Genomic DNA, 57,671 nt, shown 5'->3' with positions numbered 1-57,671 from the left:
AGTTTTGTGAACCTACACCAAGAACAGATGTATCAACGGCATCAACCACAGAAGCCAGGTGAATGAATGGTGTACAGATGACCACATCGCAATTAACCTTTTTACCTTTCAAAACTTCATTCAGTGCTTTTGCTGTTTCGACTCCTTCAGCAAGAGACTTGTTCATTTTCCAGTTTCCTGCAACTACTTTTTTTCTCATGATTATTTTATAATTAATATTTCCTATCCAGATTTATATACACCAAAATAATGATTAAAAAAATGAGCCCCAAAGTTAACACATTATATCTATTATCCACCATTCTTTGATGGCTTAGGGTGTATTCCATAACATTAAAAAACTCCGGATTAATATTCGTTCTTTTCAGGTTAAACTTACCTACAATAGTTCCTTCCTTCAGCACAAATATGCCGGGATTTGCCCTAATCATGGACTTTAGCAAGATATCATCTGCCTGGTAAATAGGAATGTCTGATTCTAAAAGATACCTGAGCTGCTGATTTTCATTCATGGTAGCTGAACTGATTATAAAAACAGAATAAGATTTCTCCTTTCCAAACCGGTACATCTGCCTCATTTTTTCAAGATCTTTATCGCTCACAGATTTATAATCCCTGCAAATGATCATAAACTGATAATCGTTATTCAGTATGATATCTGCTCCTATATCTTCTCCCTCGCTGTTAAGCACATTAAAACTTTTTATTGGGGGCTCATAACCTTTGCTCACTAATTCATTTTCAGCATCAACAAATTGCCATGTGCTGTCCTGCCACGGATAATTGTCTTCCGAAAATCCAACGACCTTACCATCCTTGCGATAATATAACGTTGTTTTATAAACATCTTCAGGCGCACCCTCAGGTTTAATCATACTGTTATATATATTAACTCCAAGCTTATAAGGACGAAAATCTATTAACGGCATATAAATAATGCTGTAGGCAGAAATAGAAAGAGAAAAGACGATAAAAAACCCCCATAAAACACGTTGTGTACGCAATTTGAAAAACCGGTTTGGAAATTTTTCATTGTTAAGTACTAAAAAAACTGACAATACAAGCAGAATAAGATTCTTATAGAAAGTAGTCCAGTTATCCAGCTTTATTGCATCCCCAAAACAACCACAATCTGTCACAGGATTTGTAATGGCTGAAATCAAAGTCAAACCGGTAAAGTAAACAATAAAACCACCTAATACCCAGGTTGTAAACTTTTTTAAAATATTTAAAAGCAATGCAACTCCTATTGCAAATTCAAGAGCAGGAATAATAAACGCCAGTGCATTTGCCAGGGGATTTAAAAATTCAACATTAAATGCCTCAAAGTAATCTACAAATTTATAGGCTGATCCAAGAGGGTCCACCGCTTTTACAAAACCTGAAAAAACAAATACCAGGCCAACTATTATCCGAAATACTAATTCTAACGTCCTTTTAAATACCATATTTTCAGTTTTCTCCAAATTCCAACTTCACCAGAGCAAATACAGAGTAATTGAGCATATCCAGGTAATTCGCATCAATTCCTTCTGAAATAAGCGTTGCACCGGCGTTATCTTCAATTTGTTTGGTCCGGTAGAGTTTCTGCAATATCAGATCAGTATACGAACTAATGCGCATTGTACGCCAGGCTTCGTCATAATCATGATTTTTTTTCATCATCAGATCTTTTGCAACGGCTGCTTTTTCATCATAATACTTCAGGGCAGCGGCTTCATCTAAATCCGCATTTTCAGCATAACCATTTTCAAGTTGAACCAGTCCCATAATGGCGTAATTCACAATCGCAATAAACTCTTCCTTAATACCCTCTCCTACCTTACTGTAACCTTTGGTCTCCAGCGTTCTGATGCGATTGGCTTTAATAAAAATCTGATCTGTAATGGAAACAGGCCTTAAAATGCGCCAGGCCGTACCATAGTCGCGTGTTTTCTTTTGAAAAATATCTCTGCATAAAGCTATTACATGATCAAACTGTTCTTCGGTCCTGTTCATTACTGAATTTTTATGAAGCTGTAAAAATACAAAAAAACAGCTCATTTTAAAATGTTAATAATAGTTAATTTATAGTACTATGTTTTGCAAGGTACTATTTTTATTCAATATCTTTGTAATGCAATTTAAAGCGTTATGAAAGGAGAAAATGCAAAAGCACAAATGAGGAAAGGCGTTCTTGAGTATTGCATTATGCTCATCCTTGCTAATAAACCTTCCTACACATCAGACATTATTGATGCCTTAAAGGAATCGAAGCTGATAGTGGTTGAAGGAACGTTATACCCTCTTCTCTCACGATTAAAAAACACAGGATTCCTGACATATTCGTGGAAAGAGTCGACCCAGGGTCCGCCCCGTAAATATTATGAGATCACGTCCAAAGGAGGTAAGTTACTGGCTGAATTGGAAACAGGATGGAATGAGCTCTCAGATGCTGTTGAAAACCTTAAGAAAAATCATATAAAAAACTAACAATGAAGAAAACATTAACAATCAATATTGGTGGTGTTGTATTTCATATCAACGATGACGCCTACGAGCTTTTGAAAGGCTATCTGGATAAACTGCATGCTTATTTTGACAAGCAAAGCGATGGCAGTGAGATTATGTCTGATGTTGAAACCAGAATAGCGGAACTACTGAACGAAAAAATAGTAGAGAACAACCAGGTTATAACAACAGCTATGGTTCACTCTGTAATTGATGTTCTGGGTCAACCGGAAGAATTTACAGATATGGACGATGATCCCATTGATGATGATTCCAAGGGACATAATAATACACATTCAAATACAGGGTTACCATATAGAAAACCCCACAGAAAGTTTTACAGAGATCCTTCAAATAAAGTTTTTGGTGGAGTCTGTTCAGGACTATCTGTCTATTTCAATATTGATGTTGTAGCCATGAGAATTATTTTTGTAGTATTGCTCATAGCCACATCATTTAGCTTTGGTTTCATCTATCTTGTACTTTGGCTGGCCGTACCGGAAGCCCTTACAGTAACACAACGTCTTGAAATGCAGGGCGAACCGGTTAACGTAAATAATATTGGCAAAGAATTTAACGACATTAAAAATAATGCCAAAAATCAGTTTAATAAGTTCCAGGAAAACATGAGTAAATCTTCCAATAAACCTCCTAAACCACCAAGGCCACCAAGACCACCTCGTCCTCCAAGAAACTACAGATACGGTAGCGCATTTGGCGATTTTATTGTAGGTTTACTGAAAGTGTTCGGTATTTTTATTGGTTCTATTTTGCTGGTTGCACTTGCCATAGCCTTATTTGCTTTGATTGGTGTTGCATTCGGAACCGGATTTCCTGAGACCGTGGCTGATATCTGGAACCTGAACCTCAGCACTTTCCCAACTGAACTGGCCAGAACTAGTGCGACTGCTGCAACAGGACTAATTATTTTAGTGGGTGTTCCGATCTTCCTGTTGGCTTATTTTATAAGCAAGCTGGCTTTCAAACACCAGGGAAAAACCGGTTGGGTGCTTGTACTCTCCTTCCTTTTATGGTTTACGGGTTTTATTCTTGTAGGTTCATCTGTTCTTAAATTCATTGATGAAAACGGTCTTCCGGAGGAATGGCGCGAAGAACTCCGGGATTCACACATTGACATTAATACGCATCACGGTAGTCGGGTGGATAATGAAAACTATCCATTGAACATTGATACAGATACATTATATATCGATTTTTCTTATAACGATACCATTATCTCTTTAAAACATGATGATTCCTACGCCAAAAACAGTATTCTGTATAAAAAACCGGATGTTGCCGTATTACCTTCCAAAGATGGACAGATGCTCTTGTCCATTTCGAAATACCAGTATAAAAACAACAGTGAAAATATAAGATTAAACTGGTCTTTAGTGGATGACACATTGCATCTGCCAATTGCATTCACGCAAAAAGCCAAATGGAATGATCAGGCTGAAGTGAAAATTAAAGTGAAAATTCCGGAAAACACAGTAGTTTATCTCATTAAAGGAAACGGATTCAGTAATTTCAGAACTGTATCTTTTGATGGAGGATATTACCAGTTACAGGATATGCACAGCCAATACTGGGAGATGACCGATAAAGGATTAAAAAAATTATAACTATGAATACAATGGAAATTAAATGCCCCTATTGCGAATATGAAGGCGCACCAATCGTAGAAGAAAAACTTAAAGTGGAAGCATGGATTGTTTTTGTCATACTATTCTTTGTCTGCACTCCCCTTTGCTGGATACCTTTTGTATCATCCGGATTTAAAGAGCAGGTGGTCAGATGCCCGAACTGTGGTTTTTTTATGGGTTCCCGCTAGTAAATGAAAAGTTATAAAACGACTAAAATACTCAACAGGAGCATCGGCATCGCCATGATGCTGAGTGCCCTGTTTTATCTTTATTACCCTTTTCTTCCGCAGCATTCAAAAGAAGTATTGTACCTTGATGGTTGTTTATTTAAATCTGTAACGCATCTGCCCTGCCCCGGCTGTGGTTACGATCGGGCCATGAACCAGCTTGCCAAAAACAACTGGAGTGAAGCATTCCATTATAATGCCCTGTTTCCATTTTTGATTTTGCTCTCACTGTTCATTCTTGTTGCAGGCATAAAAATTACAATTAGCGGTAAATTGTTTTCCATAACCAAAACAACACTTTACATTATTATTGGATTGGTCATAGCCTCCTGGATCATGAAATTTATTATGGGGCCCCTTTATTATTAGCGTCATCAAAATGTTAAAGTTACCCAAAATTGAACTCTGCATAATGTATTGCGTTTAATACATATATAAAATATTATATATTTGATCTCAAATTATTCTGAAATGGATTTAAAACGCAAAACTACCATAATAACTGCTGCACTCATAGTATTAGGTGCCATAGCAGGATTTGTGTACTGGAAAACCGTTGGGTGTACGTCCGGAACCTGTCCTATCACATCTAAATGGCACTGGACCACACTTTATGGCGCATTTTTCGGATACGTGGTTGGAGATACAATTAAAGGTTACCTGAAACGCAAAGAGAAAAAAGCCGAAGAGTAGTACCCGTGCCGAGTTACACGTAACAGGTTGAAAAACTTCTCATTTTATCTTGATTCTTGCGTATTATATCTTGTGCCTATAATTAAAACTCTACCATGATTCCCACAGTAGGAAGAATAATTCCACTAGTATTAGGAATCCTGTCAAGTACATACTTTGTTCCGTTATCAACAAGCTTAAAAGATCCATCGGCATTCCGTTCACGAATAATATAATCCTGGCCTTCCGACTTGAAATTGTACACATTCTGAATATCCACATAAAACATCAGGCTCCACTTATCGTAAAAATATTTTTTATCCACCCTGATATCCAATTGATGAAAAGGACTAAACCGCAACTCATTTAAACGGGAATAATCAAAATAAGGCTGCCCGTTGGCATCCCATGCTTCTTTTATGGCACTTTTCTCAAGCTCGTAAGGTGTATAAGGTAAACCTCCTACAAAGCGCCATTTAAAACCTGCAGACCAGTTTTTCTTAAATGTTTTGGTCCCGGTCATGGTTAACAAATGCCGGCTGTCCCACGATGAAGGAATTTCTTCTCCCGCAGCATCTGTAAACAGACTTCTAACGAAGGTATAGGATGCAATCAGATTGAAAGTCTTTTTATTGATCCGGCTTAACACCTCAAATCCTGCAGCACGTCCTTTACCTGTCGATTCAACAGGAACTGCTCCTGCTACTGAACTATAGTCTGCGCCTACATTTGCCAGACTTACCCCAGTAAATTTATCAATGGGATACTGAAAATACCCTTTATAGAATCCTTCGAGTGAGAAAAGGTACTCTAACCCTATTTTCTGCTCGATACCGGCAACATAATGGTCCACACCAATATACTTTACTTCTGTGTTGGTGAGTTCACTATTATTATTCCGATATCCTAAAGTGGTATAGGCAGGTAATTCATAAAAACGACCGGCTGAAACACTGAACCTTGTTTTATCTGTAAGTGCAAACGAAACCGATGCGCGAGGAGAAAACTGATTTAACGGATTCTGCATCGATTTACTGAACGTGTTGCCGTCAGCTCTTAATCCCAAAGAAACGGAGGTCCGGATGGAGGTAATTTGTTTGGTGAACTGGCTATAAAATCCATATTTAAAAAGATCAATATTCGACATGTAATTAATTTCCTGTAACGCACCTTCATTAAAAAACTGCTGCATAGTTCTGTTGTAATAGCGTGCATATTCTCCACTAAGGCCATAACTGATTTTAAAATTATCCAATAAATATTCTACCTCATAGCGACCTTTATTTTCGGCTTCGAACGAATGATAATCAAATGTTTTAGGTCTGGTCTCATCATTCTCAGGAAATTTATAGAACTCATTGTTCAGCATGTTACGGCTCAGAACAAAAGTCCTGTAGCCGTTATTCATAAAATGTTTCAAGACAAAACCCAATGTATAACTCCACTGATTATTAACCGGTATTTGTGTCAGAATATATTCCTGGGACGGATCGGGATCTTTTATTCCTGTATTAAGCGTTAAATTATCCAGTGATCCGATGCTGACTACTGTCAGCTCATTTTTAGTATTCAGTTTGGATTTCAGTTTGAGCTGATAATCATTAAATGTTGGCAAAAAGGGTAAGCCGATCGCACTGAATAAAAACTGTAAGTATGAGCGCCGTGCTGAAAATATATACGTTGTATTTTCACCTATAGGACCATCAATTGTCGCACTTACTTCACTTGCTCCCAGTGTACCTCTGAACTTCATCTTCTCGGGATTGCCGTCAATCTGGGTGAACTCAAAAACACCACTTAACGCATTGTACCGGTCAGCCGGGAATGCACTGGAATAATAATTTACCGTTCCAATAAAGTCTGCATTGATGATTCCTACCGGACCACCTGATGCTCCCTGCGTTGCAAAATGGTTCAAAACAGGAATTTCGACATCATCAAGATAAAACCGGTTCTCACTGGGTCCTCCTCCACGTACAATCACATCATTTCTGAAAGCCGGTGTTGAACCGATACCGGGAAACGACTGGATCACACGGGAAATATCCCTGTTACTTCCCGGATTACTTTCAATTTCCTTTACGCCTATTTTCTGCATTGACAAAGGAACCTCATCTCGTTTCTGAAATGGATCAACTCGTACGACCACCTCATTCAGACTTGTTGACGAAGCATTCAGTCCAATTTCAATGTATGCTGTTTTGGCATTGCTTACTGAAATATCACGGCTTACCTTGGTCTGGTATCCAACAAACGAAACCTGAAGTTTTATAAATCCGGGTTCAACACCGGTAATGGTAAAATTTCCATCCAGATCGGAGGTACTCCCGATTGTCGTCCCCATTATAACCACATTGGCAAAAGGGACCGGTTCATTACTGGCCTCATCAAAAATTCTACCTTTAATTACTCCGCTCTGAGCCAGCAATAAATGAGAAAATATGATAAATAAAAAAAGTATTTCAAGTCTAAGTTTCTTCATCTGTAAGGTTATTTTATTTTAACTTCAATTCTGTCGAAAATTTCAAGTGCAGTTGTCATGGTTGATAGATCTGTGTAAAGCCTCCCATCTTCGCCGGCATACTGACCATGTCCGATAGGATTCATAATATAAAATGGCATCGGATCATTAATATCAACCGTTACAGCATAAATAGCGCTGGGCTGAGCACTGCTTTTATAATCTCTGTTATCAGGATATTTATTGTTCGTCCAGTACCTGTTCCAGTCCCAGGTCTGATTCACCTCAAGTAAAATTCTGTATTTTCCATCCTTCGGCAACTGTGACTCAATAGAAAAATCCCCTTTTGGAGTTGCACCAGTAAATCCGTCCACATAAGGATGTTCTTTTTCGGGTATCAGAAATTTACCGTCTATGAATCCCTTTTTAAAACTCCAATATGGTAATGATGCCGGACGATACGACTGGCCGGATTTGTTACTCCAGGTAGAATCCGTTAATGCTGCATGCCCGTATATACCACTTGCATAAGATTTTGTTATAAATATAGTTTTCAGGAAATTTCCTTCAACATCCTCAAGCCAGATTACAAATGTAGGATGATTATGGCCTTTTCCGCTGGTAACATCTATTTCAAATGGTGTACCATCCACATAGGTATCTATGTTAAATTGTTGTTGCTCAGATGATGACGTTTTTGAAGATGTCCCGCATCCCTGTATGAGAGCCAGCAAAAATATCAGGGTTAACAGATTGTAATACTTCATAACTGTTGTTTTTATTTTTATTTTTATTTTTATTTTTATTCATAACAATATTACAAATATTTTGTTTAACTATTTCAATTATTTATTAAACATTTTTATTTTATGATTATAATATTTGTATTACTGTTGTCCGGGTAGAGCTTCAATGATTCCTCGCTTCACTTGGAATGACAGGCATTGGATGGCTTTTGAGCGTAATAAAATGAAGCGAAGAATCTATATGCATATTGATTTTTTACCCGGACAACAATGTATTTACATTATAAATGAGACCCTATAACCAACATATTATGTTTTTAGTAATCCGTTTAATACACTATTTTTGTTTTTTACGTTAACTACAAAAATGAACCGCGATGAAAAAGTTTGTTCAGTTTATATTATCTGCTACATTTCTTATGTTGATTTCATGTCATTCATACGGGCAATACGACATTGAAATCAAAACCAATGGCTGGAAAGACACGACTATGATCCTGGGCTATTATTATCAGGGAGCGGATATGTTGGTTGCCGACACCTTTAACATCGATAAACACGGAAAAGCAATAATAAAAAGCGATACACTTCTGCCAAATGGTATTTACACAGCATATTTCCCTAACAAAACTTTTTTCGATATTCTGTTAGGTCAGGATCAAACACTTACAATTTCGGTTGATACAGCAGACTTCATCAACAGTCAGGTGATAAAGGGAAGCAGCGAATCTGAAGCATTTGCGGCCTACCATAAATTCATGCAGGGAATGCAGAAAAAAAGAAGTGATCTTATTGCACATTACCGACCGTTGATCCAAAACAAAGATTCATTGGCTTTCGCGAGACAGAAACTACAGGAAATGAATGATAAAGTGAGTGAAAAATGGGATACCGATTATAAAAAATACCAGGGCACATTTTACGGAACTGTCATAAAATCATTTATCCCGGTAAAGTATGAACCGGAACAAACTCCGGAGTACAACGCATTGAGCGACTCCGTAAAAGCGCTTAAACGATATTATTTTGAGGCAAATCACTATTTTGATAACACCGACCTTACAGAGCCTGGTCTTTGGCGTACATCTTTTTATAAGGAAAGAATTACACATTACCTTGATAAAGTTCTTATTCCGCAACCTGACTCCATTACCCCTTACGCTCTGAGGTTGATACAAGAGTCTAAACCAGATAAAACCTGCTTCAGGTTTATGGCAACAACCGTACTAAATTTTGCGGTCAAAAGTGATATTATGGGAATGGAAAGCCTGAGTGTTGCTGTATCAAAAAAGTATTATTTGAACGGCTATGCTTACTGGGCTGATTCAACCTTACTGAGCAAACTGGCAGAACTGGTTGCTAAAGAAGAACATACATTACTGGGAAAAACTGCTCCCGATCTGGTTATGGAAGATTGGCAGGAAGGCTACAAGTCCTTACATCAGGTGGATGCCCCCTACACCATTCTCATTTTCTTTGAACCAAACTGTTCGCACTGCAAAGTTATTGTGCCTGAAGTCTACGAAAAAATATGGAAGAAATACGAAGACAAAGGTTTAGCCGTTTACTGTGTGTATACGCAAACCAATCGTGAGGAATGGGAAAAGTTCATTAACGATAAAGAATTGTATGGATGGACTCATGTATGGGATCCGTATAATCAGACAAACTTCAGGTATTATTACGATGTTTCCGTAACACCAAGAATATTTCTTTTGGACAAAGACAAGAAAATTATCGGTAAAAAGCTTGGCGTTGAAACACTCGACTTAATGCTTGACAGGTTATATAGAAACGGAAAAATATAACACGAAATGAAATTTTATTGGGTGATTGCTTTTTTGATATTTACAATATTTACAGTTAACGCACAGGATAAAAAGAAGGACTACAAAAAGCTAAAACTGGGCCTTATTGCCTCGCCACAGGTTTCGTGGTTAACATCAGATTTTTCGAAAGTGGAAAACGAAGGCTCTGTTTTGGGCATGTCATACGGCTTGATGGCCGATTTCTTTTTTGACCGCAACTATGCCATTTCGGTTTCTGTTATCAGAAGCCATACCGGAGGAAAACTTAAATATTCTACAGGAACTGAACCACAAATGAATATTGATCATAGTTATGTAACCATTCAGGACGGAGAAGTTTTAAGGTATAAACTTACATACATTGAAATACCCATCGGACTGAAGCTTAAAACTAAACTTTTCCGCCGGTTGGGTTACTACGGGCAGTTAGGCCTGACCCCAATGATTAATACAAACGCTAAAACGGGCGATGATCTGGCGCTGATTGACGAGATTCAGATTGGGGACCTCGGATTCCATTTTGGAGGTGGCATAGAATACTCCCTTGGTGGTGACACCTACCTGCATGCAGCCGTTTTTTACACGAATGGACTTATTGATATCACAACAAATGACGATATTAGTGATAAAACTAATTTAAACTCTGTAAATTTACGGCTCGGAATCAACTTTTAAAATCTTGCGTCTTGATTCTTGTGTCTTATGTCTAAGGAAAGAATATGAAAATAGCTTTAGCTCAACTCAATTATATCGTCAGTCACTTTGAATACAACCATAACAAGATGGCCGATGCCATTGAAAAGGCAAAAAACGGAGGTGCTGACCTGATCGTTTTCTCGGAACTCAGTATTTGCGGCTATCCGCCGCATGACCTGCTGGAAAAACGTGAGTTTTTCGATACCTGCATGTTGTGGGTCAACAAACTGGCTGAATTGAGTAAGGATATTGCTATAATTGTAGGATCACCAAGCCTGAATGAAAACCCGCGCGGGAAACGGCTGCATAATTCAGCTTTTTTTCTGAATAATGGTAAAATTGAGAAAGTATTCAATAAAACATTGCTCCCAACCTACGATGTATTTGACGAATACCGTTATTTTGAACCCAACAGCAATTTCGATATTCTTGAATTTAAGGGGAAAAAATTCGCCGTTACCATTTGCGAAGACATCTGGGAAAAACAACCGGTACTGAATCCATTTGCACAGAGCAGACTTTATTCTGTGGTTCCGATGGAACAAATCATCAAACTGGAACCGGATATGCTGATCAACATTGCTGCGTCACCATTTTCATATGTTCAGGACGGTACCCGTAAACGCGTATTAAAACTCAATGCTGAAAAATATAATATTCCGGCTATTTATGTGAACCAGGTAGGCGCCAATACGGAACTGGTTTTCGACGGAAACAGCATGGCCATTGATGGAAAAGGAAACCTGGCACTTCAATGCAAACGTTTTCAAGAGGACATCCGGATTATCGATACTGATCATATGGACGTTGTGCCACTGGTTATTCCTGAAAAAACAGATCATATTCCGGTTATTCATGACGCCTTAATTCTTGGGATCAGGGATTATTTCGATAAAATGGGCTTCAAAAAAGCCACACTGGGCTTGTCAGGAGGAATTGATTCTGCTGTAACATTAGTGCTGGCAGAACAGGCTCTAGGCGCCGAGAACCTCAGAGTATTGTTGATGCCGTCACAATTCTCTACGGATCATTCCATAAAAGATGCTGTTGATTTGGCTGAAAATCTGGGTATTGAGTACGACATTTTATCCATTAAAGATATTTACAAACAGTTTGAAGATACACTGTCCCCTGTTTTCAAGGATCTGCCGTTTAACGTGGCTGAGGAAAACATTCAGGCTCGTGTGCGCGGAACACTTGTGATGGCCATTTCCAATAAATTCGGACATATCCTGCTCAACACGTCCAATAAAAGTGAGGCAGCTGTTGGTTATGGAACACTGTATGGAGATATGAACGGCGGTCTTTCTATTCTGGGCGATGTTTATAAAACCGATGTGTTTAAACTCGCATGGTATATTAATAAAAGTTCAGAGATCATTCCACATAACACGATTGTTAAACCACCTTCGGCAGAGTTACGTCCCGATCAGAAAGATTCTGATTCTCTTCCTGAATACGATATTCTGGACGGCATTTTATTTAACTATATCGAACTGAACCGGTCACCACAGGAAATTGAATCACTGGGCTATGACCGTGCCACCATCGATAAAACTATTCGATTGGTGAACGTAAATGAATATAAACGCTTTCAGACACCACCTATCCTGCGGATCTCATCCAAAGCATTTGGATTTGGCCGCCGCATGCCATTAGTAGCCAAATACTGATTGATGAATAGTGAACAATGAATAATTCTTCATTTATTGTTCATTTTTCATTATTCATGACCTATTTACTCAAAAATTGTAACAAACATTTCATATTAGCTTAAAGTATTTTGACTTAAATTGTGTTGCAAAGCGTATGACATGAGAATAATGGTACTCCTCACTTTGATCTCCCTTGCTATCAGCACCTTTTCGCAGGTTGAATACATTGCACACAGAGGTGCCTCGTACAATGCTCCCGAAAATACGATGGCCTCTGTAGATCTTGCATGGGAGATTGGCGCGGATGCAGTTGAGGTAGATGTTTATATGTCGCTAGACAACCGGATTATGGTCTGCCATGATGATACAACACTTCGAACATCCGGTCTTAAGCTTGTTATTTCCAAATCGAAAGCCAAGCTGCTTCGCAAACTGGATATGGGAAGCTGGAAAGATCATCAATATGCCGGAGAAAAAATGCCGTATCTGACAGAAGTAATCAACTCCGTCCCTCCACATAAGACCCTGGTAATTGAAATAAAATGCGGAAAAGAAATTCTGCCATACCTGAAAGAGATTATGGATACCACACCCAAAGCGAGCCAGATTGTATTTATAAGCTTTGGCTGGGAAACTATTCTGGAGACGAAAAAGACTTTTCCAAACAATAAATGTTATTGGCTAAGTGACGAAAATGAAGGATTATCAGAAAAAATTAAAGAGGCATCGCAAAACAAACTGGACGGGATCAACCTGTATTATGGGATCATCAACCAATCTGTAATGAATCTGGCCAAACGCTATAAACTGGATGTGCTTTGCTGGACCGTGGATGATCCCGCCGAGGCTAAAAAACTTATTAAGCTTGGCGTATCAGGCATAACCACCAACCGGCCGGCATGGCTCAAAAGACAGGTAAATAATTAATTACGAATTAGGAATTCAATCTGCGTTTATAAATGTTTTCTATAGCTGAATGCGATAACAATTATTTTTTCTCGCGGATTATCGCAAAGGCCTCACGCAGATTTTCGCTGAAATCCCAAATGCATTAAATATTATTTTCATTAGCGTAACCGGCATATTCATCTGCGTATTTCTTCGTGGATCATTTTAATAGTCCATTAGTACGTACAAATTGTATTTGTAACTTAGCATCTGGTTACTGAGTAGAAACGCAGTTTCGTATCGAAGTAACGAATTAAAATTCACGAATCAAGCCCCCGAATACCATTCGCTATTTTAAAAATTATTCGACACTTTTAAACCTAAATTCAGATATCTTTGTTCTTTATTTCATGAATCAACAAAAAAGAACATATAATGCTCTACTGGCCATAGCACTGTTTATGGCGCCGTTCTTTATTCAACTGGTTCATGCCGATATTCACCACCATGCACCAACCCACGAAACAGGGTTTATTAATCATGGCTCTGAATGTCTTATCAACACCTACGAATTTCAACCACATTTTTTATTTGATTATGATCCGGTTATTCCGGTCAACAAAATATTTTTGGGAGAAATCAGTTCAGGCTATTCTTCCATTTATGTATCGTATACTTCCCAAAACATCAGATTACGCGCCCCTCCGGTTGTTTCACTTATATAAACGTGAAATAAAAACTTACTAATCTGATAAAAATATTACATGAAATATTTAACAACTACCTGCTTTGTGTGGGTATTATTTATTGTGTCCGTAGTTGGTCAAAATACAGTTAGCGGAACCATTTACAATTCAAATGATCAATCAACGATTCCGGGCGTGAACATCTTTATTCCTGAACTTTCAAAAGGAGTAATCAGTAACGACGATGGCACATTCACCCTTAAAAACCTGCCGGACGGAGTTTTTAAAGTGCAGTTTTCCTTTGTTGGGTTCAAAACCGTCATAAAGGATATGAACACAAATACAAAAAACCTGTACACCATTGAAATGACACCATCCGTTTTACAATCCGAAGAAGTAGTAGTGTCCAGCGGAAGCTATTCCTCTCAACATGAAAATGCCATAAAAATTGAGAACTATCATTTGCATAACGAACTGCAGCCGGCAAGCACTAATGTTTTTGCAGCTCTTGCCGAAGTTCCCGGAATTAGTGTGATCACAAAATCGCCAGGTATAAGTTCACCGGTAATCCGAGGCTTATCCACCAATAATATATTAGTTCTTAACAACGGGGTAAAACTTGAAAACTATCAGTTTTCGCAGGATCATCCTTACCTGATTGGTGACAACGGCTATCGTGACGTGGAGATCATTAAAGGCCCTGCCTCTTTGCTTTATGGTTCTGATGCGCTTGGTGGTGTACTCAATTTTATCAAATCCGATCCGGCACCAGCGGGTCAGACTGAAGGTTCGGTTCAGGCCGGATGGCAGAGCAATACCAATGGTTACCAGGCCGATATGGAAGTAAAAAGCAGCGGGCAATTGTTAAACTGGGGCATTAATGGCGGATATAAAAACCATGCAGATTACCTTGACGGTAATAACAATGCCGTTCTGAACAGCAGGTTTTCGGCTCAGAATATCGGGGCTTTTGCCGGAACCGGATATAAAAACAGCCGCATAAAACTGTTTTACGACTATACATCCCTGAAGGCCGGAATACCATCGGAAGAGGCTCAGACCCTGATCAGTAAACGGGGTCGCAAAAATGAAGTCTGGTATCAGAATCTGGATCACCACATGGCCACACTACGGTACAATTATTACAAAAACAGCTGGAAATTCAATAACGATCTGAGTTATCAACTGAACCAACGTGAACTGTTCGGCTCAACCGGAGACCTGGTTCATATGAATTTATCAACCCTTTCGTTGAACACTAAGCTGCGTAAAAAAACCGGTGATGCAAGTGAAGTCATCACAGGTGTTCAGGGACGTTACCAGGTAAACCGCAATTTTGAAGCACCGGTTCGGGTTCTTCCCGATTACACGCTTGCAGATCTTGCAGCTTTAAGCCTTTATCAATTGAATTTAAACCGGACACTGTTTTTTCAGGTGGGTGCACGCTATGATTTCAGGTATGTGGATGCGCCGGAACAAATCAAAGCAGCACATTCCCATGAAGAAACAACAGTTGATACACTTCATGAAATGATGGAGGCCTTCAAAAAAACGTACAACAATGTTAGTGCATCGGCAGGAATGACATGGCAGGTTATACCGGATGGATTGATACGATTCAACCTGGCATCGGCCTACAGAACTCCACATGTGTCAGAATTGCTTCAGGATGGTGAACACGGTACACGGTATGAGATTGGTGACCGCAGCCTGAAATCGCAGCGAAATTATGAGGCTGATCTTAGTTTTCACTATCACTCCGGAATTGTGGTGACAGAAATTGCGGGCTATTACAACCAAATTCAGAATTATATTTTCCTTTCACCCACGGGTGAATTTACGGACGAAAATTTTCCGGTCTACCGTTACAGCCAGTCCAATGCTCTGCTCACCGGAATGGAAGGGAGTATTGATGTACATCCCACACACTACCTGATGCTGAGCGGCACCTACGCTTATATCTACGCGGTAAAAGAAAATGGTGATTATCTGCCTTTTATACCACAAAACAAACTTACTCCATCCATTACATTCCATAAGGATGAAAGCTGTAAACTTGCGGACAAGCTGTCGCTGAAAATATCACTTCCCCTTGTGTTTGCTCAAAATCATCCGGCTCAATTTGAGACCAAAACGGCAGGATATACACTTTTGAATGTGATTGCAGGGTTGGACTACAACAATCTGAGCATAGATATTAGCGGATCTAATCTGCTAAACACCTTGTATGTGGATCATTTATCCACATTAAAGCCACTCGGATATTACAATCCGGGGCGAAATATTTCAGTAAAAATCACTTACAGGTTTTAATATCCTGATTAAACGACACAAATTCAATTCAGGAAACACACTAACGGCTGGTCAGCATTTTTTACTGACCGGCTTTTTTATGTTCCAAATTTAGTCTGAAGCTTAGGTAATTCCATATTTATTGTAAAAAACCTGAACCAAACTGGTCTGTGGCAGTTACACCTATACAGGTATTAATTCTTCAGCAGATTCCATGTCTGCTCAAACAAAAAAATAATCATGAAAAACCAAACCCGGGAAGCTGCAAGCTGGTATAAAGACGCCGTAATTTATCAATGCCATGTGCGTTCATTCATGGATAGTAATGGCGATGGCATAGGAGACTTTAACGGCTTGATCCAACGACTGGACTACCTTAAAAGCCTTGGCATCAATGCCATATGGTTATTACCATTTTATAAATCCCCACTAAAGGACGGCGGCTATGACATTTCGGATTTTACCAGTATTCATGAGGATTATGGGACAATGGCTGACTTTAAACGGTTTATTCGTGAGGCACATAAGCGTAACATCCGGGTCATAACAGAACTGGTACTGAACCATACGTCAAGTTCTCATAAATGGTTTGAACGGTCACGAAGGGCAAAGCCCGGAAGTATCTACCGCGATTTTTATGTTTGGAACGACACCAACGATAAATATCCAGAAGCACGTATCATTTTCCAGGATTTTGAATTGTCCAACTGGTCATGGGACCCTGTGGCAAAAGCCTATTACTGGCACCGGTTTTATTCTCATCAACCAGATCTTAACTTCGATAATCCCAGTGTTCACAAGGCTATTCTTAAAGTGCTGGATTTCTGGTTTGGGATTGGTGTGGATGGTCTCAGACTTGATGCTGTTCCTTACTTATACGAACGGGAGAACACCAATTGCGAAAATCTGCCTGAGACACATGATTTTCTGAAAAAGCTGCGCAAATACATCGATGATAACTTTGATGATAAAATGTTACTGGCAGAAGCTAATCAATGGCCGGAAGACTCCTCTGCGTATTTCGGTAAAGGTGACGAGTGCCACATGGCCTTTCATTTTCCGCTAATGCCACGATTATATATGTCCATGAAAATGGAAGACCGCTTTCCTCTCATCGATATTCTGGAACAAACGCCTGCTATACCAGACAATTGTCAGTGGGCCATTTTTTTAAGGAACCACGATGAGCTGACCCTGGAAATGGTGACAGACGAAGAACGCGATTACATGTATAAATCCTTTGCTAAAAACCCCAAACAACGCATCAATCTTGGGATCAGGCGCAGGCTGGCACCCTTGCTTGAAAATGATCGTAAAAGCATTGAGCTTATGAATGTGCTGTTGTTCTCAATGCCGGGGACACCAATAATTTATTACGGTGATGAAATTGGAATGGGTGATAATTATTACCTCGGCGATCGTGACGGAGTGCGGACCCCCATGCAATGGTCAGCAGATAAAAACGCAGGATTTTCAACGGCGGAGCCCCAGCAGTTATTTTTGCCTGTTGTATTTAACTACGATTACCATTACGAGTCCATTAACGTTGAAAACTTTGAAAAAAACAATTCTTCCCTGCTATGGTGGATGCGACGTGTCATTAATGTCAGGAAACAATTTAAAGCCTTCAGCCGCGGCGACATAGAATTTGTCGATACCAGTAATCCACGTATTCTGGCTTTTACAAGAACGTACAAGGATGAAATTATCCTTGTAATCATCAACCTTTCTCGTTATTCTCAAAATGCTCAGCTGGATTTGCGAAAATATGCCGGATACATTCCCACTGAAGTTTTCAGCCGCAACGAATTTTCACTGATTGAGGATGAACCATACGTTTTCCCGTTACAGTATAAAAATTACTTCTGGTTTGAACTGAAAAAACAGAAAGCTGAAAACGAAATTAAACCAGTGGAACTGGATTACAAGCTTGAAGTAACCATTAGAAAATGGAACCGGATGTCGGAAGCATTAAAATCAGATTTACAGGGTCTGATACTTGAATACATGCAAAAAAACAGATGGTTCAGGGGACGTTCCAATAAAATCAGAAACATCAGTATTATTGATACCGTGCCATTCCGCGACCATACTATATTCTCCTACCTGCTGATTATTGAAGCTACTTATATTGAAAAAAATGCGGAATATTATGTTATACCTATATCCGTGGCACTGGGTGAAGAAGCTGCTGATATCCGATACTACCATCCGGAAGCCATCATCAGTACAATTGATCTGGATGGTAAGGAAGGTTTAATGTATGATGGTTCCTATAAAAAGGAATTTATGGACGATCTCCTTCGGCTCATGATGCAAAAAGGAAAGCTTAAAACAACGAAAGGAGAACTGCATAGTTTTGCAGCAACCAAAACGATTAAACAAACCACCGATACAGAACCAAGAGTAATTAGTGCCGAGCAGACTAACACCCTGGTTCAGTATGGCAATAAATTGTTCCTGAAATTATACCGCAGTCCGCAGGAAGGTGTAAATCCGGAGGAAGATATTGTTAAAGTGCTGAGCAACAACCGAAATTTCAAAAATTCTCCTGCCTATGCCGGATCCATTGAATACAAACGCCCCTGGCACGATAATATGCTTATCGGTATATTAACAGACTATATTCCGCACGAAGAAACTGCATGGCAATATACCGAATCGGCCATTGGTAAGTTTTTCGATCATATCATCGCTCAAAAAGATCAGTTGTTACCCAACTATTCCGAAGACGATCCTTCAACATTTATACCGGATAATGCCGAAACCATAACAGCCGTTTTTGATCCTCTGTTTATGGAAATGACCGGGCTGTTGGGACAGCGAACAGCAGAAATGCACCTCGCGCTGTCGGCAGTTAAAAATAATAATCGTTTTACCGAAGAGAAATTTTCGTTGCTTTATCAAAAATCATTATACCAGTCTTTCAGAACAAGTGTAAAACGAAGTTTCAGTCAGATAAAATCCTCCCGGAAAGATCTCGATCAATCACAGAAGATCCTGCTTGATGAAATTATGGATAATGAAAATGCCTTACTCTCTGCCGTAAAAACAGCTCTGGAAGCAGGTAAAATGAATGCATCTAAGTTAAAGATCCACGGAAATTATCATTTGGGTCAGGTACTATTTACCGGAAAGGACTTTATGATTACCGACTTTGAAGGAGAAAAGGACAGATCCTTGTCTGCACGAAACCTAAAACACTGTCCACTAAAGGATATGGCGTACATGTTACGCTCGTTCCATTATGCCATTTATATGGCACATAAAGCATATAGTTCGCGTATGCCGGAACACGCTGCCTTACTTGAACCGTGGCTGGACATTTGGCATAATACTGTTAAAGATAAGTTTTTAACACATTATTTAAAGACAGCCGGAGCCGCTTCATTTATACCGGATGACCCGCATCAGACGGATATTTTACTCACACTATTTACGATTGAAAAAGCGGTGGACGAAGCAGTTTATGAGCTGAACAACCGGCCTGAATGGCTTCACATGCCTTTGAATGGTTTACGAAAAGTGATCCGTACAATCATTGAATAAACCTGAAAGATCAGGTATTTAAAAAAAGTATTAGATTTGCTATAGGAAACAATCTGACTTGCATGGATTCCATAACCTATCGCGAAGTTGAACTGTCTGATGCTGTTCAGCTTATAGATTTTATGAAACAGGTCTTAAGCGAGACTCCTTTTTTACGGTTTGAACCGGAAGAACTCACTATGAATATAAAACAGGAAGAAGATTTTGTTTCTAATTTTATCCTGAACCGGTCGCTAAAAATGATCCTTGCCCTGCACGGGAAAGAAATAATCGGTATTGGATCTATTGAGGGTAGTCATCTGAAAAAATTCCGGCACAACGGAGAATATGGCATTGTCGTAAAAAAGGCCTGGTGGAATAAAGGTATCGCCCGCGATATTACCACGCTACTTCTGGAATGGGCCAGTGAAAATCCGGTGCTCAAAAAGATCAACCTTCATGTAAACGCAGAAAATACCATTGCCATAGAATTTTATAAAAAAGTTGGCTTTAAGGAAGAAGGCCGTATTCTGCGGGATTTTTATTACAACAAATCATATCATGATACTTTGTTTATGGGTATGAATGTGGACTAAAAATCTGCATATGATAAAAATTTTTAATCTTTTAAGTATTTCAAGGGCATTACATGCGTTGAAATAAATATTTTTTTATATTTGCACTCGCAAAAATTCACTGTCTCGTGGTGTAATGGTAGCACAACAGTTTCTGGCACTGTTTGTGAGGGTTCGAGTCCTTCCGAGACAACTTTAATATTTCACAAACCCCTGTATTTCAATATAATGCAGGGGTTTATTTTTTTATTCCACACAGTATTTATAAACATTTTGTTTTTTCTAAATAGATCGACCAGAGATACTATTTCATTAATCTGTCTAAACGTGGGGCCTTGATCCGTTTTTAATTTTTCTTATTTAATTCTTTTTTTAAAGATGAGATTAACTCACCCCGTTTGAAGGGTTTTGTTATATATCCATCACATCCGGCATCAAATGCTTTTTTCTTATCCACATCCATCGCAAATGCTGTTTGTGCAATTATTAATGCGTTCTTATTTATACTCTTTATTCTCCTGATTGCTTCCACCCCATCATACTCCCCAGGCATTTTAATATCCATGAGTACCGCCGATATATCAGGATTCTCATGATATAACCTTACCGCTTCCTCTCCGTTTTTAGCGTGAATTATCCTGAAATCATCAGACAATATATTCTTTAGATAGATGAAGTTAACTTCATCATCCTCTGCAACCAGAACTGTTGGTTTTTTATCAAATTCGATATTTTCTATCTTTTTATCGTTTTTTTTATGTGTTTCTTTTTCTTCAGTAAAGGGAATTGAAACAGTGAATATACTTCCTTTTTTAACATCAGATTTCACCTCAATTGTACCATTCAAGGATTCAACATAAGATTTTACAATTGCCAATCCAATCCCTGAACCTTCATAGCCGCTCGTTAATTCTGTATCAGCCTGAACAAAACGGGTAAAAATAACTCTCTGTTTATCTTCAGGGATACCAACTCCTGTATCCGATACAAAAAAGCAGATATTACTACCTTGTATATAATTTCCAAACTCAATTTTACCCTCAGTAGTAAACTTTATGGCATTTTTAAGAAGGTTCATTAATATCCCATCCAGCTTATGCTTATCGGTTTTAATTAACTCAGTGACCTGGTTTTTTAATTCAAAATCCAATCCCTTTTCTTTTATTTCAGGAGAAAAGAAATCGTAGTGATATTGCATTATCTCTGATGGATTTATCGATTCAATATGTAACTCGACATCACCAATTTCAATTTTTGAAATTTCCACAATATCGTTAATCGTATTCATCAAACGCTCACCACTTTTATTAATTATTTGAATGAAGCTTGACTTTTCCTCTTCGCTTAAATCCGGATCTTCCAACAAGCTTGTAAAGCCAAGTATACCGTTCATCGGGGTTCTTATTTCATGTGACACATTCATCAAAAATGCTGTTTTTAAGCGGTCGCTTTCTTCAGCCCTTTCTTTTGCTTTTATCAATTCTATTTCGGCATTCTTTTTTTCAGTGATATCCTGATTAACACCAAAAGTTTTAACGGTTTTACCATTTTCATCTTTAATTACAAAATACCTGACAGCTATATAGCCAATGCCTCCATCTAAATAATTAATTTTATGTTCCAAATAATTCGTAAAATTGGGGTCATTAGTTGTAATCGCTTTTCCGGATTCCACTGCAACAATATCAGCATCTTCCGGATGCACAAATTCTTTTGCATATTTCATAAGCGGAATTTGATATCCCCCCATTTCCTCTGCCGATGTATGGTATATTTTTAAGAGATTATCTGAAAATGTAAACGTTTGACTTTCAACATCCAACTCCCAACTACCAAGTTTTGCAAGATCCTGGGCAACTAAAAGTTTCTTTTCGCTTTCTTCGGCTTTTTCTCTGGCTTTAATCAGTTGGTTTTCATATATTTTTTGACGGGTTGTATCCTGAACGATGCCGTATAAATGGGAGGGTTTACCAGTTTTATCAAATATTATTTCCCCGGAAACCGAAATATATTTTGTTGAGCCCAATGTTGTAATTACGCGGCATTCAAACTCATTAAATATTTTTATATTAAAAATATCATCAAGATTTCTTTGAATTATTATTCTATCATCAGGATGAACCAGGTTTATAAAATCATCAAGAACAGGCACTTTACTGTTGTCATCTATTTCGTAAATTCGATACAACTCTTCACTCCATTTTAATTCCAGACTTTTCAAATCCATTTCCCAACTGCCAACTTTTGCGATGCGCTGAGATTCCAGTAAAAGCTTTTGTTGAATTAATAATTCCTGTTCCTGTTCATTTCGTTCTGTTATATCTCTTAAAGCTGAAACTCTTATTTTTTCACCATTATAGTCGAACATCTTTCCTCTCACTTCACCAATAAATGTCGATTTGTCTTTTCGCAATGCAACTATATCATATGCCGTTTCACTTCCTGCTTTAATGTTTCCTTTAACGGTTTCTTTAGACTCCTCTGCGGTTAATTCAGCTGCTGACATGCCAATTAATTCTTCAAGTGTATAATCAAACATTAGGCATGCTGTTTCATTAGCATCGGTGATAATATCTTTTTTTAAAAAGAATATTCCTTCGGTTGATGAACTTTTAAATGCACTGAGTCTTTTTTCGTTTTCTTCGGCTCTATCCTTTGCCTTAATTAATTCCTGTTCCTGCTTTTTGCGTTCGGTTATATCCTGTATAATACCATAAGTACGAACAACATTTCCCTCTTTATTTAAAACCACATCACCCATAATAAGCACATGCCGCTCTTTACCATCTTTCCTGATAATCCGGTATTCATGGTCAATAAATTTCTTTTTTTCTTCAATCTGTTTACGAATTCTTACAACATGCTTCTGATCATCAGGGTGAACAATATCTCTTAAAAACGCAATGTTATTTATTTCATTAGCATCGTAAGAATAGCCAAATATATTGTAGGTTTCTTCCTCGAAAACCAGTTTATTTTCTTCTAAATTAAATTCCCATGAACCAATCTTGCCGGCACGCTGCGCCCTTTTTAAGAGTTTACGGCTTCTAAGAAGTTCCTGTTCCTGTTTTTTGCGTTCGGTTATATCCTGAGTAATTCCATAAGTACGAACAACATTTCCCTCATTGTCTAAATCTACATCACCCATAACATGTATGTACCGTTCTTCACCATTTTTAAGAATAATCCTGTATTCGTGATCAGTAAATCGCTTCTCCTTTTCTATCTTTTTGCGAATCATGGAAACATATTCCCGGTCATCGGGATGAATAATATCCTGTAAGAAAGCTGAATTATTTAGTTCATGATCTTCGTAATGATATCCAAATATATTATAGGTTTCTTCTTCCCAGACTAAACTTTTATCTTCTACATTAAACTCCCATGAACCTATTTTACCGGCACGCTGCGATCTCTTTAAAAGTTTACGATTTTTGATTAATTCATTCTCCTGCTTTTTGCGTACGGTAATATCCAGAATGAATCCATGCCAAAGAACAGAACCATCATCCATTTTAATTGGGGTAGATTTTCCTTCAGCCCATATCATTTCTCCGGTTGGTAAAATAACCCGGAACGATTCATTCCATACTGTCATATTTTTGGCAGATTCATGGATTGATTCACTGACTCGATCCATATCATCAGGGTGAATAACATCAAATACATTTTGTGCATTTTTGTATGCTTCTTCTGGGCTGACACCAAAAACACCTTCACTTACATAGGGGAAATAGGAAGTATTATCGTTTCGTAAATGATATTGGTAGATAAAACCGGGCAGATGTTGTGCAATTTGTTTAAAACGGTTTAATAACTCCAGTATCTTCTGTTCTGATTTTTTTCGTTTAGTAATATCGTTAAACAGCAGTGAAAACTGTCCTTTTTGAGGTGAGGATACCCGTATATCGAAGTAACGGTTTAACGATTCATTGAACCGTTCGTAGGAAAATGGCTCTCCGGTAAGTGCAACTTCGTAGTATTTCCGGGCAATATCTTCTGGCAAACTAAACGGTCCCCCCATCATCTTTCGGCCAATAAGATCCTTCCTTTTCAACCCGGTTTGATTATCAAATTGTGCATTTGCTTCCAGCATACGATGGTCAACAGGTTGCCCTTTTTCATTATAAACTAATTCAAGTAGGACATAGCCACTCGGCATATTCTCAAAAATATCGCGAAATTTTTTCTCGCTTTCCTGTATCTTCCTTTCGGCATTTAACCTTTCGGTAATGTCTCTTACAACCCCTTCGGTCCCTGCAATATTGCCCTTGTTATCGTAAATAAAATGGACATTCATTGAAGCCCAGAAAGTAGTTCCATCCTTTCTTAATGCTTTTCCGGTGAAATCTTTTACCTTTCCTGTTTCCTGTAATTTATTGAGTAATTCTTCTCTTTCACTAATATTTGTATAGAGAATTGTGGAAGGTTTTCCAAGTAATTCCTTTTCCGAATCGTATCTATACATTTGCAAAGCCATTGGATTAAAATATGAAAAGTTTCCATCCAAATCCACCTGAAAATAAGCATCCTGCATATTTTCAAATATACTTTGCAGCCTTTTTTCACTCTCAATAATCTTGTCGTGGTTCTTTTTCTGTTCGCTTATATCACTTATGGCAACAAGAACGACCTCTTTCGATTTCAAAAAGATCGTTACAATATTTATCAATCCTGTTTTGCTTTCTCCATTTCTATTTTTAACCGTTAGCTCAAAATCTTTAATGTTTTTATCCTTTTTAATCTTTGGGATCAAAACAGAATTTATAAGCTCTTTTGAGATAAAATTTATATCCTGCAAATAGCGATTTTCAAGTTCATCTCTTGAAAATCCTGTTAAACTCAGGAATGCTTCGTTAACATCCAGTAATTTAAAATTATCCGATTTATCAACAAGGCATTTGGCTACCGGACTTTTTTGAAAGGAAATTATAAATTTACCCTCAGAATCTTCCAGCTCGTTTATTAAAAAATTTGTTTCAACTATTCTGCTCAAATTGTTAGCAAAAACCCTTAACAGGTTTCGTTCTTCCTTTAAAAAAGGGCCTTCATCTGCAGTTGGTTTCTCTACCAGATAATAGACTTCAATAACAGCGTTAGCTACTTTTTTATTCTGAATGATTTCTGCTTGCTTCCATTTTGAAATCTTAAAATTTGAAGTTTTATATTCCTGTTCTCCAAAAATAATTCTGGCACATGTTATTTTAGGAAATTGCCAACCTGGCGGGATTAATTCAACAACTTTCTGAAAAAATATATCCAATGAAAGTTCTGGCTCTTGCAATAAAGTGCTAATCTTGTAAACAGCCTGAAGCTCCTTAGTTCTTTCCATTAACTCTGCATTTATCTTTTCATTATCAGTTTGAAGAAGCAACAAATCCTTTATTAGTTCTTCTTTTGATTTCTGACTAAGGCTATTGGCTAAATTCATAATAATGGTTTATATTAAAGATATTAAAATCCCTCGGCATTAACAAATATTAACAATGGCACTTCGTTTGAATCATTTAGTGTCCCTGTTTTACACCATTCATGCTTCCTAATCCTGTCAAAGAGAAAGTTGTTGATATCATAAATTATTAAGCATCACAAGTTCGCATTTTCTGCGTGAGATAATTGCTGCACAACATTTTAGTATAAAATTATTGCACCAACGTCCATCCATATATCTCAATAAATATTTCCAATTAATTCAATCAATTCGAATAAGAAGGTTGTCATACTTACATACTAAAATATCATCTTAACAATATACTATTTTGTATCTGAATTTTACTATAAAGCTGATAATAAAAATTCATTGCATGATAAAATTTACAGAAACTCTAAATAATTCCTTACAAACAATCTGACATTACTTAAATTTGAAATATATAATTATAAACTTTCGGAAATGGCATCCAGTCAAAACTTTGTGGATTTTGTGGTAGAGCAGATTGAAAATGCAGGAGAAATAACAGCCCGGAAAATGTTCGGTGAATACGCTGTTTATGCCGATGGGAAACTATTCGGCCTTATCTGTGATAATAAGTTATTCATTAAACCCACCGTATCAGGCCGTGAATTTATTGGAAATGTAGTGGAAGCGCCACCCTACCCCGGTGCCAAAAACAGTTTTCTGATTGAAGACAAAATTGAGGACCGGGAATGGCTGAGCAAACTAGTCAGGATTTCTCTTAAGGAACTGCCAATGCCTAAACCGAAGAAGAAAAAGAAGTGAGACCTTGTGATTTATGAAAATGGGGCACAGATTTATTCTTTTTTCCAGTTTACTGTATTCAGGTTAATATATCGTTTAATTCGTTCAAACGATTGGTGTGTCCTGATGATATGTTCATAATACCTGGATTGCCAGGCAAATTCAGAGTTAATCTTTCGGGCTCTAATTGTAACTGCCCGTTTATACTGATTAATAATAACACCTAATGTGCCCGGCTTCCATTTTTCCATGGCAGCAGCAATTTGTTCAGGATAGTTAGAACCAGTGGAAAAGCCCGAATCGGACGTTTCCACTGGTTCTTGCTTGTTCAGCTTGTCTTTTTATCAATTATAATTATCCCATGCATATGATCGGGCATTATTATAAATACATCCAGTTTCACAAATGAAAAATGTTCAGGTATTTCAATCCATAATTTGCAGGCTATTTTCCCGTTTCAGACAATATCATTCTCCCATGATCAATATCACCGAAAAAATACTCCCTGTGTTTCGTACAAATAGTTATAAAATATTTGCCATCCCAGCCATAGTCCTACTTTTGCAAACGAAGTGAGGATGTTCTGTATTTGTTAAGAAATTTATCTGACATTGGTTTTGTTTAAGGCACATACATAATTAGGGTAATTCCAGATAAATATCAAAAAAACCTTGCAAATGTCATGAAAGGACTTTTGCAAGGTTTGTAAGTTAGCTTTAATCAAGTGGAAAGGCCCTATTCGGGCGTTTCCACTTGATATAAATTTTTATTCTTTTATCAGCTTCTGCTTTCCTATAATCTTATGATCAGCCAATATATCTACTGAATAACAACCGGATGACAATTCTGATAAGCTTATATTGAAATCTGATCCACCATCAAACTGTTGCTGTTTCACGATCTTTCCGGTCAGGTTCACAACTCTTACAGTCACTAAACCATAGATCTTATCCATTTTCACTGTTAACATATCTTTTGCAGGATTAGGATAGACAGATACAGCGGATGATGTAACATCGTCTATTGCTTCAGGATAATCTACACTGAGTACACCGTTACTGAAATCCCAGGCAAGGCCTTCACCCGGAGTTGCAGGAACAATGGCATCAAAGCTTCCTGAATGGCTGGTACCATTAAACAGCGTAAACTGATCGCCAGCTGATAATTCGCCGGTTATCGTCAGATTAAGTGTGCCGTTATACGTTACAGTACCATAAGAATATACCTTATCACAGGTGTTATTATCTGCATTAATATCAAAACTAGCGGCACTACCCTCGTTCATTACCAAACGGGCAACACGTAAAGTAGCAATGCTGTTATCACCTGGTTCTATGGCAGCTCCATCGTATATGGTTACTGTACCTTTAAGCCATCCCTTACCTGCAAGAACACCACCTCTTACATAAGTTGAAGCTGTTGCTGAATGTGTACCGTTTACTATGAGTTTACCGTCATGAATTGTGGTTGTACCCGTATATACATTGCTTGCATTCAGTCTCCATATTCCGGTTCCTTCCTTTTCAATATACGTCACACCGTAATGACCGTTAGCAGAACAATCGTTATTGATAATCCCGTTAAATGTTTCATCAGTACTGGAACCACCAATTATCCAGGTCATTTTAGTACCATCCGTCTGTTTGCTGGCTGCTCCAAGATAAGTTCCGGTTGATCCGGAAAGTCCTCCCAAACGCATGGTTCCGGTAGTTGCCCAGTTAATAATTTTTGTATTACCCGAAAGATTTACACGCGCATAAGGTAGTCCAACTGTATTATTCAGCATCAACTGGCTTCCTCCACTGTTGGTAGGATTTGCACCATACGCATTCAACACGCCTGTAAATTCTGACCAGTCTCCCTGAATATACTCACGCAAATACGGAATCGTATATTTTAATGTTCCTGAACCTGAAACCTTCGATTTGATGTAACAGTTACGGTAAGGAGCAAAACCGCCACTTGTTCCTTCCGGCACTATTAACTCAAAGTTATACTCTTCGTAGTTGGATGATTGTCCGTTTGTTAATGCCAGTGTTCCGCCATTCAGGTAAATCTTATTGGTTATTCCGAGTACACCGGAAACATCTGTTTTTTGCTTTAAATCAACATTTACGGTTCCCCCTTTAATGTATGTATCACCCTCGTAGTTGTTCCCTATCTCGTTATACAGTTTGAGTGTTCCGTCACCTGATTTCACAAATCCACCGGCACCATTTAATGTTCCGTTCATGGTGACAATAGCACTGGCAGAATTTATACCAAGTTCTGCTGTCTCATCCAGGGTTATGTTTCTGTCAGTAGAAGCACTGCCACCTACATAATGAACAGCTCCTCCTTTCATAACCCAGTTAAAGGCATAATTCTGTGAAGCGCCCAGTCCACTGGCCACACCACCGTTTGCCAGTTTATTAATAATAAGTGTCCCATCCCAAACAACTGTTGCTCCGGTGTAGGTATTCAAGGTTGAGATGGAAAACGTTCCGCTTCCGGTTTTATTTACTGATCCGGATCCGGATATATTGCCTGATCCTGTAAAGGTATAGTCGTTATCCGAACTAACGAACACAACCGCAGGAGAAACAGTTTCAGCAATTGTGATATTTTTATTCCCCGATACAGTATCGCCGAAGATAACCTTCTTGTCGTCTGCAAAAGCAACATCGCCGGTACCATCATACCAGTTTATGGTTGAAGCATTCCAGGAATTATCTACCAGCCCTCTCCAGATCAAATCCGGGGAATAGGTTTCCGGATCAACTACCGGTACTTCCACGGGTCTTGATTTTGCTGTCAGTTCATTTGAATAGTCTGAAACTGTATTATCATTATAGCCAAAAATGCGGAACACGCCACTCTCTTCAGGCTCAAGACCTTCAAGCGTAAAAGTAGAAGAACCGGCAGCTGCGGTATCAATGTTGACAAATACACCATCAATCTTACGTTGCAAAATATACCCGTCTTCTTTCTCAGTGTAATCCAGCCATTCAAATGTAATAGAATTCTGTGTGGCCGATTTTACAGCGAAGTTCAGTGGAGTACGAATGTATTCCTGTGATGATGAGGCATCAATCCCGTTAATATAGTTCTCAATATTGGTATAACCATTTGCGGCAATTGTCATGGCATCATTTACGGTTTTATTGGTCCCGTTGGCATCTTCCCATGCATCCGGCATGCCATCTTTATCGGTATCGGTACGGGCTGTCCCCGGCCACAAATACCAGGATGAGGGTGCACCGATCGGCAAGGTACTTTCACTACTGATCAACTCCCCTTTTATACCAAATGATTTAACCTCATCAATCACATAGTAATCAGCTAAATCTCTATAAGGTAGTGATGCACCAACCACTGGCAAAAGCGTGTCAACCAATGTAGTTGCAGCAACGGTAGGCAGTACCGGATAATCGAACGGTTCAGCCTGAAAATCGGGCCCTCCGCTGTATTCACTGAAAGGAATTTCGTAACCGTTAAGAACACCATCAAGGTTATTATCGTGCCAGTTATCATCAGCATAAATATGAAAATCTGAATTTCCGTCACTAATTGGTGTTCCGCCCATATCAGGACCTTTTATAAAGTAGTTGCCATTCACATTCACATAAGAACTTCCTTCTGAATCCCCTCCCATGATATATGCACCGTTTTTCCAGTTGTACACCACATTGTTTACATACTGACTTACCCCTTTTACCTTGTTGTTACGGGTACTGTTATCCACATACAGGTTTCTGTAAAGCGTCACACCACCACCGGTCTGAATCAAACCACCGGCAGAATGAAGCAGTAAGCCCTGCGAAATAATGGAGTTCATAATGGTAATATTGGTAGGCTCTGTTCCTTTACCGTCCCAGTTAATGGAAAAGGTCTCATCACGTCCCCAGGACACAGAGATATGATCAAAAATCATATCCTTCCCGTTGGCTATCCCCATAGCATCCTTTCCGCTTGATCCGACAACTCCCATTCTAAACCTGACATATCGGCAAATCGTATTATTTGCAGCACTGAACGTTACCCGGTCTCCATATACAGTTACACCTTCGCCCGGTGCTGTTTGACCTGCAATATAGAGGTTTGGAGAAATTGCCAAAGTTGAATTGATCCGAATAACGCCTGCAACATCAAACACAATGATCCTGTTCGACTGACTCACCGCATCACGAAATGATCCTGTTCCTGTATCATTCAGGTTGTTTACATGATATACTGAACCTGTGCGTCCTCCTGTAGCGTATTTACCAAACCCTTCGGCACCCGGAAATGCCGGCAACTGTGCTTTAACTGAAAAACCGGCTAAAATAAAAAGAATTAAAGTACTTAACTTAAAAAATCGTAATGATAATTTCATGATAATATTGTTAGAAATGTTGTGTATTCTGTAAAAAAAGAAATGTAGATCATCCAAATAGTTGCATCACCCAATGCAGCGCTAAATTACGGCAAAATAGCATCTCATAAAATACACAGATTGACTACAGTGTTACACAAAATGACACTGAATATCTCTGCTGACCAAAAACTTGAAAACTCAAAAATTTAGTCATAACTTTAAGAGTTAACTTTTAGAGGACCAGTTCTGGTATTTTTATTTCAGAAATAAAAACATGAAGACTCACATACCTTAATATAACAGAAATGAGAACCTCAGTTATACTGATCATATTGATTTTATCTATCAACAGATTAAATGCTCAGCCCGGTAAGCTACTTGTTGCTGATAAAATAGATAAAAAACAGAATACTGTGTATCTGGCACACGATTTCTTTTTGACCATTTCAATGAATTACGAACGACTTTTTCTTCCGGAGAATAAATCAAGCTTTGCCATAAGAGGCGGACTTGGAAGGGATTACGGCAACAAATGCTTTGCCGCCATTGCAGAAGGGATTTTTCTTTATGGCCGATCCAAACATTTTTTTGAAGCAGGAATAGGTTATCATCAGCCGTTTTTATATACCGAAGAAGGTCCGGATCCTCCGGTTTTATCCATTATGGCCGGATATCGCTATCAAAGCAAAAAAGGATTTATGTTTAAAATTTATCCCGAGTTTTTGCCGGCAATCTTTCCTGATCCTGATAGTTGGGGTAGCCTGCCATTTATCGGATTTGCATTCGGGTATTCTTTTAAATAAAATTACTGTTGTCCGGTTAAAGCCTCAGAGATTCCTCGTTATACTCGGAATGACAGGCATTTGCTGGCTGTCATTCCGAGCATAGTAAAATGAAGCGAAGAATCTTTAAGTAATATTGATTTTTAGCCGGATAACAATGAAATAAAATATAACTATTGATTGGCAGACCATATATAAATTTACATTCAGGTTTCGGATCAACATAAATAATTTAGGATTTTGAAACTTTAAACACTGAACTTTTATTAAAATAGCAGGTTTTAAAATGTACAGGATTTTAATCTGATATAACTTACGTAAACTTATTTTTTCCACATACAATCACACACAACATAAACACATTTACGATGAAAACACGTGTATCATTCTTTTTACTGGCTATTATTGCAGGATTAACTGTTTATGGTCAGGATCATCCGTTATGGTTGCGCTATCCTGCTATTTCACCTGATGGGAAATCCATTCTGTTTAATTACCAGGGCGACATTTACAAAGTTCCCACATCAGGCGGGCAGGCAGTCCCCTTAACGCTTAGCGACAGTTATGAATTCTCTGCTGTCTGGAGCCATGATGGAAAAGAAGTAGCTTTTGCTTCGGACCGTTACGGCGATTTTGACATTTTTGTGATGCCGTCTTCGGGCGGTGACGCCAAACGCCTGACCTTTCATTCCAACAACGAAACACCCAGTGATTTCAGCATTGACAATGCCGGCATCATCTTTTCTGCTGTCAGACAGGATCTGGCTACCAATGTTCAGTTCCCCAGTGGTGTAATGGCAGAATTGTACTCTGTTCCTGTAAAAGGAGGCCGGGTAGATCAAATCCTTACCTCACCGGCACACGATGCAAAATACAGTCTTGATGGGAAAAAACTCATTTTTCACGACCGTAAAGGTTATGAAAACGAGTGGCGAAAGCATCATACATCAGCTGTAACGCGCGATATTTGGGTATACAACACCGATTCAAATACCTATAAGCAGTTATCAACTTTTAAAGGAGAAAACCGCAATCCGGTTTTTGATAATAACGGAGATGATTACTTTTTTCTCAGTGAGAAAAGCGGCTCATTTAATGTACACAAAAGTTCCATCAGCAATCCGGGATCAGATATACAATTGACACATTTTAAAAACCATCCGGTTCGGTTCCTGAGTAAAAGTGATGATGGAAAAATCTGTTTCAGTTACCATGGAGAGTTATATACCATGCATCCTGACAGTGAACCTGAAAAAGTAAATGTTTCTGTTGCTTATGACGGCAGACAGACAATTCCGGAAAATGTGAAGGTAAACAACAGCTTTACAGAATCCACCGTCTCTCCCAACGGTAAAGAATTTGCATATGTTTTCAGGGGCGAAGTATTTGTAAGCAGCATTGAACACGGAACCACCAAACGGATCACCAATACACCTTATCAGGAACGAAGCGTGAGTTTCAGTCCCGATGGGAAATCACTGTTGTATGCTGCAGAAGTTGATAGCAGCTGGAATGTGTATAAAACATCTATTGTACGCGAAGACGAACCTTATTTCTTTATGAGCACTATTTTGAAAGAAGAACCTGTTATTGCCACAAAAGAAGAAGAATTTCAACCGGCCTTTTCACCGGATGGTAAGGAAGTAGCCTATCTTCAAAACAGAACTACGTTAATGGTGGTTAACCTGGAATCAAAAAAAACACGGGTTATCCTGCCTGCTAAATACAACTATTCCTACTCTGACGGTGATATGTGGTATCAATGGTCGCCGGACAGTAAATGGTTCCTTGTAAATTACGGTCCCAAAGACCGGATGTTCTGGCCTGAAGTTGGTTTGATAGAAGCTTCCGGCGAAGGCACACTGCGTAACCTGACAAAAAGTGGTTATGAAGACGTGATTCCAAAGTGGGCTATGGATGGTAAGATGATGATCTGGTTATCAACCAGGGAAGGCAATAAGGGAGAAAATGGCTTCACAAACGAAGGCGATGTCTATGGCATGTTCTTTACACAAAAAGCATGGGATCGTTTTAACCTGTCCGAAGAGGATTACGAACTACTGAAGGAGAAGGAAGAAAAAGCAAAAAAAGATGAGGAAGATGACAAGAAAAAGGACAAAAAAGACAAGGATAAAGATGAGGTTGAGGACTTAAAATTTGATTGGGATAACATGATCGACCGAAAGAAAAAACTAACCGTAAATACCTCCTCTGCAGCTGACTTTCTGATATCGAAAGACGGTGATAAACTGTATTATCTCACCAAATTCGAAGGTAAATATAACCTCTGGGAGACAGAACTGAGAACGAAAAAGACGAAGGAATTTGCAAAAATCGGTGGTAGCCGTGTGAGTATGGATCTGTCTAAAGACGGCGATTTCATTCTTGTGCTTTCAGATGGCAAACCCATAAAAGTAGACACAAAAGACGGTAAAACGAAGAATATCAGCACAAACGGCGAAATGGTTCTGAGAAAAGACCTGGAGCGTAAATACATTTTTGATCATGCCTGGCGGCAGGTCAAAGAAAAATTCTATGTGCCGGACATGCAGGGTGTGGACTGGGTATTCTACAAAAATGCATACGAAGGATTTCTGCCATATATCAATAATAACTACGACTTTGCAGAGATGCTGAGTGAGATGCTGGGAGAACTGAATGCATCGCATACCGGAAGTGGGTTCAGGCATCAGTATCCAGAGGGAGACAAGACCGCTTCACTTGGTTTATTATATGATTATGCATGGAAAGGGAAGGGTGTTAAAGTGGCTGAAGTACTTGAAGAAGGTCCGCTCAATAAAGCAGATTCAAAACTAAAAGCAGGCAACATTATTGAAAAAATTGATGGTATTGAGATTACTCCTGATATAGATTTTTATATGCTACTGAACCGGAAAGAGGGACAAAACGTGTTGCTTTCTGTCTTTGATCCGGACAATAAAAAACACTGGGAAGAAGTTGTAAAACCTGTTTCACTTGGTACTGAGAATCAATTACTTTATAAGCGTTGGGTAGATACCCGTCGTGACGAAACAGTTAAACTTTCCGGCGGAAAACTCGGCTATATTCACGTTAGAGGCATGAATGACGCCAGTATGCGTACCGTGGTGGATGAATCGTTAGGTAGATTTTTACAGGCGGATGCCCTGATAGTGGATACCAGGTTTAACGGCGGTGGAAACCTCCACGATGTACTATCAGATTTCCTTACCGGGAAAAAATATATGGAGATCATTCCACATGGCCAGAACATCGGTTATCAGCCCTGGAACCGTTGGGTAAAACCGTCTATCGTACTGATGAGCGAGAGTAATTATTCAGATGCACATTTATTCCCGGTAGCGTATAAGATTAAACACGGTGGACAAACACTTGGCATGCCTGTTCCGGGAACAGGAACATTTGTATGGTGGGAAACCCAGATTGACCCAACCCTGTATTTTGGTATTCCTATGGGAGGCTGGAGACCGGTTGGCGACACAAAATTCCTTGAGAATAATCAACTGGAACCGGATATTAAAGTGAAGAATGAACCCGGCAAAATGGCTGAAGGTCATGACCAGCAGCTTGAAGAAGCCGTGAAGGTAATGTTGAAAAAATAAGAATAAATGCGAACAGCCAACCATCAAAGTTGGCTGTTCATTTATACTTTATCATCTATAATCAAACGTTCCTTCGCTGTTCATATTTAAAATAAAAAAATCCGACATTCCCTCGCTATGGTTATCAACAGCTTCATTGGTATAAGAGTATGTTGAACCAACCACCACCACACCTTTGTCTGTAAGCTGAATCTCACTCGATATATCCATATTGACACCGCCATATGTTTTTTTCCACAGAACAGTTCCTGACTGATCCATCTTCATTACAAGCAAATCCAGATCACTCTGAGAACTGGCACCACCATCGGGATCAATTGTTCCACTGATAAAAAAATTGCCATCTTCAGCCTGCACTATGGACGAAGCACCATCAATCCCATTCTCTCCGTACAAATCATGAGAAATAACTGAACCTGTTTCCGACAACTTAACAATCAGCAAATCCGAGCTGCTGTTTTTAATATTATACTTGTTACCTACAGCTATGTAATATCCTTCTTTGGACTGGATAACCTGGCCCATACCATCATCCTGGGGTGACCCTATTGTTCTTTCCCACAAAAGCTTACCTCTTGAGTCAGTTTTAAACATCCAGGCATCCTGCATACCGTAGTCTACAGCTACATCACCATTAGATGAATAGGTATTGGCCCCTACAATAAAGCCTCCATCTAAAGTTTCCTGAACGGAAGTACCAATATCCGACAGCTTTCCGCCATAACTGTTCTGCCATTCAATAACTCCCTCTGCATTAAGTTTTAACAGCCACACATCTTCAGCCCCTTTGTTTCCAGTAACATCGCCATCAAAAGATCTTGAATAACCCGCTATAATATAACCGCCATCCTTAGTATTTGTGATATAATTAGCGCCATCATCATAGGTGCCGCCAAATGGCTGTTGCCATACCATATTACCATATGAATCAAGTTTGACAACCCATGCATCAGACGAGCCTTTATTAAAAGTTATATCACCATCCACTGATAACGTTTCACCAACTACCAGGCAACCGCCATCAGATGTAAGACAAACACTGTTAAAGGCATCATCATTACTTCCTCCCATATTATGCTGCCAGATCACCTGCGATGTTTTGCTAAGTTTTACAATCCAGCCGTCTTTTTTGCCCTTATTATCATATAAATTACCATCGTTTGAAGTTGAAACACCGGCGATCAGAAAGTCACCGGTACGGGTCTGTTTTACGGAAAATCCCGCATCAAAATTAATTCCACCAAGACAGGTATAAAATAATTCTTCATTTATTACTTTAAATTCTTTTTGTTCAGAGTAATGTATGCCACTACTGTTTTCCAAAAATGCCCGTATAAAATATGTCTTACGGTGTTCAAGCCGCTCAATTCTGTAACTTTTATCATAATAGATCCGGGTTTTCACATCTTTTCCCTCAACTTCCGGAAACTTTTTTTCCGAGAAAACGAACCCTTGCTGAATCACCTCCTGATTACACTCGGGAGCAGTTATAGTTAAATGCACTCTTACACTATTTGCAGTAATTTCAGTTATACTGTCAACAGACACAACTGGTAATTCATCACATGAATCTGATTTTTCCGTGCAGGATGATACAATTATTCCGGCAAGAAATAAACAGGCTAAGTTTTTTTTCATAAGAATAAACTAAAATAAATCAACAGGCAAAAATAAAAATTTTGAACTGATATCGCTCTACAATTCCTGAATTATGAAAAGCTTTAACATTTACCGCTTTAAAACCAGGTGCGAATAACGAAAACCGGTGGCACGGTTAACAATAAGATTCAGGATGCTCAACACACCATCTCACATGTCTCTAAAACAAATAATTAAAACCATTTCCCGATAAATATCTTACAGGATCTGATACCCGTAGGTTTTAAAAAATGTGCTAATAATATACTCTGATTACTTCCCTCCGGATCTAAATATAGCCGTTTACACTATCTACCATTTTAAAACCAACAATGATACTGCCTGCCCCGGAAGATCGACAGGAATTGAAACTTCTCCGTCCTTTATTCTTATTGATTTTACTTTATCCAGTTGTTGAAGTTTTCCGGCCTCTTCCAGCATGGCATATTGTTCATCCGTCAGATTCTGTGGTGATCCCATTTCCTGCCACAATTCATATGCATTGCTGTGCGTCTTATCCACTCTGTAATGTGTAAGAATTACATTTTTAGCCGGCAAATTTTCCAGGTTGATCTTAACACGTTCCGGGGACGTGATCACATTTAAATCATGATAATTCCAGACCAACACTGTTGTAACGGAATCATTTATAGTTGCCATTGCGTTTATATCGCGTTCTTTCCCCCGTACACTGGAATCTCTAACAGTTTGATAATTGTACGCCAGGTCACCACTTACCTCTACTCTATCTCCCTGCATCATACCAAACATTCGGAAAATATTCAGTACCGGCTTATCTATGCCGTTAGTGGCAAGATCACGATAACTGTTAAAATAAGGCTGATTCTCAAATTCAAAGGCCCAGGTAACTATGCCCCGAAGATTCACATCAAAATGATCCATCAAATCATAAATACGACTGAAAGATGCAGCTGTATAGCTGCTGTACATAGTACCGTTGCGATACGCATTAGCCGGATAATCCTGCATGGAACATGCCGCACATCCTTCAGGATCACATTCGCCAATTATGACAGGTGTGTTTTTATATTCCGGGTAAGAAGCTACCACTTCAAAACCTTTGGATACGTCCCGTAGTTGTGTACCCATATTCATCTGGATCACACTGTCCTGAAGTCTCGGACCACCCTTTGCATGAAAAGCGATAAAATCAACGGGCGAGCCTGTGTCACCTGTTTTATAGTTTTTACCTTTTGAGGTGTGATCCAGAAAGGTTCTCAGGAATTTCTCTGCCTTGTCCCACGAAGGTCCGGTAGAATGAGGTCCGCCCATAATAGCGGTTGGAAGAGCCCGTTTAACAGCCTCGGAGGTATAATCATACAGTTTCAGATACTCCTCAGTTGTACCTTGCCAATAGCCAATATTGGGTTCGTTCCATAATTCCCAGTACCATGTTTCAACTTCCTCTTTTCCATACCGGTCAACACAATGTCTGACCCAGTTATAAACAAGTTCGGCCCATTTCTCATAATTCTTTGGAGGATAAGCCCATCCTGTATATATTTCGTTGTACGGTGCCCCCGGACGCCATTTGTGCTGATAAGGTTCAGGTTTAACAGAAAGTGCTTTAGGCATAAACCCTATTTCCACGAGTGGTTTCATCCCCCGCTCTGTGTAGGTATCAAATATACTATCTATAATGGACCAGTCATAAACAGGATTACCATTTTCATCTTCGGTATAAGCATTGGTAGAGCCCCATTTCAGAGCCGGAGTTCCATCACCTGTAGACAATAGATTATGTGCTCTTACATAAACCGGAACGGGACTGAGTTCCGATAATTCCGACAGTAACTTTCTGCCGTCTTTCATATACGTATAATTTGGCTCATCGTACCCGAACATAGCCCATGCATTGCTTACCGGTCCACGAACATGATCAGTATTAACAGTAATCGTTACATCAGCAGATGTACCATCAGGATGATTTTTACAAGCGCCGACTACAATAACTAACAGGGCTGCGTACAAATAAAAAGGAAGTTTCATAATACCGGATTTTGATTATTAATAAATCACAAGTTCATAAAAATTATGCAACTGCAAAAGTTTTCATGAAACAAGATTGCAAAATAATATACAACTTAAACCTGGTATTTACTTAATTTCCAAAGGTTTTATAATTATCCATGCTCAGAACAATTATATCAGCTGAGCCGCTTCTGTGATTAAAAGCACCATGTTCATCTCCCGAATATGTAGTTCCGGTTACGATATATCCCCGATCTGAAAGAACTATACCTGATGCGGTATCAAAATTTGTACCTCCATAATTATTGCTACGGCGCAAGTCTCCCGATTCACCCACTTCAATCAGCCATATATCACGGTTACCGTACAAATCTCTCACATCCTGATCTTTGTTTGCAGCATTACCGCAAACCATATAATTACCATCATTATTCTGGACCACCCTTGTTGCTACATCTTCACCACTACTACCAAAACGACTACTCCATTCAACACTGCCGGTAGATGCGAATTTTACTACAAAAAAATCCGAATTACCGCTCTGTTCCTTCTCATTGTAATCTCTGTATGAAACTCCCACAGCAATATAGCCTCCATCATCTGCGGAAATCACATCATAAAACATATCATTAAAACCTTCCCCCACTGTATTGCGCCACATAATTTCACCCCCTTCATCTATCTTAATAATCCATCCATCTTTTTCCTGTGGAGTGGTTGTAATGTCACCATTGTCTGACTCGGTAGTTCCGGCAATAATAAAGTACTTATCAGATGTAAGCTTAACAGTATAGGCTTCATCATTTTTACTGCCTCCTATCATTCTTTGCCAAACCATTTCTCCGTTGCTGCTTAAACGAATAATCCAGCAATCGTTTAGACCATGATTCCGGCTTATATCTCCATCTGAAGATGCAGAGTAACCTGCAACAATACAGCCGTCGTCATCAGTAGCAGCAACTGAAGTGGCAATATCATCAGCAGAACCACCAAATAGTTTTTGCCAAATCATCTGTCCGTTAACATCTATTTTAACGATCCGGTAATCGCTTCCGCCCTTATTGGTTTGCGTAAGGTCATCAGTTGAATTTGAGGAACCCGAAATAAAATATCCTCCATCTGAAGATTGACAAACGTCAGTGGCTATATCGTCCCCGTTTCCTCCATACGTCTCACTCCAGACAACCATACCATCCTGGTCAATCTTTACAAACCAAAAATCCTTTTTCCCAAAGTTATGAGCGATATCACCATCATCCGATGACGTAACACCGGCTATCACATATCCGCCGTCGTGTGCAACACAGATCTGATTAGCGTCGTCTTCACCGGAACCTCCAAGACAGGTAAAATACAATCCTTTTTTAAATGCTTTGAATGATTTTTCTTCTGAGTAATAAACACCGGCTGAGGTTTCACAATACATACGTACAAAATACTTCCTGTACTTATCGACATAAACAGATGCTGAATCAGCATTTGTTTCAATCTCCTTTACACCGTAACCATTTAATTCAATATCCTTTTCTTCTGAAATTAAAAACCCCTTTCTTATCAGTCCTGAATTTGTTTCTGGCCAGACCAGGTTCCCGTAAAATATTACTTTTTCTGCCGTCACTGTGACAATGCTATCCAGACTTAAAGCAGGGGGATTACCAAAAACTGATTCCTTCTTGCTGCATGATAAATGAGAAAATATCAGAATAGTAAAGAAAAAACTCAGGATATATGAAATGGATTTTAGCATAAGGTTATTCGTTATACCAGCTTAAAATTATACAATTTTATATTACCATCAAAAAACAAAAAAAGGAGCCCCTTCGGACTCCTTTTCCATATCTGAATCAGAATTCTTCTATTCCTTAATAATCACATCATGCGCACCACCTTCTACAATACTGGTAGATGATACCAACGTAATTTTTGCACTTTTCTTAAGTCCACTGATGGATGTTGCGCCACAACTGCACATCGTAGATCGAATTTTACCCAATGTCATCTCCAGGTTATCACGCAACTTACCAGCATACGGCACAAAGCTGTCCACACCTTCTTCAAATTTCAGATTTTCACTGCCACCCATATCATAGCGCTGCCAGTTACGTGCACGGTTTGAACCTTCGCCCCAGTATTCCTTCACATAATTTCCGTTTACCATCATTTTACGGGTAGGGCTTTCATCGAAACGGGCAAAATAGCGGCCCATCATCAGGAAGTCGGCTCCCATTGCCAGTGCCAGAACCATATGGTAATCCTGCACCAGACCACCATCTGAACAGATTGGCACATACACCCCGGTTTTCTCAAAATACTCATCACGTGCCTTAGCCACATCAATAATAGAAGTTGCCTGCCCACGACCAATTCCTTTCTGTTCACGGGTAATACAAATAGATCCGCCACCAATACCAACCTTTACAAAATCAGCTCCGGCCTCGGCTAAAAACAGGAATCCATCACGATCCACCACATTTCCGGCACCAACTTTAACATCTTCGCCGTACATTTCTTTAATATACTGAATGGTTTCTTTCTGATAATCAGAAAACCCATCCGATGAATCCAGACACATGATATCCACACCTGCTTCTATCAATGCCGGAACACGTTCTTTAAAATCACGGGTATTGATACCTGCACCAACCAAAAGTTTTTTATTCGTATCACTTAATTCCAGCGGATATTCCTTATGGCTGTCATAATCTTTTCTGAACACAAAATACTGCAGGTTCTGATCCTTGTCAATAATCGGAAGGCTGTTTAGCTTGTGTTCCCAAATAATATCGTTGGCTTCGGTTAAAGAAATTCCAAGTTGACCGGTTACCAGTTTTGAAAACGGCGTCATAAATTCCGCCACTTTCTTGTCCATCGGATCACGGCTTAAGCGGTAATCACGTTCAGTTACCACACCTAATAATTTACCGTTTGGCGTTCCATCGTGTGTGATACCTAAGGTAGAGTGTCCGGTTCTTTGCTTTAACTCAATTACATCTTTCAGTGTATTCTCAGGCGTAAGGTTAGAATCACTCACCACATATCCGGCCTTGTATTTCTTCACGCGTCGAACCATATCAGCCTGATCCTTAATGGGCTGTGACTGGAAAATGAATGATAATCCACCGTTCCGTGCCAGGGCAATGGCCATGTTATGATCACTCACAGACTGCATGATTGCAGATACTACAGGAACATTGAGTTCCAGTTCCGGGTTCTCTCCTTTCTTAAACTTTGTCAACGGAGCTTTTAATGATACCTGATCCGGAACACAAGCTTTTGTTGTTCTGCCCGGAATCAGTAAGTATTCACTGAATGTTCTCGATATTTCTTCTAGGAAAATTGCCATTTTGTACCACCTTTTGAATAAAAATTGCGCAAAGTTAATATAACCTGTATAATTCACCAAGTATTATGAATTATTGGGAAACGAAGTTATGACATTTAGCAACGAAAGTAAAGTCCAATACATCCGGTAAAGCATTAATTTATAAACAAAAGATTAAAAAACAGACCCAAATTCCGGTTCATCCGAAACTTAAGCATCAATGTGGCTATTTATATTCTTACTAAATTAACGCGAAACCTCAATTTTTCAAACAGTTTGCTGCCCATTTAAAAAGGATGGTTTCAAAATTTTGCTATTTTAGCCACAATATATCTAACTCGAAACATCATGCAGGAAAATTATTTTAAAACATATCCCAACGAAGAGGGGTATTTCGGAGAGTATGGTGGTGCATTTGTTCCGCCTGAAATAGCAGAAGAAATGAAGAAGATCAATGACGCCTACTTCTCCATCAGCAAATCTCACAAATTTATATCCGAACTAAGAAGCATCAGAAAACATTACCAGGGAAGGCCAACGCCGGTTTACTACTGCAACCGTTTGTCTGAAAAATACGGAGGCCGCATATACCTGAAGCGGGAAGATCTTAACCATTCAGGTGCCCATAAACTCAACCATTGTATGGGTGAAGCGCTTCTTGCAAAATACATGGGTAAAAAGAAACTGATTGCTGAAACGGGAGCCGGACAACATGGTGTAGCACTGGCAACAGCTGCTGCTTATTTTGGTCTGGAATGCGAAATCCACATGGGCGAAGTTGACATCGCCAAGGAACACCCTAATGTAGTAAGAATGGAAATTCTGGGCGCTACAGTTGTTCCGGTTACACATGGCTTAAAAACCCTTAAGGAAGCGGTGGATTCAGCATTTGTTAAATATCTGGAAGATCCCATTAACTCAATCTATTGTATCGGTTCCGTTGTAGGACCTCACCCATTCCCGATGATGGTACGTGATTTTCAGCGCGTGGTAGGAATTGAAGCCAAAGATCAGTTCATGGATATGACCGGTGAACTGCCTGATCATGTTGTTGCCTGTGTAGGTGGCGGAAGCAACGCCATGGGATTATTCTCTGCATTTCTTGATGATGATGACGTAACAATATGGGGCGTTGAACCATCCGGAAGATCATTGGATCCGGGCGAACATGCCGCAACCATGACACTTGGAAAGCCCGGTGTTATTCATGGCTTTAAATGTCTGATGCTGCAGGATGAAAAAGGAGAACCTGCACCTGTATATTCCTGCGCCAGTGGTCTGGACTATCCCGGGGTTGGACCGGAACACAGCATGTTGAAAGAGCTCAAAAAGGTGAACTACGATGTGATCAATGATGCTGAATGTATTGATGCATTTTATGAGCTGAGTCGTCTGGAAGGTATCATTCCGGCTCTCGAAAGTTCGCATGCAGTGGCTTATGCCATTAAACTGGCTCAGAAATATCCGCAAAAATCTATTCTGGTTAACCTCAGTGGCCGTGGTGATAAAGATCTCGACTATGTGGTTGACACATATGGTTTACCGGAAAACAGAAAAAAATAAATTGTTCTCAGTCGCGGTCCGTCTTAAAGTCGGACTGTGACTTTTATTCAAACACATACTTACCTGATTCTACATCCACATTCGGAGGTATTTTTTTGTCCTCAAAATAGTCATAGCCGGTTTTAAGGTTCAGCCAGAAATTATACCATTTTGAATTTTTGTGCTTATTCAGTTCTTTTTCGGTCATCCTGAACGGGAAAATATGAACACGAATAAACGGCTGACCGTTTTTAAACGCAGAATGCAGCATCGTATAAATCTCTTCAATACGCTCATCGGTCATGGCATAGCATCCGATGGATGCACAGGAACCATGCACCATTAAAGACCCGCCGGTGGAGTGATGTGCGCGGTCGTACGCGTTAGGATACCCAAGGTTAAATGCCAAATGGTAACTGCTCCAGGGATTCAGGGAAGCCGGTACTACAAAATAAAAACCTTCAGGCGCATAACCATCCCCCTGTTTAGTTTTGGGTCCCGGACCTTTCCAGCCATATGTGCATATTTTGTAAGTTTTAAATAATTCAAACAGTGAATCTGTTTTTACCCAGACCTCCAGTTCTTTGCTGGCTTTGAATATGCGGATAAAAAGCTCTGAACCAAAAACCTGACTCTTGGCTTCCATCTCCTTTGTGAGTTTTGGTGTCCACTCCTTCACCACCTTTTTAGACAGATTACTTTCAGGAAGATCTGTAGCTTTAACACTACCATTTAATAGTAAGATAAAAAGTACAAATATGCAGCCATTCTTAAACATATTCAGATAACATTAAGACTGCTATAATATTTTAAAACCTCATCAGACCTGCATCTCAGAAACCTGTCGTTTATAAGTATGTTTTATTATACCTAAAACGGACCTGAAAATTTAGGTTGATACTGAATAGGTGGTGTATAATGATAAAACATCGTTGGATTCATGTAAAAGTTATTGTTCTGGCGATATCCCGTAAAACCATTTAAATTAAATTCAAGGGATAAGATAACTTCTTGTGTAACCTTTTCCCCATCTACTTTTCCCGGATCACATAATTCATCCATTTTATAAATGGATAAAAGATTTTCAAGCTGACTACTTATTAACGGTCCAATACCTTTAATAATATTATATTCAGACACTTTGCCGTTCGGTTCAACCAGACACCTTACTAAAACGGTTCCATGCATATTATTTTTAATACACGATTCCGGATAATCAAAATTCTGTGTAATATTTTTTAATAATGGTGTTAGTCTTAAAGATGATATATTTTCACTGGTGATTTGATAAATTCTTTCACTGCCAGAATTTTCATAATATACAACAAAAGGCCTGTAATTTTTATATTCATAAATGAGATTCCTCCCTGATATGGCATCATATATATATTCTGTACCATTTCCTTCAGAATTTAGTAAGCTTTTCCCTGTTTCATCATTTACGGTATAATACATTATACCAGTTTTACTTTTAGATTGTATGATTCGTGGCTTAACACTTTGTTTGGAAAAGGCTAAATCCCCAAAAATTTTTTCTTTATCTGCAATTATTCCTTTATATTTTATTTTTCTCTCTTTTAAAGAAAGAAATTCCAAATTCATGTACATCCCTATTCTATGAATTACTCCATTTGCATAAAATTCTGTTTCCTTTGCCGGTTTGTTATCAATAAAAGTTACGGTTTTACGCAGATTACCGTTGGGATAATAGAAATTAAAATCTCCACTTTTAATATTAGGATAAAATGATGTATAATTTCCGTTATAAAGTTTTACTCCGTTTTTCATATAGTAGCTTAAATGAAACTCCGTTCCATTTACTGAATCAACTTTCGCGTAATAATAATATGGTTTATTTTCTTCAACCTCATCCCAAAAAGCATTAAAGAATACTTTAGAACCGGTATTATATGTTGTCCAGTATTTATACATTTTTATTATTGATCCCATATCCCAGTCGCGCGGTTTTTTCTCCTTCAGCATCTTACATAATGCAGGATAAGAATCAAATAATTCATCTATAAAAGGATAAAATTTCTTCTTCTTTTCCGGAAATGACAGAATTTCAGAATTTTGTTTTTTCTGTACCAGATAATAATAATCGTCAGATACATACATGTAAAAACGCATTTCTCCTATTTTATCAATAACTTGGGCAAACGATTTACCATGAAGTTCATTTATACCACGTGTATTATTAATTTTAAAATTACCGATAACAGTAAATGAATCTGTTCCGATCACATAACCTTTACATTCTTCAGGAGAAATTCTATATGCTTTTTCTTTCTCCTTAAATTTAATAACTCCCTGATTTCCGGTATATTTTATTGATCCGTTCAATTTTTCATTTTTTAAATTATAAACACAGCCAGGGGTATAATTTTCTCCAAAAGAATATGTCACGGTTAAAGCTTCTTCTGTTTCTATGGTAAAATCATAATATCCATTTAAAATACGACCATCAGATAACATATAATTCCCTATCTCGTAGTTGGGGATAAAATTCTGCGCATTCAAATTATATATCAAAAGGAAACAGCATAGTGAAACGATTTTTTTCATGGTACAAAGGTTAATATATTTCAATATATATGTAATTTTCGATTGACTAAAATAATAAAATTTACACATATACCCTACGGTCCACTTATTTGAAGGTACTATTTGTTATGTTTCTAAAAAACAATGTATAAGGCGAAAATCCAATTAGTAAGTGCTGCAATTAAGAATCAAAAACCGGACCAGCCAGTTTTTAACAACCTTAAAAATGCGGATATACAGGTTTGATCCAAATATCAGGCCTGTATCTTTCACCTCTTTCGTGAAAATCAGCAACAACGATAATTCTAATTCATAAACAAAAACAGAATTGCAACCATAAATCTTAACCAAAACATGCCCATGTAAAGTAAAAGCCGTTACATTATGCTTAATCATCGTCAGACTTCTAGTCGGTCCGCGACTTTCAACAGGCAATAAAATTTAGTAACTTTACGGCTTAAATAAAAACACAACATGAAACAAATTTTCCTTATCATATCTACTATTCTATTGTTCAGCTGCAACCCTAAACCAAAAGAAATTACATATCTGGTAGCATCACACAACAAGCCATTAACTATTTATGTTGATCCTAAGGCAGACTCTCTGATTCTATGGGCAGTAAATGATTTTGCGACGGATGTGCATAACATTACCGGTTCTGAGGTCAGTGTTGAAGCAACAACCGATATGCCGACCGGGAAAGGAATTGTCGTCGGACAGATTTCGGATGATCTGATTAAAACTTTCAAACAAAATCATATCAGCGGCGTTGAAGGACGCTGGGAAACATTTCATGTTGATGTACAAAAAAATAACCTGGTAATTGCAGGAAGTGATATCAGGGGAGCAGTCTACGGACTATTTGACGTAGCAGAAAAACTGGGTATCTCACCCTGGAAATGGTGGGCAGATGTGAATTTGACCAAACAGGATTCGCTGCACCTTTTGTTGCCTGAACAAGGTTATACCGAAGGTCCTTCCGTTAAATACAGAGGCATCTTTTTGAATGATGAGGATTGGGGACTACAACCGTGGGCTGCCAAAACATTTGAACCGGAAACCGGTGATATCGGTCCTAAAACCTATGAAAAGATTTTCCAGCTGTTGCTCCGGCTCAAAGCCAATACCCTATGGCCAGCCATGCACTCCTGTACAAAAGCCTTTTATAAAATTCCAGGGAACAACGAGATGGCAAAAAAGTACCATATTGTGGTTGGCACCTCGCATTGCGAACCTATGCTGCGCAACAATGTGGATGAATGGGATCATAAGCTTTACGGTGATTATAACTTCTTCACCAATCAGGGAGCTGTTTGTGATTACTGGCAGGATCGTGTTAACGATGTAAGTGGTGCCGAGAATATTTTCACGCTGGGTATGCGGGGTATTCATGATGGGAAAATGCAGGGTGGCAGTTCGGATTCAGCCCAGGTTAAAATGCTGGAACAGATAATAGAAACACAGCGTCAAATGCTTAAGGATTCAAAGCAAAAAGATATTGAAGATATTCCACAAACCGTGGTACTGTATAAAGAAGTTCTGGATCTGTACAATAAAGGGATGAAAATACCAGATGATGTCACCATTATGTGGTGCGACGACAACTATGGTTATATCAGACGGTTAAGCAATGATAAAGAAAATAAACGGTCTGGTTCTAGCGGTGTATATTACCACCTGAGCTATTGGGGACGCCCTCATGATTATTTGTGGCTCTCCACTACCCAGCCGGCACTCATCTGGCAGGAAATGAAAAAAGCATATGAAAATGGTGCTGACCGCATCTGGATTGCCAATGTGGGTGACCTGAAACCGGCAGAGTACAACATGGAACTGTTTCTCGATCTGGCATGGAATGTAAATGCATATGATAATACCAATCTCAGAAACCACATGTTGCATTGGGCGAACCGTGAATTTGACAACAAAGTAGCTGAGCCAGTTACAGATGTGATGAATGAGTATTACCGTCTGGCATTTCTCAGAAAACCTGAATATATGGGTTGGAGCCAAACGGAACCAAGCACTCCGGTTCATCCGTCAGAATTCAATCCGGAAGAACAAAAACGACGTTTAAAACTATATGATGACCTGGTCAAAAAACTGGAGGAAATAAAACCAAATATTCCTGACAACCGTAAAGATGCCTGGTTTCAACTGGTGGAATACCCTGTAAAAGGTGCGGCACTTATGAACCGGAAGTTTATGTATTACCAGCTGGCCATGGAAAGTGATGTTCCTGTTAAACGTCAGGCTTTGCTGGAACAAAGCCAGGTATCGTATGATGAAATAAAGACAATTACTACATTTTACAATAAAGTGATGAGTGGTGGCAAGTGGGACCTGATGATGAGTATGAGTCCACGGAACCTGAATGTTTATAAAATGCCGGACTGGCCTGAAAGTGAAGTTCAGGAAGCATTTAAAGATACAGACAAAACACCGCAACGCATCTTTATTCAGGCCAGCGATTATGTGAACTACGACAATGAAGAAAATTATCGCTGGGAAAACATTTCAGGCCTTGGATACAGCAACAGTGCTGTTACGCTGATGCCATTTAAAACGACCACCTTTGATGCAGACATGATGCCCTGGATTGAATACAGTTTTAATGCGCCTGTAAAAGGGGACTTTGAACTGGAGATCAGATGTCTGCCTACCCACTCGAACACGTACGATCAGAAAATCAGTGTGCGGGTAGATAATTTACCGGTACAGACTTTTGACCTGAATACATGGGGACGCAGCAAAGAATGGAAAATAAATACGCTTCGTAACAGTCAGATTATTAAAGTGCCATCACATGCCAAACATATTGGCCCGCATATCATTCGTATCTGGGTGAACCAAACCGGTATAATTCTCGATCAGCTGGCAATTGATTTTACACCGGATCAACCTTATTATGAGATACCATATAAGGAAAAATAGAATGCTTAACTCATTCTCATAATAGTGAAATAATTATTATATTTTTTGTATATCAGCATCTTACCACTAAAATATTATTTTCATATTGATTAATTACCTACGTTATCTATGCAAAACATTCAATTACAAGGTAAAATGCTTAAACACACCATTTTCAATATATTAAAACATCATATAACGATCTTACTTACTCACAAATTACTGATCAATAACCACGAATTATTATGTTAAATCTTTACTATATAAATGCTTAATTAACTTTATTGTCTATTTTTATGCTTTAATGACTATTGTATAAATTGACCTGAATATGTTTAAAATTTTTATACCTGTTATAATCAGTATTTTTACGATTAAAATGTATGCTGGTATTTATAATAATTACAGCATTGAAAATCTTGATAGTACTATTACTCTGGAGATAAATGATTTTACATCTCAGATGGATAGTTCCATGAAAACTATCTACATGTATAATAAAAAGGGAGAAGAAATTGAATGCTTGATTTATACATGGAATCCTATTGATTCAAATTGGCAAAACTATTATAAAACTGTTAGAGAATACAGGGAAGACGGGCAACTTCTTGATGTTCTGAATTACAATTGGGACACCTCTCGAGACACATGGGTAAATTACTCACATCTTGAGTTCTCATACGACTTAAATGGAAATCAAACAGAGTATAGATCATTACAATGGAGTAACATTAAGTATTATTGGATACTACAAGCTAAATATGAATACAAATATGATGCTAATAATTATATAATTGAACGTAGATACAATCAGCTAAATTATCAATCAAATAAGGTCGAGCTCTTAACCAAGAATGAGCTTACATATGATAAAAACGGCAATATAACAGATATTTATTATTCCTCTTGGAATTTATCGACAGAAACCTGGACATTTTACGCTCATGAAAATTATGTTTTAGATGATAATAACAATATCCTTAAGTCTTATAGTTTCAAATGGAATAAAGACTCTTCTGATTGGATAAATAATTATAAAAGATATTTTGAATTCGACCAAAATAATAATCAAATCAGTGAAATTGTTTATTCCTGGCGTAGTACACAGGGATGGGTCATAACCAGAAAAAAAGATGAATTCTATAATTCAGAAAACAAAAATATTCAAACAATAATGTCCACATATAACAGTAACAAAGATACTTACACAAACGACATAAAAATTGACCGAAATTTTGATGGTTCAGGAAATATGATTCAGGAAAAATACTACAACTGGAATGATGTTAATAACACATGGAGGGAATACCAAAAACAAGATAATACTTTCGACAACTCCATTTCAATTAATGATATTAATTTACCGTTCTATTTGCAATATTATAAGGATGACTATCATTCAAAAATTAATGAAATAAAACTTTATGAATTTGATGCTATAGTTAATGAAATAGTATGTGATTCACGTACTCTATATTTTTATTCCGACCATTTTTATCAAAACACTGACACAGCAAAGGTTGATACTGATCCGGAGGAGAATAAACAGGATGATGAATCATTAAATATTTTCCCAAATCCTGCAATGAAGGAAATCCAGATCGATCTTCCTAATGAAATTAATTCGGCACTATTCGAACTTTATAGCGCTACCGGGCATAAACTTATTCATATGATCATTCTTGATAAAGAAAAACTTAATCTGGAGGAATTAGATAATGGTATATATTTCTACATTGTAGAATCAAATAAGTTCAGACAAAAAGGAAAATTGCTTTTGAGATAACTGTTAAAGTTAGAAACAAACAATATACAGACACAAAAGTAAAGATTTTGCCTCACAGCATTATTAAAAGTTTACGGCCTATAATAGATGTAAAAATATCGTACCACCTACTTATAAATAATTCAACACAAACAACAAATCTCGCGGTATAAAAGAGAAGTAAGCACCAGTACAATGCCAATACACGCGCTAATGGATTAAAAAAAACGGCTTAAAAGTTAATACAGTACCATATTTTTCTTATTCATCGTCTTTTTCATTAGTCAGTCTGGCCATGAAAACCAGCCTGAGCATCTTGTAAATATCATTTGCATTATACGCATAATCCTCTTCTGTATAGACCCGGTGAACCAGTACCAGTTTTAATTCCGGATAAACGGCCAGCATGTGGATCCCAACTCCGGTATGATAAAAGGCAACCACATCCTTTTCATTTTCGGCTAACCGTAGTTTCCACAGCATACCATATCCAAGCTTGTATTCTTTGTTGTATACGGTGGTTGGTTTTGTACAGCTTTCAATCCACGATTCCGGTATGATTTGCTGATTATTCCACCGGCCTTTATTCAGATAAAGCTGACCATAAAGTGCCAGGTCACGGGCTGACATCCAGAAATGATAAGCCGGATACGTTGATTTACTCTTTTCATACTGATAGAAACCATCGGTCTGAGGCATTTCCACACCGGTTTCAGATTCACCGTCAATATCTACATATTCCCCTTTATAATCAACCATACTCAATGGTTTGGCTATCTCTTCATAGAATAAAGTATAGAGACTTTTACCAGTTTGTTGTTCCAGAATACTTCCAAGAGTATTGTAGTCCCAGTTATTGTAATAGTAATGCTCTCCGGGTTTAAACGAATGCCGTTCAGGCAGACTGTTGATCATTCCCTGTGACATGGCGGCTGCCGGATGATACACACCCGATCTTGATTTTAACAGATCAGCCACCCTGGCACTTAATTCCTTATCTGATAGCTCAGGATGCACATCCTGTATCCCCAGTTCTCTTAAGGTCATGGATGTATCCAGTTTTCCCTGATCCACAGCGATGCCAACAAGCGAATTCAGTAAAGCTTTACGCACCGAATGGATCAGATGTTTTTTTGAGGTACTGCCCCAGTCAAAAATCACATCACCATCTACCAGGATCAACATGGATGATGCACCACTTTGATCCAAAAACTGTTTTAGCGTATCCAGTCTCTCTGATGAAAAACCTTTTGATTCGGGTGATGAATAGGTAAGGTTTCCGGCTGGCTTGCTCTCGCAGTTAGATAACATTACCAAAAATCCAATTAAAAAAATTAGTGTTTTAAAACTAAACCTCATTTAATTATAATATCAGCATTAAAAATATGCACCCGTTTATTTAATGTTTACGTCGGTTTAAGTGAAGTTCTAAACTTATTCTCAAATCCATAACAACAAGAGAATCAGCAGTTAATTTTAAAATTAAAAGTTTATCAACATAATTTTCATTAGTTGTTATAATAATCGTGTCTCCACTTAACTCATATTTATTCCATATATCAGGATCCGGATAATATATTGAATCTTCAAATATGCCAAAATAAGCATTTTCTGTTTCTTCATCTCCTCCAAACGCTCCAAAAAGATTCTCTTTAGAAATATTTAAACGTGTTTCATTATTTTGATCAAAAGCTAAAAATATTATGGCTATACAGCCAATCAAAAATATAATTTTAACCTGCTTAACTAGTCTAGAATTGTGTTTCATATCTATCTTAATCAATTGATTTTCAATCTATAAACAGGAATCATCCTGCCGGAAATAGACGACTTTGAATTATATAAAAACTCTGCGCCCGCTTTATCATAAAATCTGCTGGCATAGGGATCAACAAAAATCAATAACTCCGAAATCCCTAATTTTTTGGAAATGGTTATGGCATGTTGCATTAATAAAGTTCCTATTCCCATATTGTGATATTCCGGTAATATAAACAAATGCTCCAACCAATGCCCTTTTGAAACAAAAACATCACCGGAATAAAAATCAGATTTATTTTCAGAGAGGGAATAAAAGCCAACGACGAACTCTCCTGCCAGTGCCTTATATACTATGCTTTGATTGATATAATCTTTGCTTACTGTCAACTCATCCTGCCATATCCTGTAATACGATTCCGGGTAATTCCAGTGTCTTTTCGCCAAAAATGCAATTTCTGTCAAAACGCTATAATCTGAGGGTTTTGCCTTTTCAATTTGTATAGCAGGTAATAATAGCATAAGTTTAAACTGATTAAAATTGCATATGGCTCACTTCTTCATGGCTTTAATAATTCGATCCTCATTTATTAAAACATCTTTCAATAATAATTGATATGGAAAATGTTTAGTTTTAATCTTCAGTATTCCAAACAGGAATGGGGTCGTTTCCCATCAACACTAAAGGTATATATTTCAGGGGATTAATACAACAATAATACGATATCTGTGTAAAACATTATGATTTGCAGGGTACATAATATGGTGTGACCCCGGATGGGGTCACATATTTGTAGCGCGTTACAAGCTACAAACATTGGACTCCTATCGGAGTCCCTCCGGATTTTGCCGAAGCATTGAAAATCTGCTATAGCCTAGACGCTACAGCGAACGAAGTGTCAAAACGTAGTCACCGGGTGAGTAAACACATTTTGTAACTATTCACCCGGTGACTTGTTACAAACTATTCAGCCATATTTCAAAATCCTTCTTTGGCATAAAATCCTGCATCTCCCAGAAATAAAACTGTTTCTTATTGGATATCCGTGAAGAATCCGGCAGGTATGAAAATGACTTAATGCCTATGTCCGCATCTGTAGATAAGGTATAAACGGCTTTTTTTAAAGGTTCACCCCAGGCCTGTGTTGACGTAAGGATATAGGTATTGATATCTGAAGTTTTTTGACGGTAAAAAATATTAACATCAACGGTATCTCCGGCAGGAATATTCAACATAAAACTGACTGCTTTTGTCTGTCTGGCAAACGGCATCAAATCTCCCGTATTCAGATTGATTATCCTGACAGAATCATTTTTATCCATATCAGAAGCAAAAGGAAAGGTAATAGGCTGAAGCTTATCCTGTGAACCGGAATTATTAAATGAATAGATGCCATTAACAGAAAAACAGGCTGCATTTATTTCAAAATCGATATGTTCTTCAAAGAAGAAAACATTGTTCTGAGCCTGAACATAAGGTGAAACTGCAATAAACAAAACAAAAAAGCAAAAAAAGACCCTTATCATCTTGAAATCAATATTTTAGACGTCCCGTAATTCTTCTTATTAATGTAAAGTCTGAGAATATACATCCCGTTTTCAACTTCAGAAGGAACTGTGATCAGACCTTTACTTTCTGATAAAGAAAACTGAGCGATTCGTTGCCCTTTTAGACTTACCAGCTCTAGATAGCTTTCTGATGATTTTATGGGTAAGAATACCTCATAGTTGAAAACAGAACCCCTAACCGGATTTGGTGCGATCCGGAGCAATTGTACCTGTTCTGTTTTAACCTCCTGTACAGACGTAATTTTTTGAATATGAATATCTGCAGTACCGACAGAATCGGGTTTTAAGTCAAGATTAATCGGGATTATATCCACTATATACCTGCTTCCAGCATAGACATAAAATAACTGAGATATTTGATTTTTTGCTGAGAATACCCGAACTGAATAAGAACCATCAGTTTTGGGATATAAATCTGTAATTCCTTTTGCAAAAATTCTCCGATTGAAATTTAGCAAAATTTCGTTGTTCTCATCAAATATATTACCCTTTAACGTTGCACACATGCCAGTGGAATCGTTTTCAGCGCCAAAGTTTGGAGAAAGATCAATACTATAATAATTTTCATAACTAGGCTCCCAATAATATGGTTCTAATTTGCTAAACACCGGGTAACATGCAATGGATTCTCCGGCCTTTGGTGCCCGCAATGTGGCGTTATTATAGCTACCATAAACAATTGGTTCTGTAACAACTTCCATTTGTCCGGCATAATCATGATAATAATATTCAATTTGTATGCTGTCACCCTCTCGTTCGATAGTTAATTCAGACATTAAACTATCCTTACTGACCAATAATATTCCATTATAATCTTTAAATGTATAATTCAGTAATTTGGCCTTGGTTGTTGAAGAGCTAATAAATATACTATCAATTGTATTACGCGGATCTTCAGGTACCACATGATTATAAACAAGTTCAAGTGTCCAATTTCCGTTGGACTCAAATCCAAGTTCTGATAACCAGATGGACGGAGGAGGTGTAGGAAGCGGATTTGCTCTGCTTATAACAAAGCTGAATAGTGCCAGAATTATAAGTAAATGCTTTTTCATAATGTTTTGTTTTGCGGTTCTTTATTCAACATATATTCCAAACAGGAATGAGGTCATTTCATTACACCCCTAAAGGTATATATTTCAAAGGATTAATACAACAATAATACGATATGTGTGTAACACATTATGATTTACAGGATATATAAAATGGTTTGACCCCGGCTGGGGTCACAGGTTTGTAGCACGATACAAGCTACAAATATTGGACTTCTATCGGAGTCCTACCGGTTTTTGCCAAAGCATTGAGAATCTGCTATAGCGTAGACGTTACGGCCAACTACCGCGTCATAACGCAGTCACCGGGTGACTAAAAACGCTTAATAATTATTCGCGAAAACATTGTTCTGTTAAGGCAATAAGTCACAAAAACCTTTTACGAAATTTGTAACTTTGAAAAAAATTTAATTATGGTCACAGATAAACTATCCAATGCCCCCTTGTATTACGCACTGGGAGAACGCATAAAAAAAGGACTTGAGTATATTCAGAAAACAGATTTCAGTCTGCTCCATGATGGTAAATATACCATTGATGGGGATATCATTTTTGCAGCTGTGAGTCATTACAGCACTAAACCTGTTGAAGAAGCAAAAACAGAGAACCACCGGAATTATATCGACATTCAGTATGTGGTAAAAGGCAATGAAAAAATAGGTTATGCACCGTATAAAGGTCAAAAACCATCTGTGGAATACAATCCTGAAAAAGATGTGAGCTTCTACGATTGTCCGGTATCACTCATCATGATAAATGAAGGCAGTTTCGCCATCTTTTTTCCGGACGATATTCATACACCTGGTGTTACCATTGATGAACCGGAGAATGTAATGAAAGTTGTGGTAAAAATCAGAGTGGATTAATCCCTTTCCACTAATATAAAAAAGGTTGCCTCTCAGCAACCTTTTTCTACGTGTTTATTCATGTGTCTCAGAAATTATCTGAGTTTAGTATATTATTCGAACAGAATGAAAACATGGAAAGGGGCTCCCGACAGGAAGTCCCTTTTCACCATATATAGTATAAAACTAGATTCTGAATCCACGTCCCTGACCTTGCATTAAAGGTTTTGAAAGCAGAACTTTTTCTTTTTCCTCAGGTGACAGTTGTTTCAATACCTCCACCCGCGCATTTACACGTGTTTTCATGACCTGAGCTTTCAGTTTCGCAATCTCATCAATGTTTTTGTTCACATCTTTCATGTTAACCTGATCCTCAGAAAGCAAAGTTCTTTGTTTCACTTGTAACTCGTTGATCTGATTTCTCAGATCACGTGTTTGTGCCGAAACTGCAAGCATGCTTTTCTGCAGAAGGTCTTTGGTTTCTTCTGATAATATTACCCGCGGACTTATTCCACTTCCCTGACGAACTCCGTTTCCACGTCCGGCGAAACCACGGTTTCCACCTTTCATGCCTCCTCTGATATTCTGTCCCTGAGCCATACCATTGCGCATGCCCATACCGTTTCCCTGAAATCCGTCACCGGTACAACTACCTCTCATTGCCATACCGCGGTTAAATCCCTGGCCGTTATCGCGACCTAACCCCTGACCGTTGCCAGGTCCGGGATGCTGTCCATTAGCACGACCGGCAAACTGTCCGTTGCCACGTCCCTGACCGTTGCCGTTGCCCATTCTTCCCTGCTGACTGTTCATTTTACCAGGTCCGAATCCCTGACCATTACGTTGACCTCTTGCTGTTGAACAATCCCCGGGAAGAATCTTTTTAACCTCAACCCTGAATGATGCATTGGATTTGGCAAGCTGAGCCTGAAGTTTGGCAATCTCATCAATGTTTTTGTCAATAGCCTTGGTGTCAGGATTTGCTGCTTCAACCATCGTCTTCTGTTTAGCCTTTTTAGCTTCCAGGTCCAATCGCAGCTTCTGTGCTTCAGTCCTGTGATCCTTCTGCAGAGATTCCAACTTTGCTTTTTGTTCATCGCTTAACGTCGGACAATTTGCAAAGTTAGCCGCACCAAAGTTTTGACCTCTGCCCTGTCCTGCCATTGGTCCGTTCTGAATACAACCGTTTGGTCCACGCATATTAAAATTTTGCGCCTGCACCATGAATGTTCCAGTAAGTAATAATCCAAGTGCTAATGGAATAATTTGTTTTGTTTTCATTCTGATATTCTTTTTAAACGTTTTCGGATTTTTGACATTCCAATTGAAGGAACTATTCCCTCTAAATTCACCAAACAAATAAATTTAACATTTAAAAGACAAGCAAAATCCCTCTGTAACGCCGTAATTATAATACATTTAAAATTCTATATATAATG

41 protein-coding genes and 1 tRNA gene (1 of these 42 only partly in view) are annotated in these 57,671 nt (G+C 38.4%); 21 read left to right on the top strand and 21 right to left on the bottom strand.

Annotation, left to right across the window (positions count from 1 at the left end; genetic code table 11):
- The 3 genes in view from tpiA to ACE01N_RS03905 are tightly spaced (at most 13 nt apart) and all read right to left on the bottom strand, a layout consistent with a single transcriptional unit that may run on beyond the window.
- Positions 1-199 carry the start of a triose-phosphate isomerase gene (gene tpiA, locus ACE01N_RS03915; RefSeq protein WP_380585038.1) on the bottom strand. It extends 557 nt beyond the left edge of the window, so the window shows 199 of its 756 coding nt (coding positions 1-199); it begins with the start codon at positions 197-199; the stop codon falls past the left edge of the window.
- 13 nt (positions 200-212) lie between these two features.
- Positions 213-1,448, bottom strand: coding sequence for a BT_3928 family protein (locus ACE01N_RS03910; protein ID WP_380585036.1), 1,236 nt, complete (start codon positions 1,446-1,448; stop codon positions 213-215).
- 4 nt (positions 1,449-1,452) lie between these two features.
- Positions 1,453-1,998 carry a DUF1599 domain-containing protein gene (locus tag ACE01N_RS03905; RefSeq protein ID WP_380585034.1) on the bottom strand — a complete coding sequence of 182 codons (546 nt, stop codon included), beginning with the start codon at positions 1,996-1,998 and terminating at the stop codon, positions 1,453-1,455.
- A gap of 135 nt (positions 1,999-2,133) precedes the next feature.
- Between ACE01N_RS03905 and ACE01N_RS03900 the strand changes: the two genes are divergently transcribed.
- The 5 genes from ACE01N_RS03900 to ACE01N_RS03880 all read left to right on the top strand — a co-directional run bounded on the left by ACE01N_RS03900 (position 2,134) and on the right by ACE01N_RS03880 (position 5,056).
- Positions 2,134-2,472 (top strand): PadR family transcriptional regulator, encoded by a 339-nt coding sequence (locus ACE01N_RS03900; protein WP_375726466.1) that lies wholly within the window; start codon positions 2,134-2,136, stop codon positions 2,470-2,472.
- Positions 2,473-2,474: 2 nt separating this feature from the next.
- Positions 2,475-4,115 carry a PspC domain-containing protein gene (locus ACE01N_RS03895; protein ID WP_380585032.1) on the top strand — a complete coding sequence of 547 codons (1,641 nt, stop codon included), beginning with the start codon at positions 2,475-2,477 and terminating at the stop codon, positions 4,113-4,115.
- 2 nt (positions 4,116-4,117) lie between these two features.
- The gene (locus ACE01N_RS03890; RefSeq protein ID WP_380585030.1) at positions 4,118-4,324 is read left to right on the top strand and encodes an LITAF-like zinc ribbon domain-containing protein; all 207 of its coding nucleotides are present in this window, start codon (positions 4,118-4,120) and stop codon (positions 4,322-4,324) included.
- Positions 4,325-4,327: 3 nt separating this feature from the next.
- Positions 4,328-4,732 carry a DUF2752 domain-containing protein gene (locus tag ACE01N_RS03885; RefSeq protein WP_380585028.1) on the top strand — a complete coding sequence of 135 codons (405 nt, stop codon included), beginning with the start codon at positions 4,328-4,330 and terminating at the stop codon, positions 4,730-4,732.
- 102 nt (positions 4,733-4,834) lie between these two features.
- Positions 4,835-5,056, top strand: a complete 222-nt coding sequence (locus ACE01N_RS03880; protein WP_380585026.1) for a DUF6132 family protein — start codon at positions 4,835-4,837, stop codon at positions 5,054-5,056.
- Between the two features lie 82 nt (positions 5,057-5,138).
- On the opposite strand, the gene ACE01N_RS03875 is transcribed toward ACE01N_RS03880, so the two are convergent.
- Together ACE01N_RS03875 and ACE01N_RS03870 are read right to left on the bottom strand one after the other, a co-directional pair.
- Positions 5,139-7,517 (bottom strand): TonB-dependent receptor, encoded by a 2,379-nt coding sequence (locus tag ACE01N_RS03875; protein ID WP_380585021.1) that lies wholly within the window; start codon positions 7,515-7,517, stop codon positions 5,139-5,141.
- Between the two features lie 8 nt (positions 7,518-7,525).
- Positions 7,526-8,263, bottom strand: coding sequence for a hypothetical protein (locus ACE01N_RS03870; protein WP_380585019.1), 738 nt, complete (start codon positions 8,261-8,263; stop codon positions 7,526-7,528).
- 356 nt (positions 8,264-8,619) lie between these two features.
- On the opposite strand from ACE01N_RS03870, the gene ACE01N_RS03865 reads away from it, so the two are divergent.
- From ACE01N_RS03865 to ACE01N_RS03825, 9 genes are all read left to right on the top strand, one after another.
- On the top strand, positions 8,620-10,050 hold the full coding sequence (locus ACE01N_RS03865) for a TlpA family protein disulfide reductase (RefSeq protein ID WP_380585017.1): 1,431 nt from the start codon (positions 8,620-8,622) through the stop codon (positions 10,048-10,050).
- Between the two features lie 6 nt (positions 10,051-10,056).
- On the top strand, positions 10,057-10,725 hold the full coding sequence (locus ACE01N_RS03860) for an outer membrane beta-barrel protein (RefSeq protein WP_380585015.1): 669 nt from the start codon (positions 10,057-10,059) through the stop codon (positions 10,723-10,725).
- A gap of 44 nt (positions 10,726-10,769) precedes the next feature.
- Positions 10,770-12,419 (top strand): NAD+ synthase, encoded by a 1,650-nt coding sequence (locus ACE01N_RS03855; RefSeq protein ID WP_380585013.1) that lies wholly within the window; start codon positions 10,770-10,772, stop codon positions 12,417-12,419.
- A 141-nt stretch (positions 12,420-12,560) separates the two neighbouring features.
- Entirely contained in the window at positions 12,561-13,328 is a 768-nt protein-coding gene (locus ACE01N_RS03850; protein ID WP_380585011.1) for a glycerophosphodiester phosphodiesterase family protein, read from the top strand.
- A 371-nt stretch (positions 13,329-13,699) separates the two neighbouring features.
- On the top strand, positions 13,700-14,014 hold the full coding sequence (locus tag ACE01N_RS03845) for a hypothetical protein (protein WP_380585009.1): 315 nt from the start codon (positions 13,700-13,702) through the stop codon (positions 14,012-14,014).
- Between the two features lie 39 nt (positions 14,015-14,053).
- Positions 14,054-16,288 carry a TonB-dependent receptor gene (locus ACE01N_RS03840; RefSeq protein ID WP_380585007.1) on the top strand — a complete coding sequence of 745 codons (2,235 nt, stop codon included), beginning with the start codon at positions 14,054-14,056 and terminating at the stop codon, positions 16,286-16,288.
- Between the two features lie 219 nt (positions 16,289-16,507).
- A complete protein-coding gene (gene treS, locus ACE01N_RS03835) occupies positions 16,508-19,816 on the top strand; it encodes a maltose alpha-D-glucosyltransferase (RefSeq protein ID WP_380585004.1) in 3,309 nt (1,102 codons plus the stop codon).
- Positions 19,817-19,878: 62 nt separating this feature from the next.
- Positions 19,879-20,391 (top strand): GNAT family N-acetyltransferase, encoded by a 513-nt coding sequence (locus tag ACE01N_RS03830; protein ID WP_380585002.1) that lies wholly within the window; start codon positions 19,879-19,881, stop codon positions 20,389-20,391.
- A gap of 101 nt (positions 20,392-20,492) precedes the next feature.
- Positions 20,493-20,563, top strand: a tRNA-Gln gene (locus ACE01N_RS03825).
- A 153-nt stretch (positions 20,564-20,716) separates the two neighbouring features.
- On the opposite strand, the gene ACE01N_RS03820 is transcribed toward ACE01N_RS03825, so the two are convergent.
- Positions 20,717-25,801: a PAS domain S-box protein gene (locus ACE01N_RS03820; RefSeq protein ID WP_380585000.1), complete on the bottom strand. Its 5,085-nt coding sequence runs from the start codon at positions 25,799-25,801 to the stop codon at positions 20,717-20,719.
- A 462-nt stretch (positions 25,802-26,263) separates the two neighbouring features.
- On the opposite strand from ACE01N_RS03820, the gene ACE01N_RS03815 reads away from it, so the two are divergent.
- A complete protein-coding gene (locus ACE01N_RS03815; RefSeq protein ID WP_380584998.1) occupies positions 26,264-26,590 on the top strand; it encodes a TfoX/Sxy family protein in 327 nt (108 codons plus the stop codon).
- A gap of 32 nt (positions 26,591-26,622) precedes the next feature.
- Here the strand turns inward: ACE01N_RS03815 and ACE01N_RS03810 are convergent, their stop codons facing one another.
- Both ACE01N_RS03810 and ACE01N_RS03805 read right to left on the bottom strand, forming a co-directional pair.
- Complete coding sequence (locus ACE01N_RS03810; RefSeq protein WP_380584996.1) at positions 26,623-26,883, bottom strand: hypothetical protein; 261 nt, start codon at positions 26,881-26,883, stop codon at positions 26,623-26,625.
- A 452-nt stretch (positions 26,884-27,335) separates the two neighbouring features.
- Complete coding sequence (locus tag ACE01N_RS03805; protein ID WP_380584994.1) at positions 27,336-30,923, bottom strand: autotransporter-associated beta strand repeat-containing protein; 3,588 nt, start codon at positions 30,921-30,923, stop codon at positions 27,336-27,338.
- A 287-nt stretch (positions 30,924-31,210) separates the two neighbouring features.
- Here ACE01N_RS03805 and ACE01N_RS03800 point away from each other — a divergent pair, with 287 nt between their 5' ends.
- Both ACE01N_RS03800 and ACE01N_RS03795 read left to right on the top strand, forming a co-directional pair.
- Complete coding sequence (locus tag ACE01N_RS03800) at positions 31,211-31,708, top strand: hypothetical protein (protein ID WP_380584992.1); 498 nt, start codon at positions 31,211-31,213, stop codon at positions 31,706-31,708.
- Between the two features lie 347 nt (positions 31,709-32,055).
- On the top strand, positions 32,056-35,289 hold the full coding sequence (locus ACE01N_RS03795) for a S41 family peptidase (protein ID WP_380584990.1): 3,234 nt from the start codon (positions 32,056-32,058) through the stop codon (positions 35,287-35,289).
- A gap of 51 nt (positions 35,290-35,340) precedes the next feature.
- Here the strand turns inward: ACE01N_RS03795 and ACE01N_RS03790 are convergent, their stop codons facing one another.
- The 4 genes from ACE01N_RS03790 to ACE01N_RS03775 all read right to left on the bottom strand — a co-directional run bounded on the left by ACE01N_RS03790 (position 35,341) and on the right by ACE01N_RS03775 (position 42,262).
- Positions 35,341-36,927, bottom strand: a complete 1,587-nt coding sequence (locus ACE01N_RS03790; protein WP_380584987.1) for a hypothetical protein — start codon at positions 36,925-36,927, stop codon at positions 35,341-35,343.
- A 312-nt stretch (positions 36,928-37,239) separates the two neighbouring features.
- Positions 37,240-38,937, bottom strand: coding sequence for a GH39 family glycosyl hydrolase (locus tag ACE01N_RS03785; protein WP_380584985.1), 1,698 nt, complete (start codon positions 38,935-38,937; stop codon positions 37,240-37,242).
- A gap of 112 nt (positions 38,938-39,049) precedes the next feature.
- Positions 39,050-40,666 (bottom strand): hypothetical protein, encoded by a 1,617-nt coding sequence (locus tag ACE01N_RS03780; protein ID WP_380584983.1) that lies wholly within the window; start codon positions 40,664-40,666, stop codon positions 39,050-39,052.
- Between the two features lie 108 nt (positions 40,667-40,774).
- Positions 40,775-42,262, bottom strand: a complete 1,488-nt coding sequence (locus ACE01N_RS03775) for an IMP dehydrogenase (RefSeq protein ID WP_375726436.1) — start codon at positions 42,260-42,262, stop codon at positions 40,775-40,777.
- A 327-nt stretch (positions 42,263-42,589) separates the two neighbouring features.
- Between ACE01N_RS03775 and trpB the strand changes: the two genes are divergently transcribed.
- Positions 42,590-43,804: a tryptophan synthase subunit beta gene (trpB, locus tag ACE01N_RS03770; RefSeq protein WP_380584981.1), complete on the top strand. Its 1,215-nt coding sequence runs from the start codon at positions 42,590-42,592 to the stop codon at positions 43,802-43,804.
- A 43-nt stretch (positions 43,805-43,847) separates the two neighbouring features.
- Here the strand turns inward: trpB and ACE01N_RS03765 are convergent, their stop codons facing one another.
- The 3 genes from ACE01N_RS03765 to ACE01N_RS03755 all read right to left on the bottom strand — a co-directional run bounded on the left by ACE01N_RS03765 (position 43,848) and on the right by ACE01N_RS03755 (position 46,723).
- Positions 43,848-44,561 (bottom strand): L,D-transpeptidase family protein, encoded by a 714-nt coding sequence (locus ACE01N_RS03765; protein WP_380584978.1) that lies wholly within the window; start codon positions 44,559-44,561, stop codon positions 43,848-43,850.
- A gap of 92 nt (positions 44,562-44,653) precedes the next feature.
- On the bottom strand, positions 44,654-46,348 hold the full coding sequence (locus ACE01N_RS03760) for an energy transducer TonB (protein WP_380584976.1): 1,695 nt from the start codon (positions 46,346-46,348) through the stop codon (positions 44,654-44,656).
- Between the two features lie 144 nt (positions 46,349-46,492).
- On the bottom strand, positions 46,493-46,723 hold the full coding sequence (locus ACE01N_RS03755) for a hypothetical protein (RefSeq protein WP_380584974.1): 231 nt from the start codon (positions 46,721-46,723) through the stop codon (positions 46,493-46,495).
- Positions 46,724-46,801: 78 nt separating this feature from the next.
- Here ACE01N_RS03755 and ACE01N_RS03750 point away from each other — a divergent pair, with 78 nt between their 5' ends.
- Together ACE01N_RS03750 and ACE01N_RS03745 are read left to right on the top strand one after the other, a co-directional pair.
- Positions 46,802-49,264, top strand: a complete 2,463-nt coding sequence (locus tag ACE01N_RS03750) for a glycosyl hydrolase 115 family protein (protein WP_380584972.1) — start codon at positions 46,802-46,804, stop codon at positions 49,262-49,264.
- A 310-nt stretch (positions 49,265-49,574) separates the two neighbouring features.
- Positions 49,575-51,029: a T9SS type A sorting domain-containing protein gene (locus tag ACE01N_RS03745; protein WP_380584970.1), complete on the top strand. Its 1,455-nt coding sequence runs from the start codon at positions 49,575-49,577 to the stop codon at positions 51,027-51,029.
- Positions 51,030-51,269: 240 nt separating this feature from the next.
- Here ACE01N_RS03745 and ACE01N_RS03740 read toward each other — a convergent pair whose 3' ends face one another.
- The 5 genes from ACE01N_RS03740 to ACE01N_RS03720 all read right to left on the bottom strand — a co-directional run bounded on the left by ACE01N_RS03740 (position 51,270) and on the right by ACE01N_RS03720 (position 55,390).
- Positions 51,270-52,319 carry a serine hydrolase domain-containing protein gene (locus ACE01N_RS03740; RefSeq protein ID WP_380584968.1) on the bottom strand — a complete coding sequence of 350 codons (1,050 nt, stop codon included), beginning with the start codon at positions 52,317-52,319 and terminating at the stop codon, positions 51,270-51,272.
- A gap of 88 nt (positions 52,320-52,407) precedes the next feature.
- Positions 52,408-52,776, bottom strand: coding sequence for a hypothetical protein (locus ACE01N_RS03735; RefSeq protein ID WP_380584966.1), 369 nt, complete (start codon positions 52,774-52,776; stop codon positions 52,408-52,410).
- 11 nt (positions 52,777-52,787) lie between these two features.
- A complete protein-coding gene (locus tag ACE01N_RS03730; protein WP_380584964.1) occupies positions 52,788-53,288 on the bottom strand; it encodes a GNAT family N-acetyltransferase in 501 nt (166 codons plus the stop codon).
- Positions 53,289-53,723: 435 nt separating this feature from the next.
- Positions 53,724-54,293: a hypothetical protein gene (locus ACE01N_RS03725; protein WP_380584962.1), complete on the bottom strand. Its 570-nt coding sequence runs from the start codon at positions 54,291-54,293 to the stop codon at positions 53,724-53,726.
- Entirely contained in the window at positions 54,290-55,390 is a 1,101-nt protein-coding gene (locus ACE01N_RS03720) for a T9SS type A sorting domain-containing protein (protein WP_380584960.1), read from the bottom strand. The genes ACE01N_RS03725 and ACE01N_RS03720 overlap by 4 nt, the downstream gene beginning before the upstream one ends.
- Before the next feature lie 410 nt (positions 55,391-55,800).
- Here ACE01N_RS03720 and ACE01N_RS03715 point away from each other — a divergent pair, with 410 nt between their 5' ends.
- Positions 55,801-56,253, top strand: a complete 453-nt coding sequence (locus tag ACE01N_RS03715) for a NanQ anomerase/TabA/YiaL family protein (protein WP_380584958.1) — start codon at positions 55,801-55,803, stop codon at positions 56,251-56,253.
- 165 nt (positions 56,254-56,418) lie between these two features.
- Here the strand turns inward: ACE01N_RS03715 and ACE01N_RS03710 are convergent, their stop codons facing one another.
- Positions 56,419-57,513, bottom strand: coding sequence for a periplasmic heavy metal sensor (locus tag ACE01N_RS03710; RefSeq protein WP_380584956.1), 1,095 nt, complete (start codon positions 57,511-57,513; stop codon positions 56,419-56,421).
- Positions 57,514-57,671 lie beyond the last annotated feature (158 nt).

Source organism: Quyinboa ferrireducens (genome assembly GCF_042436675.1).
In the GTDB taxonomy this organism is placed as follows: domain Bacteria; phylum Bacteroidota; class Bacteroidia; order Bacteroidales; family UBA5342; genus JBHJHP01.
Note: the sequence above shows the minus strand (reverse complement) of the source record. Positions and strands in the feature narration are given on the sequence as shown.

Bases quoted from the DNA above. Each gene is read 5' to 3' on its own strand.
- ACE01N_RS03875 (WP_380585021.1), bottom strand. From the start codon at position 7,517: ATGAAGAAACTTAGACTTGAAATACTTTTTTTATTTATCATATTTTCT.
- trpB (WP_380584981.1), top strand. From the start codon at position 42,590: ATGCAGGAAAATTATTTTAAAACATATCCCAACGAAGAGGGGTATTTC.
- ACE01N_RS03860 (WP_380585015.1), top strand. From the start codon at position 10,057: ATGAAATTTTATTGGGTGATTGCTTTTTTGATATTTACAATATTTACA.
- ACE01N_RS03780 (WP_380584983.1), bottom strand. From the start codon at position 40,666: ATGCTAAAATCCATTTCATATATCCTGAGTTTTTTCTTTACTATTCTG.
- ACE01N_RS03725 (WP_380584962.1), bottom strand. From the start codon at position 54,293: ATGATAAGGGTCTTTTTTTGCTTTTTTGTTTTGTTTATTGCAGTTTCA.
- ACE01N_RS03775 (WP_375726436.1), bottom strand. From the start codon at position 42,262: ATGGCAATTTTCCTAGAAGAAATATCGAGAACATTCAGTGAATACTTA.
- ACE01N_RS03750 (WP_380584972.1), top strand. From the start codon at position 46,802: ATGAAACAAATTTTCCTTATCATATCTACTATTCTATTGTTCAGCTGC.
- ACE01N_RS03730 (WP_380584964.1), bottom strand. From the start codon at position 53,288: ATGCTATTATTACCTGCTATACAAATTGAAAAGGCAAAACCCTCAGAT.
- ACE01N_RS03720 (WP_380584960.1), bottom strand. From the start codon at position 55,390: ATGAAAAAGCATTTACTTATAATTCTGGCACTATTCAGCTTTGTTATA.
- ACE01N_RS03865 (WP_380585017.1), top strand. From the start codon at position 8,620: ATGAAAAAGTTTGTTCAGTTTATATTATCTGCTACATTTCTTATGTTG.
- ACE01N_RS03830 (WP_380585002.1), top strand. From the start codon at position 19,879: ATGGATTCCATAACCTATCGCGAAGTTGAACTGTCTGATGCTGTTCAG.
- ACE01N_RS03715 (WP_380584958.1), top strand. From the start codon at position 55,801: ATGGTCACAGATAAACTATCCAATGCCCCCTTGTATTACGCACTGGGA.
- ACE01N_RS03845 (WP_380585009.1), top strand. From the start codon at position 13,700: ATGAATCAACAAAAAAGAACATATAATGCTCTACTGGCCATAGCACTG.
- ACE01N_RS03785 (WP_380584985.1), bottom strand. From the start codon at position 38,937: ATGAAACTTCCTTTTTATTTGTACGCAGCCCTGTTAGTTATTGTAGTC.
- ACE01N_RS03755 (WP_380584974.1), bottom strand. From the start codon at position 46,723: ATGATTAAGCATAATGTAACGGCTTTTACTTTACATGGGCATGTTTTG.
- ACE01N_RS03900 (WP_375726466.1), top strand. From the start codon at position 2,134: ATGAAAGGAGAAAATGCAAAAGCACAAATGAGGAAAGGCGTTCTTGAG.
- ACE01N_RS03910 (WP_380585036.1), bottom strand. From the start codon at position 1,448: ATGGTATTTAAAAGGACGTTAGAATTAGTATTTCGGATAATAGTTGGC.
- ACE01N_RS03765 (WP_380584978.1), bottom strand. From the start codon at position 44,561: ATGTTTAAGAATGGCTGCATATTTGTACTTTTTATCTTACTATTAAAT.
- ACE01N_RS03790 (WP_380584987.1), bottom strand. From the start codon at position 36,927: ATGAAAAAAAACTTAGCCTGTTTATTTCTTGCCGGAATAATTGTATCA.
- ACE01N_RS03800 (WP_380584992.1), top strand. From the start codon at position 31,211: ATGAGAACCTCAGTTATACTGATCATATTGATTTTATCTATCAACAGA.
- ACE01N_RS03890 (WP_380585030.1), top strand. From the start codon at position 4,118: ATGAATACAATGGAAATTAAATGCCCCTATTGCGAATATGAAGGCGCA.
- ACE01N_RS03880 (WP_380585026.1), top strand. From the start codon at position 4,835: ATGGATTTAAAACGCAAAACTACCATAATAACTGCTGCACTCATAGTA.
- ACE01N_RS03735 (WP_380584966.1), bottom strand. From the start codon at position 52,776: ATGAAACACAATTCTAGACTAGTTAAGCAGGTTAAAATTATATTTTTG.
- ACE01N_RS03850 (WP_380585011.1), top strand. From the start codon at position 12,561: ATGAGAATAATGGTACTCCTCACTTTGATCTCCCTTGCTATCAGCACC.
- ACE01N_RS03740 (WP_380584968.1), bottom strand. From the start codon at position 52,319: ATGTTATCTAACTGCGAGAGCAAGCCAGCCGGAAACCTTACCTATTCA.
- ACE01N_RS03805 (WP_380584994.1), bottom strand. From the start codon at position 30,923: ATGAAATTATCATTACGATTTTTTAAGTTAAGTACTTTAATTCTTTTT.
- ACE01N_RS03820 (WP_380585000.1), bottom strand. From the start codon at position 25,801: ATGAATTTAGCCAATAGCCTTAGTCAGAAATCAAAAGAAGAACTAATA.
- ACE01N_RS03795 (WP_380584990.1), top strand. From the start codon at position 32,056: ATGAAAACACGTGTATCATTCTTTTTACTGGCTATTATTGCAGGATTA.
- ACE01N_RS03895 (WP_380585032.1), top strand. From the start codon at position 2,475: ATGAAGAAAACATTAACAATCAATATTGGTGGTGTTGTATTTCATATC.
- ACE01N_RS03855 (WP_380585013.1), top strand. From the start codon at position 10,770: ATGAAAATAGCTTTAGCTCAACTCAATTATATCGTCAGTCACTTTGAA.
- ACE01N_RS03710 (WP_380584956.1), bottom strand. From the start codon at position 57,513: ATGAAAACAAAACAAATTATTCCATTAGCACTTGGATTATTACTTACT.
- ACE01N_RS03905 (WP_380585034.1), bottom strand. From the start codon at position 1,998: ATGAACAGGACCGAAGAACAGTTTGATCATGTAATAGCTTTATGCAGA.
- ACE01N_RS03815 (WP_380584998.1), top strand. From the start codon at position 26,264: ATGGCATCCAGTCAAAACTTTGTGGATTTTGTGGTAGAGCAGATTGAA.
- treS (WP_380585004.1), top strand. From the start codon at position 16,508: ATGAAAAACCAAACCCGGGAAGCTGCAAGCTGGTATAAAGACGCCGTA.
- ACE01N_RS03870 (WP_380585019.1), bottom strand. From the start codon at position 8,263: ATGAAGTATTACAATCTGTTAACCCTGATATTTTTGCTGGCTCTCATA.
- ACE01N_RS03745 (WP_380584970.1), top strand. From the start codon at position 49,575: ATGTTTAAAATTTTTATACCTGTTATAATCAGTATTTTTACGATTAAA.
- ACE01N_RS03760 (WP_380584976.1), bottom strand. From the start codon at position 46,348: ATGAAAAAAATCGTTTCACTATGCTGTTTCCTTTTGATATATAATTTG.
- ACE01N_RS03840 (WP_380585007.1), top strand. From the start codon at position 14,054: ATGAAATATTTAACAACTACCTGCTTTGTGTGGGTATTATTTATTGTG.
- ACE01N_RS03885 (WP_380585028.1), top strand. From the start codon at position 4,328: ATGAAAAGTTATAAAACGACTAAAATACTCAACAGGAGCATCGGCATC.